The following is a 55,787-nucleotide window of genomic DNA, read 5'->3' as shown; positions in this document are numbered from 1 at the left end:
GAGCGATCGACAGGGCGTCATCCCGCGCGAGCGGCTCGATGCGCTGAACATGCCGGTGATGGTGGCGTGGGGATCGGATGACGCCGTTCTACCCTTTACCCAAGTGGATGACCCACCGGAGCGCTTCCATGTGCACCATGTGCTGGAGGCCGGCCATATGCTGGCCGAGGAAGCGCCCGACCTGATCGCCGAGATCATTCGCCGCAACAGCAATCGCCGCGTCGGGCCGCAACGGGTGAAACTGTCCGCCGCGGCCAGCTGACTTCTTCCGTCTGCGCCGCCAACGGCGACCCTTGATGCATTGATCTCGCCAGTGCATTTTGCCGGCGGCTGTGTTAACTCCATGTTAACCAAACCCGCGAGGCCACGCCCATGAAGGATGCAGGCGAAAAGATCATCGACCCGTCGAGAAAATTGTCCGATGCCATTCGCGATGTAAAGAATGCCTTTGCCGATCGCGACGACGTCGTCGTCGACATGCGCGAGGCGCATCGCATGCGGCTCGACCTTCTTGCCACCGAACTCGCGCCCGTTTTTGCCGACGTTCCCGCCGACATGGACAGTTTCGACTTCGTCGTCTCGTCCGGTCTGCAGCCGCGCCTGTGGATCGACGCCGTCAGCCATGTCGCCATGGGGCGCGACCGCCGCACCTACCGTTTCCTGAAGGACACCCGCATCGGCCGTGTGGTGCTGGCCGAATCGAGCGAGATGAAGCCGGTTGCCGATTCCGTGACGCGCTATGTCGCCGAGCGGATCGTCGAACGTCAGAGAATGATGGAGGGTGGCGTCGAGGCTGCCGTTCCCGGGATGAAGCGGCACGTGGTGCCGGAAGCCGAGCCGCCTTTGCGATCGCCACCGCGCAGCAAGGGCTGGTCGGCCGTCCTGTCCGGCCTTGGCCTGATCGCCGCAGGCGCGCTGGTGGGACTGGCGGTTTCGATCGTGCTGTTCTGGGACCGTATCGTGGCGCTGGGGCTCAGCTTGCGGCCATAGCCGGTTGCGCCCCGAGCTCGAGCGTCTGCAGATCCGAAGGTGGTATCGCCGGCCCCGTCAAGCCGCGCCGCGTCAGGCGGATGCGCCAATCGCCTTTTTCACCGTCTATGTCGAACAGATTGTACTGCGCCGCCGGAGGCTTGCCGCCGGGAGCCTGGCCGGCCGCGGCGACGCCAACCACCGGGACCTTGGAGTCGCGCGGGCCGATCTGAAACAGCGACGGCAGATGTGAATGGCCATGCAGGACGAGCTCGGCACCGTGCCGGCGAATGATTTTGTGGAAGCGGGCGATGCCGAACAGCCGCTTGTGCTGCGGGACGGCGCCCCGCACCGGCGGATGATGGATCATGATCGCACGGAACAATCCTTGCTTCGCCGTCGCATCGAGTATTTTGCGCAGCCGCTCGGCCTGGCCTTCCATGAAGAAGCCGTTGGCCATGAAGGGTGCCGTGGCACGCGCCGTGGTGATGCCGATCAACGCGACATTGCCGCGCACGCGCAGATAGGGAAACGAATTGCGATCGACCGGACTGTTGACGCCGTCGCCCGTCATCCATGCCGCCCAGGACCGGCACACCTTGTCGAAGGCGCCAGGCACATAGGCGTCATGATTTCCCGGCACCACCGACACGTCATGCGGCGAGCCGAGCGTCTCCAGCCAGTGCTTGGCCATCTCGATCTCGCCATCGAGCGCCAGGTTGACGAGATCCCCGGTAACCGCGAGGTGATCGGGCGCGCTGGCCTTGATATCGGCCACGATGGTGTCGATCACCGCATCGTGCATGTGCCGGCGGCGGTTGCGCTGCCAGTTGACGTAGCCCAGCACCCGCTTGGAGGCGAGATCGCGATAGGTTACTTCAGGGAGTGGCCCCAAATGGATATCGGAAATATGTGCGAGCCTGAACATTTCTCTTTCATAGGCGACGCGCACGCGGCTTTCCACCCACGGTTTCGCGACTGATGACGACCGATCCCGAGAGCACTTTGCGCCAGACCGGCTGGCCGGGGCTGCGAGCCAGGCTGTTCCATCTCTACTTTGTGCTGCGGCGGCCAATGACGCTTGGCGTGCGCGGGCTCATCCACGAAACGGCATCCAACTCCCTCTTCCTCATCCGCCACACCTATGTGCCGGGCTGGCAGCTTCCCGGTGGCGGAGTCGAGATCGGCGAGACGATGGCCGAAGCGCTGGCGCGCGAACTGGCGGAAGAGGGCAATATCACGCTGACCGCTCCGCCGGTGCTGCGCTCGATGCATTTCAACCGCCGCGCCAGCCGCCGCGACCATGTCGGCCTGTACCTGATCGAAAAATTCAGCCAGACAGCCCCGAAACTGCCGGACCGCGAGATCGCCGAGGCCGGTTTCTTTCCGCTCGACCGTTTGCCCCAGGGCACGACGCCGGCAACGCTGCGGCGCATCGCCGAGGTTTTTGGCGGGAAGCCGCCATCACCCTATTGGTAGTTCAGGCAGCCGCCTTGGCGAACCGTGCCCTGTCATGCCCCGCGCCGTAGTTAATTTCCGGCCCCACAGGCACTATACGCATCGGGTTGATCGTTTCGTGGCTGCCGTAATAGTGCGACTTGATATGATGGAGGTTCACCGTGCCGGCTACGCCGGGCACCTGGTAAAGATCGCGCAGATAGTTCGACAGGTTGGGATAGTCGGCGATGCGGCGCCGATTGCATTTGAAATGGCCGACATAGACCGGGTCGAAGCGCACCAGCGTGGTGAACAGCCGCCAGTCGGCTTCGGTGATCCGCTCGCCGACGAGATAGCGCTGATTCGACAGCCGATGCTCCAGCGTGTCGAGCGCGGCGAACAACTCCCCGAACGCTTGCTCGTAGGCGGCCTGCGTGGTGGCGAAGCCAGCGCGATAGACGCCGTTGTTGATGGCGGGATAGACCAGCGCATTGACCGCGTCGATCTCGCCGCGTAGCGCCTGCGGATAGAAGTCGAGGTTGGCGTCACCCCAAGCGTCGAAAACTGAATTCAGCATCCGGATGATTTCGGAGGATTCGTTGGAGACGATGGTCTCATCCCTTTTATCCCACAGCACCGGCACCGTGACCCGGCCGGAATAGTTAGGGTCGGCCCTGGTGTAGATCTGGTGCAGGAAGTCCAGGCTATAGAGCGTGTCACCTGTGGCTCCGTCCTGCGCCAGGAACGTCCAGCCATCGGCGCCCATGAAATGATGGACGACCGACACGGAGATGATGCCTTCAAGCTTCTTCAGCGCCCGGAAGATCAGCGTTCGGTGCGCCCAGGGACAGGCAAGCGAGACATAGAGGTGATAGCGACCGGGCTCCGCCTTGAAGCCGCGGCCGCGGCCGCGGCCTTCGGCAGGCGCCCCGTCACGAGTGATCCAGTCGCGCCATTGCGACTGCGCCCGCACGAATTTGCCGCCGCTGCCTTTGGTGTCGTACCAGCGGTCCTGCCATTTGCCTTCGACCAGCAATCCCATCGCTTGTCCTTTCCTGTCTAGAACATCATGTAGGGCTCCAAGTCGTTGCATGGAATCGCCGGGCGCTGAACAGATCGTCAAGCACGTCGCGGCGCCCGTTGCTCTCTACCTGCAAAACCGCCGATTGCAGCGGCGGGAAATTGATGCTAGCGGACACTCCGCATGTTCGATTTTGCTTTGATCCGGTTCGACCGACGACGAAAGGGCGCCCACGCTTGATAAAGCGCTGATTGGCGAATGCTGCCGTTTGCAGCAAACCTTTCCTCCTGTACCGGAACGCAAAGACCATGAGCCTTGCCGACGTAGAATACCTGCCGGAAACTCCGGCGCACGACCCTCAGATCGAAGCCATCAATGACGAAGCCTTCGGGCCCGGCCGTTTTGTGCTGGCCGCCTACAAGATCCGCGAGGCCGGCGGGCATGAACGCGCGCTGTCCTTCGTCGCCATGGACGGCGATCTCGTGGTCGCATCAGTTCGCATGACCCGCATCGCCGCAGGCGCCGGACGCGCGCTGATGCTCGGGCCGCTCGCGGTGCGGCCAGCCTTCAAGAATCTCGGCATCGGCCGCCGGCTGGTGGCGATCGCGCTGGAAGCGGCCGCCAAGGCCCGAGCGCCCGCCGTCATGCTGGTCGGCGACGAGCCCTATTATGGACCGCTCGGCTTCAAGCGTATCCCGCGCGGCCAGATATCGATGCCACGCCCCGTCGATCTCGACAGGCTGCTGTCGCACGAGATCATGCCGGGCGCGGTTGCAAGGCTCACGGGCGAGGTCTGCCATGCCGACCAGGCCAGGGTCGCCGAGCACTTTGCCGCGATGGCTTGACCATTCGCGCCGATTGCGCGCCTGATCCACGCCTGACTCTCATGTGAAAGGATGACGCCATGAATCCAAACGGCGAGGTCGCGGTTGTTACCGGCGGCGGCTCCGGCCTTGGCGAGGCGACGGCGCGCGCGCTGGCCGCCAGGGGCGCCCGCGTCGCCATCTTGGATGTCGGCGTCGATCGGGCGGCCAAGGTGGCGGCCGAGATCGGCGGCATCGCCGTCCAATGCGATGTCGGCAGCGCCGACAGCGGTGTTGCCGCGCTTGCCGAGGTCGCGGCCAAGCTGGGCGAACCGCGCATCCTGGTCAATTGCGCCGGCATTGCCATCGGCGTGAAGACGATCGGCAAGGATGGTCCCCATCCGCTCGATCAGTACCGCAAGGTGATCGAAGTCAATCTGATCGGCACTTTCAACATGATCCGCCTCGTCGCCGACGGCGCCGCAAAGCTCGACCCGCTGCAGGGCGGCGAGCGCGGCGTCGTCGTCAACACCGCATCCGTCGCCGCCTATGACGGCCAGATCGGCCAGGCCGCGTATTCGGCATCAAAGGGCGGGGTCGTCGGCATGACGCTGCCGGTGGCGCGCGATCTTGCCCGTTCCGGCATCCGGGTCTGCACCATCGCACCCGGCATATTCAGGACGCCGATGATGGCCGGCATGCCGCAGGAGGTGCAGGATTCGCTGGGCGCCGCGGTGCCCTTCCCCTCGCGCCTCGGCGAGCCGTCGGAATATGCGGCCCTTGCCTTGCACATCATCGAGAACCAGATGCTCAACGGCGAGACCATTCGTCTCGATGGCGCCATTCGCATGGCTCCGAAGTAGCACTTGCCAGCCTGGCGCCATCGTCTGATAAGTGGAATAGCCAAATCAACTTAGCAGGGCGAGCATTTTGGCCGATCGAACGAAGGACGTGATCCGCGAGACCGACGCCGAGGCGATCCGGCAGGCCAAGACACTCATGCGCCGCGCCCGCTTCGGCGCCTTGGCGGTGTTGGAGCCGCAAACGGGTTCGCCGCTGGCGAGTCGGGTCGGCGTCGCCACCGACATCGACGGCACGCCGCTGATCCTGGTGTCGCAGCTTTCGGCCCATACGCCCGCCATACTTGCGGACCCGCGCTGTTCGCTGCTGCTCGGCGAGCCGGGCAAGGGCGACCCGCTCGCGCATCCCCGGTTGACGCTGATCTGCCGGGCAGCGCGGATCGAGCGCGGATCGGACGCGCATGCACGCGCCGAACGCCGCTATCTCAACCACAATCCGAAGGCCAGCCTCTATGCCGGCCTCGGCGACTTTTCGATCTTTCGTCTCGAACCGCAGCGCGCCAGCCTGAACGGCGGCTTCGGCAAGGCCTACCTGCTTGATCGCACCGATCTCATCACCGACGGGCCGATCGTCGAGGAACTGGCGGCCAGCGAGCAATCCGCGATCGACCACATGAATGCGGACCATCTCGACGCCGTCGCCCTCTACGCGCATCATTTTGCCCGGGCATCCGGCGACGGCTGGGTCATCGCCGGGTTCGATGCCGACGGCATGGATCTGGCCTCTGGCGACGATGCCGGCAGGGTCTTCTTTCCGCAGCCCTTGGCCACAGCGCATGAGTTGAGGCACGTCTTGGTCGACATGGCCAAGAGCGGCCGGGCGGCAACGTCGCCAAATAACCGCACTTAAATTACGTTTGATCAAAAGCAACGCTTGAGATTTGAATGAAATGTTCTACCCTTTGGCTGTGGCGCTGACTCGTTGGCGACCATTCACAACTGAGTTTATGGATCCAGGCACCATTGCCCCCATGGTGCCTCGATGAGCAAAGAGCATGGGGGATCGATGATCTCGACAAAGCTAATCGCCAACGCTGGATCGGCGGCCGAATTTCTGATGCTGATGGGCAATGAAAAACGGCTTTTGATCATGAGTTATCTGATCGTCGGTGAAATGTCGGTGGGAGCCATCGCCGAGAAGGTGATGCTCAGCCAGTCCGCCCTGTCGCAGCATTTGGCAAAGTTGCGGGCGCTGGACCTTGTGGACACCCGCCGCGACCGCCAGATGATCTACTACTCCTGCAAATCCGACGCCGTGCGCGAACTGCTTGCCACGCTCGACGGCATTTTCGGCAGCGGCAAGGATGATCTGTCCCAGATGGCACAAAGGCTGCGCCGCGCCGGAACTTGAACGGCTGGTCGCGTAAACGTTTACGCCACCAGCGGCCTTCGGCAATGTGCGTCCATCCTGGGCGCGCAAATACACTTTGACACTGCATCCGCGCATCATGTTCTTGGCAACCGATTCCGATTGTCAGCCGAGGCTCAGATGACCCTTGTCCACATCGACGATCCGCGGGATCCGCGCGTCGCCGCCTATCTCGACATCCGCGAGCGTGACCTCGCCGGTCGACAGGGCCGCTTCATTGCCGAGGGCAAGGTCGTGCTCGACATGCTACTGTCGGCCGCGCGCTTCCGCGCCGAATCGGTGCTGGTTCTGGAGAACCGCTTGGCCGGCCTCCAAGAAATCCTGCACAAGGCGTCTCCTGACCTGCCGGTCTATGTCGCCGCCGGAGCTGTGATGGATGCCATTGCCGGGTTTCACCTGCATCGCGGCATTCTTGCCATTGGTCGCAAGGAGACGCCCCAGCCGGCCGAGGCCCTGCTGGACGGCTTGCCTGCCCGAGCATTGATCGTGGTGCTCGTCGGCATCGCCAATCATGACAACATGGGCTCGATTTTCCGCAACGCCGCCGCGTTCGGCGCCAATGCGATCCTTTTGGATGCGACCTGCTGCGATCCGCTCTATCGCAAGGCGATCCGCGTTTCGGTCGGCGCGGCCTTGAAGGTCCCGTTCGCCTCGTTCAGCGACACCGCGCGGTTCGCCGCGACGCTCGACCGGCGTGGCTTTACCCAATTTGCGCTGTCGCCGCGCGGGACATCAGACATACGCGATGCAAAGCCGGCCAAACGCCTGGCACTCTACCTCGGGACCGAGGGCCACGGCCTGCCCGAAAGCCTGCTCGCCCGTCTCAATACTGTTCGGATCAACATGTCGGAAGGCTTCGACAGCCTGAACGTCGCGGCGGCATCCGCCATCGCCCTGCATCATTTCTGCGCCGGCGGTGCCTGAATTCAATCTGCCGCAACCGCCTTCTGTAACGCCCGCACGCGGTCGGCAAGGCTGCGGCCGCCGCTGTTCGGACGCGCATCCTGCTGCGCCTCCAGCGCCTTGGCGATCGGCGACCCCGGCCCTTCGAGCTTGGCTGTCAAGTTGACGACTTCCGCCGCCAGGTCATTCATCTGTTCGCGCAACATGGAACTTGCGTGGCGTGTATCGCCCTGCGGGCCGGCGGCCTCGGCGGCGGACAGATCCGCCTTCAGCCGCTTGTTCTCGCGTGCCAGTGCCGTCAGTCTGGCCTCCAGCCGCTCACGGTCGGCGTCGAGCCTGGCGATCGCCGTTTCGACGTCGTCGCGCCTGTCCGCCTGTACCTGCCCGCCGATCAACCGCAAGGCCGAGGCGCCGTCCCCAGCCTTCGCTTTTTCGCGCTGCCGCGCCAGATCTTTCTCGCGGCGTTCGAGCTTCTCCTCTCGGTCGGCAAGCGCGGCGAGCAACCGTTCGACTTTCTTGTCCAGTTCGGCGGTTTTTTTCCTCTCGGCCTTCAGCGCCTCACGCGCGGCCTTGCTTTCGGCCGCGATCTCCTGGTTGCGCCTGTCCGCCTCCTTGCGCTGGCCGCGCAGCAGCGCGATATCGCTGGCGAGCTTCTGCAACTCGGATTCGCGCGCCACAAGTTCGATCTGGCGGCTGCTGGAGGAGAAGCTGGCGTCGTCATACATGCGTTCCAGCTTCTCAAGCTCAAGCGCGCGCTTCTCCAGTTTGCGTTCGGTCTCCTTGAGCCGCTCGGATAGCCGGTGCAGTTCATCCTCGCGCTGGTGCAGCGCCGCGTTCTTGGCGGCCAGTTCATCGAGCACCTGGTTCTTGTCCATGCGCTCCAGCGCCAGCCCCTTCAGGGCCTCGCGGCCGCGATTGATCTCGATGAGCTGCTCGGTCGATTTCTCGCGCAGCGCCTTGACGTTCATCTCGAGGCGGCGCGTCGCCATGGCGAACTCCGCCCGGATCCGGTCCTTGTCGGCCCCGATTTCGGCTTGCGTCAGCGGGATCGAGGCTTCGATGCGTTTGCGCGTCAGGGCGACCGCCCGCCGCCAGATGGCCGGAGCCACCATCAGCGCCAGAAAGCCGGCGCAGAGAAAGCCGAGAGCAAAGAACAGGACCGACTGAACCAAGTGACTATCCGTTATCGCGCGCCGACATGCAACAATACGAGGATCAAAAGCCGTCGCGACTTTTGACCGTTAATCTGTTGGCATGACGGAAATCCGGCGCTGCGGCAAGGGCTCGCCGCGGCGCATATGGGTCATCGGATCTGGATTCTCATCGAAAGCGTATACACATTCCGGTCGTGACCTCGGGTCAGAACGGATTCCACGTCGCCCGTTCGGTAAGCTTCAGGTAGCCGAGATTGACGCCGAGCCGGGCGCCGACGCCGGTGCGGATCGGCACCAGCAGCACATTGTTGTTCTTCAGCACGTTGAATCCGACGCCCGCCACCACATAGGCCGAGCCGGCGACGCCGCCATAGCGGTTGTAGAGATTGCCGACGTCATCGAGATTATAGACGAGCATCATCACCCGCGATCCCTCGCCGCCGAAATCCCAGCCCAGCGACGGGCCTTGCCAGAACACTTTGTGGTCGCCGGCATTCTTGGTGTAGAGCGTACCTTCGCCATAGGTCAGGCCGCCGATCAGCGCGCCGGATCCCTCCTCGCCAAGCAGATAGCCATTGGGCAAGCCATAGGAAGCAAAAATCTTCTCCACGACTGTGGCAAGGCCGCCCGATGTCGCGCCGAAGAACTTGTGACCGGAATCGACAATCTCCTGAGCGGTGTACTCCTGGGCCCGCAGGGCCGATGTCGAGAAGACGAGAACGCCCAGGAGCGTGATCGCCATTGAGAGGACACGGAGAAAACTCCGGCCGTAGAATCGGGAAAACATGCTTCCAATCTCCGTCAGGGAGCACTTTCGCCGACGCCTCGCACCCCGTACGGCTCTTTAGGCGGCCGTTAAGGATGGCTGTTAGGGGCAAACTATGCCGTAATCCTTTTTCAACCATTAAACTCGCACATGAAGATGGCGGTTCGAAGGCTGTTGGGGTCGTTCATACAGGCAAGCAGCCTGCGTGAACGCGCCATAGGCCCCAACGGCGATTTTGGGTTTGTTGCTGCACGCACGGGCGCTGTGTATTCAGAAAGCTCGGGAAGAGAGCGTGATTCGCGTGGGCAGGCGTCGATCGATCGCGCGGCCATGATTTATGGGATTTTTGCAGGGATTTTCGCCGATGTCCGATCTTTTCACCCTTTCCGCACCCGATCTGGCGGCACTTTTGTGCAGCCGGGTCTGCCACGACATCATCTCGCCTGTTGGCGCGATCAACAACGGGCTTGAACTGCTCGATGAAGGCGGCGCCGACGAGGACGCCATGAAGCTGATCCGCCAGAGCGCCCGCAACGCCTCGGCGCGCCTGCAGTTCGCCCGCATCGCCTTCGGCGCGGCGGGTTCCGCCGGCATGCAGATCGACACCGGCGATGCGGAAGCCGTCGCTATCGCCTTCCTCAAGAACGAGAAGCCGGAACTCACCTGGAATGGAAGCCGTGCACTGTTGCCCAAGAACAAGGTCAAGCTGCTGCTCAACCTGATCCTGGTCGCCAACGCTGCCATTCCACGTGGCGGCAAGCTTTCGGTGACGCTGGAGAATCTCGAGACCGAGCCTCGCTTCGCGCTTTCGGCGAGCGGCCCCATGTTGCGGGTGCCGCCGAAATTCCTCGAACTGCATTCCGGCCACAAGCCGGAAGAACCGATCGACGCGCATTCGGTGCAGCCTTACTATACGCTGCTTCTGGCGCGGGAGGCCAACATGACGATATCGATCCATGCGACCGCGGAAGAGATCGTGCTTTCGGCGGCCTGAGATCCGCGCAGACCAGCAGCAAAGTATTTCAGCGCTGTAATATTGGTTGAATGGACCTGCGGACGAAAGATGAACTTCGTCTGACAGCGCGGGTCAAAGCATCTGCAAGAAAAACCTTGCAAACCGGCATCTTTGCAAAAATTTTACCTAATGGCTTTTCGGCTTCTTTACCAGATCGGCCTATGCTGTGCCGCAGATACCCCGACGCGACCGGATTGCCACAAGGCAAAGAGGACCCGGAAATGAAACGCTGCATGTTCGTCGACGATTCTAGCGTCATCAGGAAAGTTGCGAAGCGCATCCTGGGCGGTTCCGACATGATGGTCATCGAAGCCGCCAGCGGGCTTGACGCGCTGGAGATGTGCGCCGCCGATATGCCTGATATCATCGTCGTCGACGGTGCACTGCCGGATGTACAGGCGGTCGACCTGATCCGGCGCGTGCGCGCCATGGAAAGCCCGACCAAGCCGCAGATCCTGATCTCGCTGGTCGAACTGGACATCGCCTCGATCATGCGAGCCAAACGCGCCGGCGCCCAAGGCTATCTGTTGAAGCCGTTCAACCGCCCGCAGCTACTCGAGCGCTTTCGCACCCTGAAGATCGCTGCCTGATCCGTCGGATCGCGGTTACCACCGGTCTATGACGCAAAAACCCGGCTGCCGCCGGGTTTTTGTCTGGAATTTCGATCGGCCGTCGCTCAGGCGCTGACGCGGATGTCTTCAGGTTCGCGCAGCACATAGCCGCGGCCCCAGACCGTCTCGATATAATTCTGGCCGCCGGACGCAGCATCGAGCTTCTTGCGCAGCTTGCAGATGAAGACGTCGATGATCTTCAGTTCCGGCTCGTCCATGCCGCCATAGAGGTGGTTGAGGAACATTTCCTTGGTGAGCGTGGTGCCCTTGCGCAGCGAGAGCAGCTCCAGCATCTGGTATTCCTTGCCGGTAAGGTGCACGCGCTGACCGCCGACTTCGACGGTCTTGGCATCGAGATTGACCACCAGGTCGCCGGTGGTGATGACCGATTGGGCATGTCCCTTCGAACGGCGCACGATGGCATGGATGCGCGCCACCAGCTCGTCCTTGTGGAACGGCTTGGTCATGTAATCGTCTGCGCCGAAGCCGAGGCCGCGCACCTTGTCCTCGATGCCAGCCATGCCGGAAAGGATGAGGATCGGCGTCTTCACCTTGGAAAGACGAAGCGTTCTCAAGACCTCATAGCCGGACATATCGGGTAGGTTGAGGTCGAGAAGGATGATGTCGTAGTCGTAGAGCTTGCCTAGATCGACACCCTCTTCGCCGAGGTCGGTCGTATAGACGTTGAAGCTTTCCGATTTCAGCATCAGCTCGATGCTTTGTGCGGTTGCACTGTCATCTTCTATCAGCAGAACACGCATTTCATTCCCCTTTTCTGCTGCCGGACCATCTTGCGACCCATCCGGGACCGGAGCAGTGATTGCCTGGTGCAGAGGCTGCCATGGAATGGTTAACAAAACCTAATTCCGCGTCGATGACGGTACCAGATTTTTTAACCACTTTCTACACCCTCTTGAATTTAATAACGAATCACAGGGCCAAACCGCTAATGCAACACATTAAAAACCTGGACTAAGTGACTCCAGGGACTCATCGACATCGCTTCCATGTCGCCAGCCGGATTTTTACCCGGCCTTAAGTCCTGACCCGTATGATTAACAATGCCCGTAAACGAATGGTTACCGTCGGCAAAAAACTTTAGGGTTTTGTTTCCCATAGTGCGGGGAAAGCCGGTGGACACGGGCAGCGCTTGGGCCTTTCCAAGTGGTTTGGACGATATGTGCAGGTGTGCGTTTCCGGGAGTACCGAATCATGAAGTCACGTGAAAACCTCGTTCGGCTGAAACAGTTTCAGGTGAATGAGAAGCGGCGGCAGCTGCTGCAGCTCGACATGATGATCGCCGAATTCGAACGCATGGCCGCCGAGCTGGAGCTTCAGATCAGCGCCGAGGAAAAGAAGGCCGGTATCACCGACATCAATCATTTCGCCTATCCGACCTTCGCCAAGGCGGCCCGTTTGCGCCGCGACAACCTCAGAAATTCGCAAGGCGACCTCGCCCAGCAGCGAAGCGCCGCCGAATCATTACTCGGCGAAGCTGAAGCGGAGCTTTCCAAGGCGGAAATGCTCGAATCGCGCGACACCAAGATTCGCGAGGCCGAAACTGGCGGTCGTAGCGCGATGATCGGCTGAACCGCCCGATATCCGCGTCTTTGAGCACGTCCAAGCGGGCGCGCAACGCATTGGGCGAGCGCTAAACGGCCCACTCCCCTTCATTCACGGCCGCAGCTCGCGCCCGGGCCTCCTTGATGTCGGGAACGTGTTGTTCCGACCAGGATCTGATCTGGTTGAGCAATCCCGCCAGATTCTGGCCAAGTTCGGTCAATTCATATTCGACCCGAGGCGGGACGACCGCGAACACCTCGCGCCGCACCAGGCCGTCGCGCTCGAGCACGCGCAACGTCTGCGTCAGCATCTTCGGCGTAATGCCTTCGAGCTTGCGGGCAAGCTCGCCATTGCGCTGCCGGCCTTGGCGCAGCGCACAAACAACCAGGTAAACCCACTTGCTGGCCAGCGTCTCCAGCACAGTGTGCGAGGGACAGGTCCGCCGGAACGCATCAAAGCCGTAGGGGGAGTCGAGATCACTATCCATACGGTGCCTATATATCAAAAAGGTATATACTGGACAAGAGACTATTACTCTCCAAATGATAGTGGGACCGGTCAATCAGGAGAAATCTTATGCGTGCCATTATCCAGAATTCCGTCGGCGGACCCGATGTCCTTGTCATCGCCGAGCGCCCGGCGCCCTCGCCCAACGCCGGCGAAGTGCTGGTCCGCATCAAGGCGGCCGGGATCAATCCGGTCGATGGCGCCGTGCGCGCCGGCTATTACCCGCTGCTCGGCGAACCACCCTTCATCCTCGGCTGGGACCTTTCGGGAACCGTCGAGGCGCTGGGGCCTGGTGTCAGCGGCCTGAATCCAGGTGACGCGGTGTTCGGCATGCCGCGCTTCCCAAAGCAGGCGGCAGCCTATGCCGAACTGGCCGCGGTGCCCGCCGATGAAATCGCGCGCAAGCCCGCGCACGCCGATTACGTCCAGGCAGGCGCATTGCCGCTGGCCGGCCTCACCGCCTGGCAAGGCCTCGTGCGTCATGGCGCGATAAAAGCCGGCCAGCGCGTGCTGGTCCACGCCGGGGCCGGCGGCGTCGGCCATCTGGCGGTGCAGGTCGCCAAGGCGGGCGGCGCCTGGGTTGCCGCCACCGCCAGCACGGAAAAATTGGATTTCGTCCACAAGCTCGGCGCCGACGAGGTCATCGACTACACCAAGGATGATTTTACCGACAAGGCGAAGGACATCGACCTGGTGCTCGAGACGGTGGGCGGCGAGCACGCCCATCAATCGTTGAAGGTGCTCAGGGACGGCGGCGTGCTGGTGTCACTGCTCGACATCAGTGACAAGACCAGGGCGGATGCCAAGGCGCGAAGCATCCGCGTCGAACGCATGTCCGTTGTTCCCGACCGCGAAGGCCTGCTGGAACTTGGCAGGCTCGTCGATGCGGGAAAGCTTACCGTGCATGTGGCAAAGACCTTCCCGCTAGAACAGGCCGGCGCCGCGCACGCTTTCCTCGCCAGCAAGCCGGTCGGCAAGGTGGTGCTGACGGTCTGAAACGCGCAAATGCTGTCAAGAAACCAAAAGGGCGCGAACTTCGCGCCCTTTTGCAGATTCTTGAGCGTCAGTGCCGGTATTGCTGGATGCGCGTCGTGCGCAGCCCGGCGAGGCCGTATTCGTCGATCGAGGCCTGCCAGGACAGGAACTCCTCGGTGGTCAGCTTGTAGCGCTGGCATGCCTCCTCGAGGCTCAAAAGCCCGCCGCGCACCGCTGCAACCACTTCCGCCTTGCGCCGGATAACCCAGCGACGTGTATTCGTCGGCGGCAGATCGGCAATTGTGAGAGGGCTGCCGTCAGGCCCGATAACATATTTGACTCGCGGTCTAACCAGATCGGTCATCGTACTCTCTACAAAAAACTCAAAGACCCAATCCCCACCACGTTACCGCCACAGCTTTAAAAATTGCCTAAGCAGACCCTAACAGCTAGGTAATGATCATGAACGCCGCGTTAGTCTTTTCGCAAACATTTGAAATATCTGCCGGGAAGTTCCGGATTCGCTCGAAAAATCTGCGCGGTCACCGGGCCGGCAGTTGCCCGCCGATCGGTTCCCGCAAGCTGGCGCAGCCGCCAAGCTTGACCTATATTCGCGTCATTGGCATGCAAGCGCCGCGCAGAACGAAAGAACCATGAACAGCCTCGATCTTCCCGGACGTCCCGAAAACACCCGTATCGTCGTCGCCATGTCGGGCGGCGTCGATTCGTCCGTCGTCGCGGGTCTCTTGAAGCGCGAGGGTTATGATGTCGTCGGCGTCACCTTGCAGCTTTACGATCATGGCGCCGCGACGCACCGGGCCGGGTCCTGCTGTGCCGGGCAGGATATCGATGACGCCCGCCGCGTTTCCGAGACGCTCGGCATTCCGCATTACGTGCTCGACTACGAAGAGCGCTTCCGCAAGGCGGTCATCGATCCCTTCGCTGAGAGCTATGTCGCCGGCGAGACGCCGATCCCTTGCGTTTCCTGCAACCAGACGGTGAAGTTCGCTGATCTGCTGGCCACCGCCAAGGATCTCGGCGCCGACGCGCTGGCCACGGGCCACTACATTCGCTCCGGCGCCAATGGCGCCCATCGCGCGCTCTATAGGCCGGTCGACGCCGATCGCGACCAGAGCTATTTCCTCTTCGCCACCACGCAGGCGCAGATCGATTATCTGCGCTTTCCGCTCGGCGGCCTGCCGAAGCCGCAGGTTCGCGCCATTGCCGAGGAGATGGGCCTGACGGTAGCCGCCAAGCAGGACAGCCAGGACATCTGCTTCGTGCCCCAGGGCAAATATTCCGACATCATTGCCAAGCTGAAGCCGACGGCCGCCAATCCGGGTGACATCGTCCATATCGACGGCCGGATGCTCGGCCGCCATGAAGGCATTCTGCGCTACACCATCGGCCAGCGCCGCGGCATCGGCGTGGCCTCCGGCGAGCCGCTCTATGTCGTCCATCTCGACGCCGAGCGCGCCCGTGTCGTGGTCGGGCCGCGCGAGGCGCTGGAGACGCACAAGATCTACCTGCGCAACATGAACTGGCTTGGTGACGGCGCGCTGGCCGACATGCCCGCGGGCGGGCTGGAACTGTTCGCCAAGGTCCGCTCGACCAGGCCGCCACGCCCGGCGATGCTGCGTCACGAGGCGGGCGTCACATCGGTCGAATTGGCCGATGGCGAGTCCGGTATCGCGCCTGGACAGGCTTGTGTGCTCTATTCCGACGACGGCAACGAGGCCCGCGTGTTCGGCGGCGGCTTCATCGAACGCTCCGAGCGCGGCGCCGAGGCCGAGGCGATGTTGAGCCGACTTGCCGCGTCACCGGCGCAGGTTCCCGCCGAGTAGGCAACGATCTCTCCGCCGCGACGCGGCCCGATCTTCTTCAGGGATTGGATTTGGTGTGCGTGACCGTACCTGCGGTCAGGATGCGCAGCACCCGGATTGCCTCCTCGCCGCTGGTGCGCGGTTCGGCCCGCGTTTCGATGCAATGGATGAAGTGCTCGAGTTCGCGCGTCAGCGGCATGCCTTGGCCAACCGCGACATAGGAGGGCTCATTGGTGGTGAACGCCCATTGGCCGCTGTCCTGCCAGACCGCGTGGCGATAGACGGCGAGCTTGCGCTCCCATGGTTCGACATCGTCGAAGACAGCCATCGCCTTGGTGCCGACCACGGTCAGCCGCCGTTCGCGGTAAGGGTTCAGCCGCGAGGCGAAGAGATGGCTGCGCAAACCGTTGGGAAAGCGCATGTGCAGATGCGCGAAGTCGCTGAGATTGTCGAGCAGCGCCGCCCCTTCGCCGCGCACCTCGATCGGTTCGGTGCCGGTGATGGCCAGGATCATCGACAGGTCATGCGGCGCTAGGTCCCATAGCGCATCGTTCTCGGTGTGGAATTTGCCGAGGCCGAGCCGGTGCGAATGGATGTAGCGGACCTCGCCGAGCTCGCCCTTGTCGATGAGCGCCTTCAGCGTCTCGAACGCGGGATGGAAGCGCAAGACGTGGCCGACCATGAAGACGCGGCCCTTGTCCTTCGCCGCCTGCACCGAGCGCTCGGCATCGGCAACCGTCAACGCGATCGGCTTCTCCACCAGCACGTCCTTGCCGCTTTCGGTGGCGCGCACCGCCATCTCGGCATGAAATTGCGGCGGCAGCGCCATGACGATGGCGTCGATGTCATTGCGGACGAACAACTGGTCCGGTTCGATCGCGAGGCAGTCCTGTTCGCTGGCAAAGCCTTCGGCGCGGGCACGGTTGGCGTCGGAGACCGCGTGCAGCGCGCCGAGCGCCTTGAGGGTGCGGATGTGGTTGGAGCCCCAGTATCCGCAACCGAGGACTGCAATGCGCGGCTTCATCTGTTCTCAAACTCTAAAAACTCGTGGCCGAGACATAGCGACGTGCCTCTTCGAACTCAACCCCGGCGGCTGCAACCAATTATCGGCGCGGCAAAGCTTTTCGGCAGCGAGAATAAGCGCCCCTGCCGAGCGGTTCGAAGCTTGACAGGCTCACCCTCCCAACCTTATATCCGCGCGACCTTGGCGAACGCCTCGAAATGCCTTGCGATTTAAGGCGGATTTCGGGCCTTTCGCCGCCCTGGCGGGGTAGCTCAGTTGGTTAGAGCACGGGAATCATAATCCTGGGGTCGGGGGTTCAAGTCCCTCTCCCGCTACCACCTTTCACCTGTGTACGGCCCGGAGACATAGGTAACAGAATGTACCTAAGACATGGGTGACAACCTCGTGCTGAACGGGTTGGACAGGCTCGCGCCGATGCGGGTCGCGTTGGGAGGAACGTCTACACCTCTTCCGTTTCGAGCACGAATGTCCCGGTGGGGATGCGGTTGGTGATCATGGCGCGGATGCCGGCATCGATGGCGGGGTCAGTTTCGTCGAATAGGCCGCAGGCCTGCAGCGCCTTGCGCTGGTCGACGGAGCGGCCGAGATATTCCAGAAGCACGACCGAGGCCGCTGGTCTCCGCCCTCGTAAAAGGGGCATGCCCGTCTGGATGCCGACCAGATAGGCGACGCTCGTCTGGTAGCTCGGATAGAGGATCACCTGGGTGATGCTGGTCTTGAGCAGGGTTTCGGATTCGAGCGCGAATATGCGATCGCCGAGCAGCAGCAGGGCGGCCGAATATTTCGAGGTCTTCACGCCATATTTGCCGAAATGGACGAGCCTTTCCATGCATTTCCAGAAATAGCGGCCTTCCTTTTCATAGATCACGACCAGGCATTTGATGATCTTGCCGGCATAGCCGAACGAGTAGAAATAGCGGAAATAGTAGCCGACATAGCGCCCGAGATCGCCGGAACGCTGATAGAGCTGCTCCATATGCACCAGCATGTCCGACGGCGCGTGGACGCCGAGCGGGCGGCGGCGCAGGCCGACGATCTCGGCAAAGCGCTGCTGGTCCATCAAAAGCTCGCCTTCGCTCACGCCGAAGAAATCGCAGATCTTGCGCATGTTGCGGCGGGACGGCCAGGTCTGGCCGCTCAGATATTTGTTGAACTGCTGGCGGTTGATCTGCAGGCGCCGGCACACGGCGGCGATAGACGGATAATAGCTGCACAGGAAGGCGAGGTTCTGGGGAAGCGGTTCGGTCTGCATGACCTAATGCATACTGACGCCAGAACAGTGTCAAGTCGCGAAGGGTCGCGAAATTGTGCGGCACCGCCGATTTGCCCAAAGTGGCGCTCTCCAACAGAGGCCTCGTCATGCGCACAGTGTCCAACTTCCCCCATCCGATCCGCTCGGTCGACCATTTCGAGATTCCGATGCCGGACGGTTGCCGGCTTGCGGCGCGCATGTGGCTCCCCGAGGGTGCCGAACAAAAGCCGGTGCCGGCTATCCTGGAATACATCCCCTATCGCAAGAACGATCTGACCGCCGCGCGTGATGTCGTCATGCACCCCTACGTGGCCGGCCACGGCTACGCAGTGGTGCGCGTCGACCTGCGCGGAACCGGCGATTCCGAAGGGCTGATGCTCGACGAGTACCTTCAGCAGGAGCTGGACGACGGCTGCTCGGTCATCGAATGGCTGGCCTCCCAGCCCTGGTGCGACGGCAACGTCGGCATGATCGGCATCTCCTGGGGCGGCTTCAACGGATTGCAGATCGCGGCCATGCGGCCGCCTGCGCTGAAGGCGGTGATCAGTTGCGCCTCGACCGACGACCGCTACGCCGACGATGTCCACCACATGGGTGGCACGCTGCTCATCGACAATCTCTCCTGGGCGGCGATCATGTTCGGGCGCAACACGCTGCCGCCCGACCCACGCAACAAGCCGCACAATTGGCGCGCTTTGTGGCACAGTCGATTGAAGGAAAGCGGGCTATGGCTGAAGAACTGGCTGGAGCACCAGCACCGCGACAAGTTCTGGAAACACGGTTCGGTCTGCGAGGATTTCGGCGCGATCACCTGCCCGGTCTACGCCGTCAGCGGCTGGGCCGATGGTTATTGCCGCTCGGTCTTCCGCCTGATGGAAAAGCTGCAGGGCCCGCGCAAGGGGCTGGTCGGGCCATGGGCGCACACTTATCCCCATATCGGCAAGCCTGGTCCTGCCATCGGCTTTCTGCAGGAATGCGTCCGCTGGTGGGATCAATGGCTGAAGGGCCGTGACACCGGCATCATGGACGAGCCGATGCTGCGCCTGTTCATGCAGGATAGCGCCCCGCCGCAAACTTCCTACGAGACGCGCGCCGGACGCTGGGTCACGGAGCCGGCATGGCCATCGCCGAATATCGAGCGGCAGTCCTTCTTCCTTTCCGGCAATGGGCGCCTGTCCCTACGCCGGGCAGACGATGCGGCCGGAACGCAGACGGTCCGCTCGCCCTTGTCGGTTGGCCTGCGCGGCGGCAAATGGTGCTCCTATGCCGTGCCCGGCGACCAGCCGGCTGACCAGCGCGGCGACGATGCCGGCAGTCTGGTCTATGAGACGCAAGAGCTGGCGCACGATGTTGAGATCGCCGGCGATGCAATGCTCGATCTTGTCTTCGAAAGCGACAGGCCCGTCGCCATGGTGGCCGTCCGTCTTTCGGATGTCGCCCCCGATGGCGCGACGACGCGCGTCAGCTACGGCCTTTTGAACCTGACGCATCGCGATAGCCATGAGAGGCCCGAACCGCTCGAACCGGCAAGGCGCTACCGCACCTCTGTCCCCTTCAAGCACGTAGCACAGCGCTTCAGCGCGGGGCATCGCATACGCCTTGCCATCTCGACAAATTACTTCCCGATCGCTTGGCCTTCGCCCGAGCCGGTCACGCTCACCGTCCATCCGGCGGATTGCCGCCTTGAACTTCCGGTCCGCGTCGGGGGCGCCGGAGATCCGGCACCGGCGCCTTTTGCCGAACCCGAAGGGGCGCCGCCCTTACGGGTGGAGACGATCTCAAAGCCGCAAAAGGATTGGACGATCACGGAGAATCTGGCAGTCGCTTCGACCGTCGTTGAGATCGGCGAAGGCGCCGGCACCTATCGCATCGTCGACAACGACCTAACCATTACCTCGCTCGGCCGCGAACGCTATTCCTTCCGCGGCGACGATTTCGGGTCGGCCAGGGCCGAGGCGAAATGGGAGTTCGAATTTTCGCGCGCTGATTGGCGCATGCGTTCTGTGACCGAAACGACCATGACCGCGACGCCATCGCACTTCCACGTCGAGGCGCATCTCGAGGCATGGGAAGGCGACGAGCTTGTCCACGAACAGAAATGGACCGAGGCGATAGAGCGTCGCCTGCTGTGACATTCGCGAACTGACGCTAATCTCGCTCACATCTGCGTCGGCAGCGAAATTGACCGGCTTGCCGGCTGAATTGAAGAATGCGCCGTCCGAACTCGCGGCCCCATCAGGCGGCGCGGTACCAAAAAGAGGGATCCCGGCAATCGCCGGGAAACCCGCTCAGTTGAAAGGGGAACGAAACCGTGAATGGAATGAAATTGAATCGCAGGCATTTCCTGCAGGCAGGCGCCGGCCTCGGCGCGGGGATCATCGCCTCCGGTCTGCCCTTGTCGCAGGCCGTATGGGCGGCCGAAGGCAAGGTACTCAAGGCCCGCGCCTATTCCGATATCGACAAGCTCGATCCTGGCTTCTACCAGAACGCGTACAATGTCGACGTCATGAACTGCATCTACACCAAGCTTACGCGCTATAAACCGGGTTCGGAGTGGGGCTGGGAACTCGAGGCCGCCGAATCCGTCGAGCAGATCGATCCGACGCACATCCGCTTCCGCCTGAAGAAGGGCATCAACTTCACTGGCGGATTTGGCGAAATGACCGCCGAGGACGTGAAGTTCTCGTTCGAACGCGTCATCCAGCACAATTCTCCGGTCAAGGGCGACTGGGGTCCGCTCGACCGCATCGAGATCGAGGACGACCATACGGGCGTGATCGTGCTCAAGACGCCTTTCGTGCCGCTCTGGAACATCACTCTTCCCTATGGTTGCGGCCACATCGTCTCGAAAAAAGCGGTGACGAAGGCAGTTGCCGACGGCGGCGATTTCGGCATGAAGCCGCCCTGCTATTCAGGTCCCTACGTGTTGTCGGACTGGAAGCCGAACCAGCTCGTCCTGTTGACCCGAAATCCCGAATGGAAAGGCCCTAGGCCGGGCTTCGACGAAATTCATATCCTGCCCATGAGCGATATCAAGACCGCCGAGCGCGCCTATCAGGCAGGCGACATCGACTTCACCGATTTCAGCCTCGATTCGCTGGCCACTTTGAAGGACAGCCCGCCCGAAAACACCAAGATCGAAGAAAAGCCTTCGCTCTACTATGTCTATATCGGCATGAACTCGGACCATCCGAAGCTGAAGGACGTCAATGTCCGCAAGGCGATTCAATGGGCCATCAATGTGCCGCAGATCATGGACGCGGCCTATTCAGGCCAGGCCCAGGTCGCCACCGGCCTTATCGCTCCGGGCTTGGTGGGACACCGGGAAAAAGCGCTGATACCGCCGGAGGGCGATCTCGAAAAGGCGAAGCAGTATCTTGAGAAGGCCGGCATCACCGAACTCAGCCTCACCATCGACGCGCTCAACGTGACCACCTTCTCCACGATCGCGGAAATGGTCCAGGCGCAGCTGTCGCAGATCGGCATCACGGTCGAGGTCAATGTTCAGGATTCCGGTTCGTTCTGGACCATCGGCATGGAATCGGAAGGCGAACGTTGGAAGGACATGCAGCTGATCGTGCAGCGTTTCTCGATGGTGCCGGATCCCTATTACGCCACCACCTTTTTCGTGCGCGACCAGGTCGGTGTGTGGAACTGGGAGCGCTTCCGCAGCGAGCGCTTCGACGAGCTCAACGCCAAGGCGGTAACCGTCGAAGACCCGCAGGAACGGGCCAAGATGTATTATGAGATGCAGGACATCATGGAAGATTCCGGCTCCTACCGGTTCCTCACCCATGAAGGCTCGCCGATCATGTACCGAACGACGCAACTCGAGGCCGAGACGCGCCCAGACGGGCGGCCGCTCTATCTCGGCTTTGAGCCGAAATCGGCCTAGGGCATTCTAGGAAAAGTGCGTAGCGGTTTTCCGTCCGGAATTGCGAAAAAACAAAGGGTTAGAGCGGGTCGGCGATTCTATCAAACGCTGAACCGCTCTGACGCGGTCGCTGGGACAGGCTGAGTCAGAACATGTGGTTATATCTTGGCAAGCGTATCGTGCTGGCGGCGGCAATTGTCGTCGTTGCCGTCACGCTGCTGTTCCTGATGATCCAGGCCGTTCCCGGCGATCCCGCCGCGGTCCTGCTCGGACCGCGTGCGACGCCGGAACTGAAGGCGCAATTGCACGAGGAAATGGGCCTCGACAAGCCGCTGCCCGTGCAGATCGTCTCATTCTTCGGGGGGCTGCTGCACGGTAATCTCGGCACCGATGTCTTTACCCAGCGCCCTGTCGCGGCCATCGTTTTCGAGCAATTGCCTTACACCGTCGAACTCATCCTGGTTTCGATCGCCTGGGCCGTTATCGTCGGCGTGCCGCTCGGCTGCTATTCGGCGCTGCGCCGCAACTCCGTGATCGACAAGGTCGTGGGTGTATTCGCGGTCGGAACCATCGCCATCCCGTCCTTCGTCATGGCGATCTATGCGCTGTTGATCTTCTCGGTCGGCCTGCGCTGGCTGCCTGCCATCGGCGCCGGCTCAGGCTTCCGCGACGGGTTCGTCCATCTCATCCTTCCAGCCTTCGTCGTCGGTATCGGCTGGGTGGGCTACATCTCACGCATCGTGCGCGCCTCCATGCTGGAGATTCTTGGCGAGAACCACATTCGCATGGCGCGCTCCTTCGGTCTTTCAGAGCGGCGCGTCGTGGCGCGCTACGCGCTGCCGCTCGCGATCCTGCCGACAGTGACGATCATCGGCGTCGGCATGGCGCACCTGCTCTCGGCGGCGGTTTTCGTCGAGGTGGTCTTCGCCCGGCCCGGCATCGGCGCGCTGATCGTCAAGGCGGTGGACTCGCGCAACTATCCGATCGTCATGGGCACGGTCCTCGTCACCACCGTTCTGTTCGTCATCTCCACGACGCTCGCCGACCTCGTCAACGCGGCGCTCGATCCAAGAATCCGCGAGAATTTGTAGCGTGTCCGAAGTTCAACTCATTCGCGAGGCGGTCGATGAACGCCGCGGGCCGGGCGCGGCCGCCATGTTCCTGCGGCAATTGCGCAAGTCTCCGCTCGGCATGATGGGCGCCGTGCTGGTCGTGCTTATGGTGGTGACTGCGGTCTTCGCCACCTGGATCGTGCCTTACGATCCGATCAAGATCATGGTCGGGCCCCGGCTGGCGCCGCCCTCTTTGCATTTTCTTCTCGGCACCGATCAGTTGGGACGCGATGTCTTCTCGCGGGTCGTCATGGGCGGAAGGATCGCGCTGCTCGTCGCCTTCGTCTCGTTGGGCGCCTCGCTCAGCGCAGGGCTTGTGCTCGGCCTCATCGCCGCCTTCGGTCCGCGCTGGCTGGACAATCTGCTGCTGCTGGTCTTCGACACGATCCGCTCCTTTCCGGTCATCATCTTCGCCTTGGCAGTGGTGACGCTGCTCGGGCCGAGCCTTGCCAGCGTCATCTTCGTCGTCGCGATCACGTCTGTGCCGATCTATGCGCGCGTGGTGCGCACGCAGGCCCACGCACTGCGCGAGAGCGAGTTCATCACTGCGGAGCGCGCCATGGGCGCCGGCATCGTGCGCATTCTTGCCGTGCACGTGCTGCCCAATGTGATCGGGCCGCTGCTGATCCTGGTCAGCATGGATGTTCCGCTGGTCATCACGCTGGAGGCCGGCATGAGCTTCCTAGGCATGGGTGTCCGTCCGCCGACGCCGGACTGGGGAACCATCCTCAGTGACGGCTATGGCTATATCCACAAGACGGTGTGGCTGGTGATCGCCGGCGGCATCCCGATCGTCATAACCACGCTGGGCTTCACTTTCCTCGGCGAGGCGCTGCGCGACATTTTCGACCCCAAGCTTCGGAAAGACCTATGAATCCCGGCGCTCAGGCAGGACATTCTCCAAACCGCGACGCGCTTCTGGCGATCCGTGGTCTGTCTCTCGATTTCGGCACGCCGCGCGGTCGCGCCCATGCACTGCGCGATATCCATATCGACGTGCCGGCGGGCGAAGTGGTCGGCATCGTCGGCGAAAGCGGTTCGGGCAAATCGACGCTCGCCTATGCCGTGACGGGGCTGCTGGCGGAAAATGCCGAGATGGTGAACGGCGCCATCCTGTTCGAGGGGCGCGACCTGCTCGGCATGGCTCCGGCGGAGCGGCGCGGCTTACTCGGCAACCGCATGTCGATGATCTTCCAGGATCCGATGACGGCGTTGAACCCGGTGCGCAGCATCGAAAGCCAGATGATCGATATCCAGCATCACGAGGGCGGCTCGCACCGGACCAAGCGCCAGCGCGCCCTGGGTATGCTTCATCGGGTCGGCATTCCGGACCCGGAGAGCCGCATCGGCGGCTATCCGCACGAGTTTTCCGGCGGAATGCGCCAGCGTATCTGCATCGCGATGGCGCTGCTGGTGAAGCCGGCGCTGCTCATCGCGGACGAACCGACCACAGCGCTCGACGCGACGCTGGAGGTGCAGATCATCCATCTGTTGAAAGAGCTGCAAAAGGAGATCGGCTGCTCGATCCTGTTCGTCTCTCACCACCTCGGCGCTGTCGCCGAGCTCTGCGACCGGGTGGCGGTCATGTATGCGGGCGAGGTGGTCGAATACGGCACCGTGCGCGACATCTTCCGCCGACCGGGGCATCCCTATACGCGCGCGCTGCTCGAATGTGATCCCGGACGCATCAGGCAACGCACCCGCCAGTTGCCGACGATCCCAGGCGAGGTGCCGAGCCTCCTCGGTACCCAGGCGGGTTGCATCTTCCGTCGGCGCTGCCCGCAAGCCTTTACCCGGTGCGTGGATGACAGTCCTGTCCCGTGCGCTATCGGCGCAACGCACACCGCACGTTGCCATCGTCTCGACGACACGCTGGTGGCGCCGGTATGAGCCCCCTGCTTTCTGTCGAGGATCTTCGCGTACGCTTCCGCACCATGGGCGCGCTGAAGGCGCTCGCCAGCGGCGTTAAGAACCCGTTCGTGGACGCCGTCTGCGGCGTTTCCTTCGAGATCCGCAAGGGCGAAACGCTCGGCCTCGTCGGTGAAAGCGGTTCGGGAAAATCCACCATCGCCCGCGCCATCATGGGCCTGCGGCCGCCAACGGGCGGCACGATACGCTTCGATGGTCAGGTGCTGAACGGCCTCGCCCCGACGGAGCGCAAGCCGCATCTTCGGCGCATGGCGATGATGTTCCAGGATCCGGTCGGATCGCTGTCGCCGCGACTCACTGTACGCTCACTGCTGATGGAGCCTTTCCGCATTCACGGCGTTACCGGCCGCGACCCCGCCGCCGAAGCGGAACGCCTGCTCAACATGGTCGGCCTGCCCGCCGATTTCGGGCGGCGATATCCACACCAGCTTTCCGGAGGCCAAGCGCGCCGCGTCGGCGTGGCGCGGGCCCTTGCATTGCAACCCGATCTTATCATCGCCGACGAGCCGACCGCGGGACTGGACGTGTCCGTTCAGGGTGAAGTCCTCAATCTGCTTGGACGTTTGCAGGGCGAACTCGGCATCGCCATTCTCATCATCACGCATAATCTCAATGTCGTGCGCCACATGACCGATCGCATGGCGATCATGTATCTCGGCCGCTTCATCGAGGTCGGCTCGACCGAGCGGATATTCGCGCAGCCGCGCCACCCCTATACGGAGGCGCTGCTGTCGGCCAATCCGGAACCCGACCCGGACGCCGTGCTCGACAGGGTCGAGCTCAGCGGCGAGGTGCCGAGCCTGATGACGCGCCCAACGGGCTGCGAGTTTCACACCCGCTGCCGCTATGCGCAGGGCATCTGCAAAAGCGCCTTCCCGTCCCGGGCAGCCGACCGGGAAGATCCCCGCCATGTCTTCAATTGCCACTTCCCGCTATCGGAACGTGCGCTCGCCGGAGCCACCAATGTCTCGTGAAATCCTCGATGTTCCTCTTGCCAACGGCACGCCGGGCAGCCAACACAGCGTGCGCATCATCCGGTATGGTGCCGCCGACGCGCGCCCGAAAGCCTACATACATGCCGCGCTGCATGCCGACGAAGCGCCCGGCCTGCTGGTGTTACACCATCTGGTCGAGCAGCTTGACGCCGCCGACGCGCGCGGCGAAATCCGGGGCCAGATCGTCGTCGTTCCCTACGCCAACCCGCTCGGCCTGGCGCAGTTCGTCAATGGCGATCATCTGGGGCGTTACGATCTGGCCAGCGGCCGGAATTTCAACCGCAAATGGCCTGATGTCGCCGGCGAATTGACCATCCGACTTGCCGATCGGCTCGGAAGCAGCGCCGACGACAACACGGTGCTCATCCGCAGCACGATTCGCGAAATTCTCGACGAACGCGGCGCAGGGCAGCCTGTCGATTCCCTTTACACCGCCTTGGCACGCGAGGCTTTCGATTCCGATCTTGTGCTGGATCTGCACTGCGACGACGAAGGGCTGATGCATCTGTTCGTGCGGCCCGAGATCTCGGCCGAATTGTCCGACCTTGCGCGGGAACTCGGTTGCCGGGCGGTGTTCTCACAGGGTTCGTCGGGCGGCTCAACCTTCGCCGAAGCAAGCGTCGAGCCCTGGATCAGGCTTGCGGCTGCCCTTCCCGATAAGGTGATCCCGATCGGCTGCCTCGCCGCGACGGTGGAACTGCGCGGCTTCATCGACATCAGTGATGAGATGGCGTCGGCTGACGCTTCCGCCTTGCTCAACGTGCTTCGCCGCCGCGGCTACGTCGCGGGGCAAGCGGGCCTGCCGCCCGCCGCGCTTTGCGAGATCACCGGCTTCGATGCGTGCGATGTGGTTCGCACGCCCGCTTTCGGTGTCATCGTCTACCGCGCCGAACTGGGTGAACGCGTCACTTGTGGACAGCCGATCGCGGACATCATCGTGCCTTCTTCGCTGGGCCGCGAGGCGCGCGTGACGGTACGGGCGCGCACCGACGGGCTCGTGGTGACGCGAAGGCTGAAGAAACTTGTCGCCGCCAATCAGGTCATTGCCAAGGTGGTGGGCCAAAAGCCCCTCGCCCACCGGACAGGCTATCTGCTGGAGGATTAGATCGATCAGCGGGCGCGGGCACTTCTTGACCGCAGATCGATGATTGGCGGCCACGCGTAGAAACGAGGTCCGTTCGACCTGATCCTGTCCCGGGCTCTAGGCCAGGGGCCGACCGCCGTCGACCGGAATGATAACGCCGGTCACGAAACGGAGATGGGTCGCAGCCGCCAAAACCGCCTCGGCGACATCGTCGGGCGTGCCCAGCCGCCCCAGCGGCGTCCGGCTTGCCTGTTCGTCCCGCCAGGATTCGTCACGGCCCTTGATGAAGTCGGTCTCGACGACGCCGGGCGAGACCGACACGACCCTGATTCTCGGGGCCAGGGCACGCGCCAGCGACTTGGTCAGATTGTCGACAGCGGCTTTCGACGCACAATAGGCGACGTTGCTTCCCATGGCGGTGACCCCTGCGATCGACGAGATGTTGACAACAACCCCGCTGCCGGTGCGATCGAGCAGCGGCCGCATGGCCCGCGTCGCAGCAATCACACCGCGCACGTTGACGCTGAAGATGCGGTCGATCAATTCATCGTCCAGGCTGTCGAGATCCGGATGTGGCACGAAGCGGGTTGTCCCGGCGCAATTGACCAGGACATCCAGCCGGCCAAAGCTTTTCTCGATCTGACCAGCGAGGCGCGCGAGGCAATCGCTGTCCGTCACGGTCGCCTCGGCGACGAAGTGATCGCCGTACGCCAATGACGAAACCAGATCGTCGGCCGTCTGCCGCGAACGGTTGTAGCCGATGACAACCGAAGCCCCTTCCGCAGCAAGCCTGGATACGATCCGCGCGCCGATGCCGCCGGTTGCTCCAGTGACCAGGGCAACCTTGCCTGTGAGTGTGGCTGTCATGGCCGTCTCCTGAGTGTCAAACCCCGGTGCTTCGCTTATGGGCGGCCAGCGCCATTAGATTGCGGTCGCGCCAGGCGCTGCGTTCGGCGAGTTGGGATGCTGACAACTTTTCGCGGCGCGCTTCCTCGGCCTTGGCAACCAGCCCTTCCGACCAGGGGGCCGGATCGCGCCTGGCGAGGGCGATCGAATGGTAGAGCGGTCCCAGACGTCTCGCGTAGTCCGCGATCCCGCCGGGCGCATTCAGATCGATCGTCTCGAAAGGCCCCATGAAGGACCACCGGTAGCCGAGCCCATGCGACACCGTAAGGTCGATATCGGCGGCACTTGCCACGCCCTCCTCGAGCAGGGCCCAGGCTTCGTTCAGCAATGCCCCCTGAAGCCGGTTGAGGACGAACCCTTCGACTTCCTTGCGCACGATCACGGCAGCCTGCCCTACGGCCTCCATCTGCACCCGCAGCCACGCAACGGCCTCCGCGTCGGTCCAGGGCGCCGGGACCAGTTCCACCAACGGGATCAAATGCGGTGGATTGACGGGATGAGCGACGAGAAAACGCCGGCGGTTGGCACAGGACCCGGTGAAGGCCGAGGCCGGAATGCCGGAGCTGGAGCTGCCTACGACCGCGTCGGGCCGCATCGCCCGGTCAATCTCCAGACAGACCGCCTCCTTGATGTCGCGCACTTCCAGCACCGACTCCTGGATGTAGTCGGCATCCGCTACCGCACCCTCCAGCGTATCGACAACGTTCAGCCGCCGCATGACTGCATCGACGGCATCTACCAGCCCGGCCTCTTGCATATCGGCAAGGCTGGCCCGGATCTTGTCGAGCACCGCGGCGCGGATGTCGGCGCTGCCGTCATAGATGGTCACATCATGGCCGGCCCGGGCGAAGACGATCGCCCAGCCACGGCCGACCAGTCCGGCACCGACAATGGCGACTTTGCGGATTGCATCCATCATTGCACCCGTGACGTCTCGCCGTCCGCGAGGCAAATTTCGGTGATCCGCAGGCCATCCTGAGTGATGCGGGATGGGAACCGGTCCTTCAACCGCTCTTCGTGGATGGGAATGACCCGCCGTGCCTCGTGGCCCACCTGCTTCATCATCTCCTCGGTGGCGAGAACGAGATTGGTCTGGCTGCCGACCGCAAGCCCCACCGGAACGTAGAGCGTCTCGATATCGACGGCAGCTCCCGAGCCCTCGATGTTATCGAAGACGTAGACCAGATCGCCAGCCAGCACCCAGGTGTCGTCCTTGCCGTTGCGCACGGTGACCCACATCGATCCGTAGGTATGGCTGTCAAAGGCGGCATGGAGATCGATGTCGGGCAGGACGTCCTGTTTCGCTCCGTCGATCGTCACCAACCGCTTCTGACGGGCCAGGTCGACGCCGCGCACGATGTCGCCCGGGTCGACGGCTACGTTCATCCAGCGCATGCGATCCGGCAGCGACATCGCCCAGACCCACTTCGCGATCTCCCTCTCCTGGATGTAGAAGGTCGCATTCGGGAAGTCCTCGACATTGCCGAAATGGTCGAAATGCGCGTGCGTGACGAAAACCGTGTCGACGCTCTTTGGCGAGAGGCCGATTTCGCCAAGAACGGCCTCGGGCGAGTGCCAGTTCTCGACGCCAAATTTGTCGGCGAGATGCTTGCCGTAGTCCTTGTTGTTGTAGCCGACATCGACCATCGCAACGCGACCGTTGCCCTTGATCAGCGCGTAGCAGTAGGGAAGCTTGACGTAACCCTGGTTGTGGGCGCCGTAGAGCACGCCGCTCTTGTGGTAGTTGCTGACGTAGCTGTACTCAAGCACCCAGATCGAATATTGGCTCATTGCTTCCTCCCTGTTGTCGCCAACGCTGCGCACAGCTGCAGCAGGCGTGATTGAAATCGACCGGCGTCATACCGGCCCGCGGTTCCGACGCCGCCTGCAGCCCGGCGTAGGCGCGTTTGATCCTCTCCCCGGCCCGGTCGAGCTCCTGCTGCCAGTCGCGCCGCAGTCGGGCCGAACCGAAATCGTCCAGGACCTCGCCCAGCATTGCATGGGCGGCCCCCAGACGCGCGCAATGGCTTTCGAGCCCATGCGGCGCGTGCAAGGCGCCCAGCCGCTGCTCCACCTCCGTCCACCGTTCGCGGGCCACCGGAATGTCAGGCAGATCGAGCACGTCGCGGCGTCCGCCGGCCTGAGCCAGGACCAGCAGGCCAGCGAGTTGGCCGATCAGCCGGCGCAGGCCTTCGTAGACGGGGCGGGTTGCCACGACGTAGCGGACGATGGCTTCGTCGGCCAACGCGGCATCGTTGACGGTGGCGACGGGTTCCTCGCTTCCGGTGACGGAGACATGGGGCGCCGCGACGACCTCGCAGTCATAGCGGTGGACGCTTACCGCCCGCTCGAAGAAGCGCTTTCCCGGGATATCAGCCATGGTGCCTTTTTCGCGTCGTCGCGCGCTCGATCACCGCGCCGGGCGGGATTAGTTGAACGATCGGCTCCCGGCCGGAATTCGTGCTCAATTCCTTCGCCAGGCTGACCGTGGCCTCGAGCATCTGGTCAATGGGCTGCCGGACGGTCGTCAGCCCGTGCGAAGGCCAGTGGGCCATCTCGATATCGTCGAAGCCGACGATCGAAATGTCGTCCGGCACGCCGAGCGCCAGCTCTCGCCGCACGCCGTCGAGAAAGCCAATGGCGAGAATGTCGTTGGCGCAGAAGACACCGTCGGGAACCTCTTTCAGGTCACGCAGCTTGCGCGCCGCTTCGTAGCCGGCGTGATAGCTGAACTGGCCTGCCTCGATAACTATCGGCGCGGCGAGGCCACGCTCGACGGCGCGTTCGCTGAAGCCCCTGTGGCGTGCGACATTGGTGGAGGCATCGGGCAAGGCGGCGATGTAGGCCAGGCGCCGGTGGCCGGTATCGACGAGATAGTCGGCGATGCTGCGGCCGCCGAGTATATTGTCGCAGGAAATGCCGAACGCGTGGTCGTCGGCCGAGAGTCGGTTGAAAAAGATCACCGGAGTGCCGGCCCTACGGCATTCCTGCGCGGCCGCCGAAGACAGGGTGGCCGCCAGGATGATGGCAAGATCTGGCTGGTAGTTGAGCAGCAGGCGTAGCGCCTGGTCGACGTCTCCCGACTGGTCGGCGGCGACGAGCATCACGTTCATGTCGATGGCACGAAGGGCGGTGGTCAGCCGCGTCAGCACTTCCGGATAGAACGGGTTCTTGATGTCCGCGACGACAATACCCACGATACGCGTCTTCTTGGTGATGAGGCTGCGCGCGAAAGGGTTCGGCGAATAGCCGATCTCCCTCGCACGGTTCAGCACCAGGTCCCGCGTATTCTTGGCGATCACGGCATCGGCGTGAAAGGCCCTGGATACGGTCGAAACAGACATGCCGAGATCGCGCGCCAGATCCTTCACGGTCAGGCGGGGCTTGCTGTTCTTGTTGCGGGCGATGATCGACATGAAAACTCCGTTGGCGCGCTGGCTTAGGCCTGGTTGCGACCTCCATAGCGGCGGACCCGGATGTTGGCCTGCTCGGCATGCCCATAGAATCCCTCGAGGACACACAGGCGCGAACAGTACTCGCCTATCATGGCGCTCGCTTCGTCGGTCAGAACGCGCTGATAGGTGCAGGTCTTGATGAACTTGCCAACCCACAAACCGCCTGTGTAACGGGCCGCCTTCTTGGTCGGCAGCGTATGGTTGGTGCCGATGACCTTGTCGCCATAGGCAACATTCGTACGCGCTCCCAAAAACAGAGCGCCGTAATTGCGCATGTTGTCGAGGAAGTAGTCCGGATCGCGCGTCATGACCTGGACGTGCTCGGATGCGATCCGGTCGGCCTCCGCGACCATTTCCTCGTAGGAAGCGCAGACGATCACTTCGCCATAGTCCGCCCATGCCTTGGCGGCGATCTCGGCGGTCGGCAGGACCTTCAGCTGCCGCTCGATCTCGGTCAGGGTGTCGCGCGCGAGCTTCTCCGAATTTGTCAGAAGCACGGCGGGACTGGTCGGACCGTGCTCGGCCTGGCCGAGCAGATCGGTCGCGCAGATCTCGCCGTCGACACTGTCGTCGGCGATGACCAGCGTCTCGGTCGGGCCGGCGAACAGGTCGATGCCGATACGGCCGTACAATTGCCGCTTGGCCTCAGCGACGAAGGCATTGCCAGGACCGACGAGCATGTCGACGCGCCCGATGGTTTCGGTTCCGAGCGCCATGGCGCCAACGGCCTGCACACCGCCCAGAACGTAGATCTCGTCCGCGCCGGCCATGTGCATCGCGGCCACGATAGCCGGATGCGGACCGCCCTGGAACGGCGGCGCGCAGGCGATGATCTTCTTCACCCCGGCGACCTTGGCCGTCACCACGCTCATATGCGCGGAGGCGACCATCGGGTATTTCCCGCCCGGCACGTAGCAGCCGACTGTTTCCACGGGAATGTTCTTGTGGCCGAGGACAACGCCGGGAAGCGTTTCCACTTCGAGGTCCTGGAGGCAGGCGCGCTGCTTCTCGGCGAAATTGCGAACCTGGGCCTGGGCGAAGCGAATATCCTCGATGTCGCTTGCCGACACCTTGGACATCGCCTGCTCGATCTCGCTGTCGCTGAGCCGGAAGCTTGGCGGCGACCATTTGTCGAAACGCTCCGACAACTCCCGGACAGCGGTATCGCCTCGCTTTTCTATGTCGGCAAGGATCGTCTCGACGGTCGTCCGGACGGCCGCATCGCTCTGGGCGACAGCTTCGGGATCCCTGCCCCGTTTCAGAAAAGTCGGCATATTCTCATCCTTATGTTGAGTCAGGTGGGCGGCAGGATGCCGTCCACCTGTTGCATTGCTGATCGTCAGGGTTTTACCGTCGGCTCGATCTTGGTGAGCTTGTATTCGTCGGCCGGAGCCTTGCACGATGAGCAGTTGATGCCAGGGGCATCGGGCGCCTGCTTCACGTCCGCGGGCAATGCCTGAATGGTCGCTCCTGGTGTTGGCTTGCCCTCGAGCGCCGACTGCAGCGACAGTTCCGGCAGCAAATCGGGATTGAAGACCTCGGTGACGAAGGAACTCGGGACCTTGTCGGACGGGAAAACATTGCACCCGTCGGCGAAGGTATCGCCTTTGCAGGGTTTTACTTGATCCGCTGGCACCCAAGGCAGCGGGTACTCGATGTTCATCGGCTTCAGGTCGCGCTTCTTGGTCAGGATCTCCATCATCAGCTTGAAGGCATAGCCTGACGTAGCAGGCGGCGAACCGGCGGACACACCCTTGAGACCCATGCCTTGCATCTTCGGGTCTGCCAGTCCGAGACGAAAACCGTCCGAGTTCTCGCCGGTCATCGGAACCAGTTTGTTGCCCTTGTCGAGCAGCGCTTGAACGGCGCCATATTCGCCTGCCTGAGCCCAGATGCCGTCAACATCGGGATGCGCAGCGAGAGCCTTGGCCGTCTCCTGCTGCGTGGTGCGGTCATCCCAGTAGGAGTAGTATTCCGCGACGACCTTGATGCCGGGATACTGGTTGAAAATGTGCATCGCGCCGTCGGTGTGGCGCTTATCCACCGAGTTGCCCGGGACGCCACGGCTCAGGAAGATCTTGCCCTTGCCTCCCAGGATGTTGACCAAGGCCTGGGCGGTATTCTCGCCGAAGCCTGCGGTGATATAGCTGACATTGTAGGCGCAAGGCTCGGTCACCGTGGCGTCGTACATGAAGAAGAGCACGCCCTTCTGGCAGCCGCGATGGACGGTGCGGTTCAGCGCCGTCGACGAGATCGGGAAGCTGATGATGCCGTCGGCGCCAGCCTGTATCATGCTTTCATAGGCCGAGATCTGAGCCTGGGGGTCGGTTCCCGAGATGACTTCCTTCAGCTCCACCGTCTTGTCGTAGGGCGGCGTCTGCGCCAACGCCTTGACGATGTTCGCGGCCTCCGACTGCCACGAATTGCCGCTGTAGCTCAGCGACAGATATATCTTGAACTTCTTGTGCTGCGCTTGGGCATGGTCGACAACCATCCCAACGCCCATGGCGGTGGCAAGCGTCAGCGACGCGGCCAGTCCCAGTCTTTTTAACAGCCTCATTTCGATCAACCTCCCGTTGGAATTTGGCCCTTGCAGGTGCCGGACCAGAGCTTGTGAGAACGTTCTCACAATTGGACAAAACGCATTTCACGCACAGGCATGGTCACTTCCTCCGCGTCAGCATTCGATTTCCGAGATCGGCCAGGAATTCACCGCGCAGCACCAGCAGGGCGGCGACAATGATTGCGCCCTCTATGACGGTGCGCCATCCTTCGTTGAGGCCGATAGCGGAGATAACGGTGCCAAGCGTCGTCAGAAGAATTGCGCCGCCGACCGTCCCGATGAAAGTTCCGCTGCCGCCGAGGATCGAGGAGCCGCCGACCACGACGGCAGCGATGGAAGGCAGCATGTAGCTGTCGCCCATCCTCAGCGTCGCCCCGTTCGAATAGCCCACCAGCATCATGCCGACGAAGCCTGCGCAAGCGGCACTGATCGCATAGGGGACGAGCTCGAGCCGATTGACAGCGACGCCGGCGATGAGAGCGGCGTTCCTGTTGGTGCCAAGGGCGTAGAGCCGGCGGCCGAGCGCAGTGAAATTCTGCAAGAACCAGCCGAACAGGATGAAAGCGACGGTGAAGTAGATGACCAGCGGCACGCCGAGGAACCATTCCTTCATCAGCCACAGCAAGGCGGACGGAGAACCGCCGCGCGGCGTCCCGCTGGTGTAGCCCAGCGCCACCGATGCCACGACGATCGAGGTCGCCATGGTCATGATGAAGGGAGGAACCTTCAGCCAGACAATTCCCAGTCCGCTGATCGTGCCGACCAGCGCGCAAATGACCAGAATGGCCGGCAGCATGTACCAGATGCCGGCATCGCCGCTACCAATCCACGTCGTCGTCAACACGCCGCCGAGCGTGATGAGGGCGGGGACCGATAGGTCGAGCCCACCGATCAGGATGACGAGCCCTTGCCCAAACGACAACACGATCAGGAAGGACGCGAGGATGAGAACCGTCAGCACCTGATCCCAGGAACCCAGCGCCGGACTGATGAAGCGCGAGCACACCACAAGCACGATACTCAGCCCAAATACGACAAGCGTATTGACCACCTCCCGGTCGAGCCTTTGCCTGCCGCGCCGGTCGGAGTTGGCCTCGAAACGCGTCGCAACGTCCTTATGCGCGTTCACCGGATCTCTTCCTTCTTGAGCAGGCGCGCCACGGCGCTGCCGAACACGATCGCAAGCACCAGCACGAAACCTTGGAATATGCCGGTGTAGAAGGACGAGACCCCACCCGAGAAAAGCACCTTCTGCAAAAGCATCAGCGTACCGGCGCCCAGGATCGAGCCAACGAGGCTGCCCCGGCCGCCACTCAACGGCGTGCCGCCGAGCGCCACTGCGGCAAAGGTGAGCATCAGGAATGGCGTGCCGGCTGTCGGATTTCCTGTCGCCGTCTGGGCGCTCAGCATGAAGCCGGCGACGCCGTAAAGGATGCCGGCGCCGACAAAGGCCGTGATGCGTACCCCTGCCACGGGCACGCCGGAGAAGCGAGCCGACTGCTCGTCGGCGCCGATCGCATAGAGGCCGATCCCGGTATTGGTCCGCCGGAAGGCAAGCCAAAGCGCGATGGCGGCAACCAGAAACAGCCCGGCGATCGGGATGATACCGAACAGGGTGTCGGTCAGCGTATAGGTGACGAAGTCGGCAACCATACCGCCAGGCGCGTCCAGGATAACCAGCGCAAGTCCCTGGCAGACGATCATCGTGCCGAGCGTCGCCGCGATGGTCTGCAGTCCAAGCCTGGCCACGAGAATGCCGTTGATTGCGCCGACGGCACCGCCGATCGCACAGCACATCAGGAGGCTGGCCAGCGCACCGCCCGGACCACCGAACGGATAGACCGCCATCAGCACATTGGTCAGCGAGACGACGCCTGCGACGGACAAGTCGAAGCCGCGGCTGATGACGACCAGCGTCTCGCCCGCTGCCGCGAGCGCCAATGGCGTCGAGTTGTTGACGAGATCGGTGAAGGTGTAGACCGAAAGCGCATCCGGTTGCCAGAACGCGTAGAGCGCATAAAGCAGGACATAGATCATCGCCACGATGCCGGTGCCGCTGATGACAGCCCTCCATAACGCGGAGCGGCGGGGCGCGGGATTTGCCTGGACCGCGGTCATGCGGCCACTCCATTCACCGCGCCCGCAGCGTGGCCGATCAGCGCGCCGACGATAGTCGGCTCATCGATGGCATCGCCCTGATATTCGGCGAAGACGCGGCCGCCATAGAGCACCACGCAGCGATGCGCGAGATGGACGAGTTCCGGCAGTTCGGACGAGTAAAAGAGCACCGAGCCGCCATCGGCAGCGAACTTCCGGATCGCCTCGTAGATCGACTGCTTGGTTCCGACATCGACTCCACGCGTCGGATCGAAAAGCAGTAGAGTGCGCGCACCCGTCATCATGACGCGCGCCAGAAGCGCCTTCTGCTGGTTGCCACCGGAAAGCTCATCGATCTTGAACTGCAGATAGCGCTCCTGCAGTTCGACCGCCTCAGCGGTTTTTTTCGCAATGCGACGCTCGCTGGCCGGCCAGACGACGCCACCCTGCGCGATACGCGAAATGATAGGCAACACCATGTTGCTGGCGGTGCTGAGGCCGGCGAAAATCCCTTCCGACTTGCGGTCCTCCGGCAGGTAGGCAAGGCCGTTGCCGAAATGGAGCGCGGCGCCCGGGCTGGCGATCTGGGCGGGCACGCCGTCGATCTCGATGCCGCCGCTTTTCGCCTTGGAGAGGCCGATCATCGTCCTGAACAGGTCGCGTTGGCCCTGCCCCTCGAGCGCGGCGATGCCGACGATCTCACCTCGCCTGACATCAAACGACACGTCGCGCACAATGCCGCCGGAGAGGCCCCGAACGCTGAGCGCGACGGGCGCGGTGTCGGCGACCAAAGGCTGCGAGGCGGTCGTCTCACGCGCGCTTCGGCCGACCATCATCTCGAAAATGTTCTCGTCCGAAGCGCCGGACAACTCGACGGTGCCGATGCTGCGGCCATTGCGCAGGATGGTGGCGCGCGAACACAGGGTGCGCACCTCGCCGAGGCGGTGGGAAATGTAGAGGATGGCGGTCTGCAGGTTCTTCTGCCGGCGCACGAGCTCAAACAGCCATTCGACGTCCGCCAGCGCGGCCGTCGGCTCATCGAGGATCAAGAGCTTCGAGGCATGGGTGAATGCGCGCACGATCTCAAGCCGCTGACGATCCGAAAGCGAAAGCACGCCGACGGGCGTGTCAGGATCAAAGTGGGAGAGAGCGTAGTCGTTAAGAACCTTGCCAGCTGATGCCTTGGCGGTGCGGCGCGAGACGAGACCTAGCTTGCCCTTCGGCATTTTCGGCAGCACGAGATTCTCGGCGATGCTGAGATTCGGCAGCAGGCTGAGTTCCTGAAAGGCCGTCGCCACGCCCTGCGCCCGCGCATCGATGATGCCATGCGGCGCATAAGGCTTGCCGAAGATCGACATGGATCCGCCGTCAGGCGTCACGACGCCGCTGAGGATTTTCACGAGCGTCGATTTGCCGGCGCCGTTCTCGCCCAACAGCGCATGGACTTCCCCTGGCCGCAGATCAATGGAGACGGAATCGAGTGCGACTGTGGGTCCGTAGGATTTTGCAATATTCGCGATGCGAACAGCCAGCCGGATCTCGTCGGTACCCATACCTCCTCCCAAAAGGTAAGTCCGCCGCAGCGGTGAGAACGTTCTCTGAGAACGTTCTCACTAATCCACAAGCACCGCCGGCTTGTCAATTGTGAATCGTTCATTCCTTGTCGAACGCACCAGGCTCCCGGCCTCCGGGCGGCACTTGGCCGTCTTTTGAGTGCTCAGAAGTGGCTGAGCCGGCGCCTTTTCTGGGCGGCTGGTCGGGGGGCGCCCGCCGGGATGGATTCTGCCCCTCGGACTGATGCGTTTTCTCATTCACCTCGCCTGAAGGGCGCGTCAGGCCTTGCCCGGACGCCGGCGGCTTGTTGCCTGCGGCGGCCTGGGAGAATGAATCGGCGGGATCGCCGTCGCTCCTGGCCGGATATTTGGTGGCACCAGTCTCGCGGCGATTTTCGCTTCCAGTCATGGCCGGTCCTCCTTTGGCACAGTCATAACCTGGTTTCGACCGGCAGGTTCCAGCGGCTAGGCCGGAAGCGCAGATTTGAATCCGCCGCCGCTCCTATGGCCGGAAACCAATTTGGCGGCGCTGCGTTGACCCCGCAGGATCAGATCCCCCAACAGCTTCGGAGAAAATTCATGCTCGACCGCAGCGGAAGCGCCGTCCTGACGACCGACAGTCTCTGACAACGGACAGCAACATGGCTCGCATCGAGCGCGGACATTGTTTCTGCGGTGCCGTCACGGCGGTGATGGAAGGAGAGCCCTTCTGGATCTGCTTCGACCATGACGACGATTGCCGGCGGGCGATCGGCGGACCGATGACCATCTGGATCGGCTATCGTCCGCACCAGGTCAAGCTGACCGACGGGAAGCCTAAGACCTTTTCGAAGACGAAGGGAGTCGTCCGCTCCTTCTGCGCCGATTGCGGTACCTCGATCTTCTATGCCGACGAAGGCCTGCGTGACGAACTCTATGTCTCGATCGGCTTCATGGACGCGCCGGAGCGGTTTCCGCCACAGGCACAGGCCTATTGGGATATGCGCCTGCCATTCATCGACATGGCCGACGGCTTGCCCCGCGTCGACGGCTACACGAGGCGCCGCGATCCAGCCTTGGGCAATCCGCGTGACCGTTGATGACGCGCGCCACACTAGCCCCGCAGGCTATTGCCCGATCAGGGTCAGGCCAAAGAGAATGGCCAGCCACAGGCCCACCGCCGCGACCGCGAGCCTGGGGAGGATGCCCTCGCCCGCCAGATGCATGAACAGCAGCGCGATCACCACTGTCTTGGCAGCCGCCGCGGCAAGGTTGATCGCGGAATTGAACCCACCGAGGTCGACAAACGAAGAGCCGACGGTAAGCGCCAGCAAGGCGAGCAGCGCGAGATAGGCGAATGTGAGTTTGGCGAGGTCGCTCATCGTCGTCAGGCCCGGTTGATCAGATAGAGGACCGGGAACAGGAACACCCAGACGATGTCGACGAAATGCCAGTAGAGTCCGATCGCCTGCACGCGGCGCGCCCGGCTCGCCTGCGCGGTCCTCGGCCAGAGCAACAGCATGCCGGCAATCACCGCGATGCCGCCTATCAGATGCAGCGCGTGCAGCGATGTCATGGCGAAATAGAGCGCGAAGAAGAATTCGGCATGGGCCGGATCTGGGCCTGCGAAGCGGAACGGCGCGCCGAGCACCGGCGCCAGGCCCTCGCTGAATTCCTTGCTGTATTCGACGGCCTTGATCACCAGAAAGATGCAGCCAAGCAGGCTCGTGGACATCAAGGCCCAGAAGGCGGGCCGCCAACGCCGGGCAGCCGTGAACATATGGGCAAGCGCCATCGCGAAGCTGCTGGTGATCAGAACCGCCGTATTCAGCGTGCCGAGCGGCAATGACAGATGTTGCGACGCCGCGGCGAATGCCGCGCTATAGCTCAATCGGGCGTAGAGGAACACCAGCACGATCGCGCCGAACAGCATCGCCTCGGAGCCGATGAAAATCCACATGCCGAATGCATCGGCCGCCTTCTCGCGGGCCCGTGTATCGAAGGCAATGCTTTCGGTCGGCCCGCTCATGAGGCTTCGTCCCTGTGCGGGCTGAACGTCTCGTGCCTCAGGCCTTTCATGGCATAGTCATAGGCCGGCCGCCTGACCACGGGCATGGTGTCGAAATTATGCGGGGGCGGCGGCGAAGCCGTCTGCCATTCAAGGCCGGTCGCGCCCCACGGGTTGGCCGGCGCCCGCGTCCCGCGAAACAGCGACCAGCCGAGATAGAGCAGCGGCATAAGATAGCCGACGGCCAGAACGACCGCGCCGGCCGAGGACAATACGTGCCAGAACTGAAACTCCGGCGGATAGGTGTGATAGCGCCGCGGCATGCCGAGAAAACCGAGCACGAATTGCGGGAAGAAAGTCAGGTTGAAGCCGAGGAAGGTCACGGTCGCGGCGATACGGCCCCAGGTTTCGGAATAGACGCGGCCGGTGATCTTCGGCCACCAGAAATGCAACCCCGCCATGTAGGCCGTCACCATGCCGCCGACCATGATGTAATGGAAATGCGCCACGACGAAATAGGTGTCATGAACGTGGACGTCGACGGCGAGAGCGGCCAGGAACAGGCCGGCCAGCCCCCCGAAAGTGAACAGCGCCAGGAAAAACAGCGCATAAAGCATGGGCGTCTCGAAAGTGATTTCGCCCTTGCGCAGCGTCAGCGTCCAGTTGAACACCTTTATCGCCGAGGGGATCGCGACGCAGAACGACAGGAACGAGAACACGATGCCGGCATAGGCCGACTGGCCTGATACGAACATATGGTGACCCCAGACCAGGAAGCCGAACACGGCAATCGCCATCGAAGACATCGCCACCGCCTTGTAGCCGAACAGCGGGCGCTTGCTGAAGCAGGGCAGCACTTCGGAAACCACGCCCATGCCGGGCAGGATCATGATGTAGACCGCGGGATGTGAGTAGAACCAGAACAGATGCTGGAACAGCAGCGGGTCGCCGCCCAGAGCGGGATTGAAGATGCCGATACCGAAGGCACGCTCCAGCACGATCAGGATCAGCGAGGCGGCCAGCACCGGTGTCGCCAGCACCATGACCAGCGCGGTCGCATACATCGTCCAGACGAAGATCGGCAGTCTGAACCAGGTCAGCCCCGGCGCGCGCAACGTGTGGACGGTGACGATGAAGTTGATGCCGGTCATGATCGTCGAGAAGCCGACGATGAAGACACCCAGCGCGGCCATCGAAACGAAGCCGTTGGCATAGAGCGTCGAGAGCGGCGTGTAGAAGGTCCAACCCGTGTCGACACCGCCGGCGAGCACCGCGGCCAGGGCAAAGGCGCTGCCGAAGATGAACACGTACCAGCTGGCAAGATTGAGCCGCGGAAAAGCGAGATCGCGCGCGCCGATCATCAGCGGCAGCAGGAAATTGCCGAGCGTCGCGGGGATCGACGGCACCAGGAAGAACCACACCATGATGATGCCATGCAGGGAAAACAGCCTGTTATAGACATCGTCCGACACCAGATCGCCCGCAGGCGACGCGAGTTCGATCCGGATCATCACGGCAAAGGCACCGCCAAGAAAAAAGAACGCCGTCAGCGACATCAGGTAGAGCCAGGCGACGCGCTTGTGGTCGGTGGTCAAGAGCCAGGCGGCAGGTCCGGCCTCCCCATGCAGATAGCTCGAAGGCGCCAAGGCTTGCCTGCTCATTGGGTCGCCCCGCTTTCCCTGGTTGCTCGCGGCGACAGGGATTTGAGATATGCCAGCAGCATCTGTAGCTCCTGCTCGTCGACAAGGCCGTCAAAGCTCGGCATCACGGGTTCATACCCGGCGGCGATCTCCTTCTTCGGATTGAGGATGGAATCGCGCAAATAGCGGTCGTCGGCAATGACGGTCTGTTGATTGTCCAAGGCCACCGGCCGTCCGAAGACCCCAGCCAGATCCGGCGCCCTCACCTTGCTGGAATTGCCATGGCAGCCGGAGCAGCCGAGCGCGCGGAAGAGTTTTTCGCCGTCGGCCGCAAGCGTTTCACCCTGGCCCTGGTTGCCCACCCACGCCGCATATTCTTGCGGCGGCATCACGGTCACCCAGCCGCCCATCTCCGAATGCTGGGTGCCGCAATATTGCGCGCAGAACAAATGATACCGCCCGGGCTCGCTGGCGATGAACCAGACATGCGTGGTGCGCCCCGGCACCGCGTCCTGCTTGACCCGGAAGGCAGGTACGAAGAATGAGTGGATCACGTCCTGCGATGCCAGCGACACGATCACCGCCTTGCCGACCGGCACATGCAGTTCGTTGATTTCACGCTGGCCGCCAGGATGACGGAACTCCCACATCCATTGCTTGCCAAGGCCGGCGATCTCGAGTGCGTCAAGGGGCGGGTGTTCGCGGCGCAGGAACAGCACGGCTCCCCATCCGAAGATGGTGAAAGCGATCAGCAGGCTGGCGACTGTCCAGGTCACCTCGAGCGGCGTGCTGCGCGCACGCTCCCCCGTTCGCTCCACCTTGGAGCCGGCGCGATATTTGATGGCGTAGAAAACGACCAGGCTGGTCAGGAAGACGCCCAGCGCGACGGTGAAGGCAAGCAGCACGTAGAACAGGGCATCGACACTGCCGGCAATCGAGGAGGCCTGCGGCGGCGTAAAAGGGATGCCGAACGTCAAATCGGCCTCCTTCGCGACAGAACGAGGATGGTGGCGCCAAGGCCAAGCAGCGTCGCCATGCCAGTCACCTTCACGACTGCCCAGACCGCTGGCGTGTACTGGCCCTTTGATGCATCGAAGCCGGCACACAGCAGAAAGACGTGATCGGCGATGGAGCCAAGCCGCCCGGCCGACGCCTCGACCAGGGCAAGCCTGAGATCGCGCGGCTCGAAACTCAGCGCCGGAAGTACTTGCGCGATGCGGCCTTGCGGCGTCAGCGCGATGACCGCGATCGGGTGGACATATTGCGAGATCCGGTCGCGCCGGTCGAATGTGATGCCGGCCTCCACGGCAAGGGCGGCGCCAGCGCCATCCTCGCTGGTCAAGAAGCGCCACGCGGACAACCCTGCCTGACCGGCGGACCGCCCGACTTCGGCTTGGATGGACGCCGCATCCGCGACGGTCTCGGAAGCATCTATCGAGACGAAGAGAGCGTGGTAGGTCGCGGGATCGAGGCCGGTCTTGTTCAGATCCGAGGCAACCGCCTGCTGGGTCACGCCGCAGAGGTTGGGGCATTTGTCGTAACCGAAGATGAGCAGCGCCGGCCGCCCGCCGAGAATGCCGGAAAGCGTCTGCCGTCCGCCCGAAGCCTCGCGGAAGACTGTGTCGAGGCTGACCTGCGCGCCGATCTGCGGTTCGAAAACCGGCCGCGCGCGCACGCTGGCGGTCATTGCAGCCAGGAGCACGAGCGGCAGGACCAAACGCCTCATGGCCTCGCCCCCATGGCCGGTGCGGCCTGGCCCTGCTGCGGCGCCCCGGCGTTTGGCTGCGCCGCGTCCGCTCGGGCGCGGCAAATGCCGGCCTGCGGCGCGCGCGGAACCTGGCCTTCGAGCAAGGCGCAGTCCTCACCGGCCGCAGCGGGCGTTACCGCCTCCGGCAGTCCCTGCGCGGCGATCAGCTTCATGGCGTCGTCGATCGGAATGCGCGCGATGCCACCATTGCGGTCGACCCATGCAAGCATGCCGAGTTCACGATCTTCCTGCTGACGGAACGCGGCAAGATCGGCCCCGGGGAAATCCTGCAAGGCGGGACCTGCGGCGCTGCCGTTCATCTGCGTGCCCGCAAGTGGCCAGAACGGGGCCGTATCGAAAATCAGTCTCAGCCCAAGCGCGGCGAGCGCCAGGAAGACAAGCAGGCCGAGGCCAATGAGCACGAGCGCCCTCGGCCAGACATCGCGTGTTTCGGGATGACGCACGACCTTAGCCACGGGCCAGCCTCCCGCGCCAGACGACGATGCGATCAGGCCTGGTCCAGATATAGACGAAGCACCCGAACCAGATGCCGCCCGCGCCGACCATTGCCGCGAGGTCCGGCCACGACACTCCTGCACCGAGGGCGGACAAAGCCGGCCGGACGCGCCAGGCGACATCGGCGAAATGTCCGGCCAGCAGGAACGCGCCGAGCCCTATCAGGCCAACGCGGCTGCGCTTGACGGAGCGGTTCAGGAAACCGGCGAAGGGCAAGGCAAATTGCAGCGCGATCAGCAGCCAAAGCAGATACTGCCAGCCATTTCGACCACGGATGACATACCAATGGATTTCGTCGGGCAGGTCGCCGCCCCAGACGACCAGCCACTGCATGAATGCCAGATAGGCCCAGATGAGCATGAAGCCGAACATCATGTTGGCGAGGTCTTCGCCGAGCGCCACGTCCTCCTCGCCACCCGGCGCCGACTCGATCGCACGGCCGGCCGAGAGCACCGCCAGCGCCAGCCCGCACACGCCGACGACCTCGGCCGCCGCTTCGAGCATCGCATAGATGGTGGAGGAAAAATCCGGCTCTATCGACATCATCCAATCGATGGCAAACACCGTCACGGCAAAGCCGTGCGCGACGAGCCCGATGGCGTAGCCGCCGCCGGTCCTGCTTGCGGCCGAACCGGGCGCCGTCCAGCCAAGTACAAGCCAGGCCAGCGCCAGCCAGACGACAGCATAGACGATGAAACGAACGACGAAGAATGGCACGTTGAGATAGGTCATTTTCTGGCGCACCGCTTCCGTCAGCGCCGGGTCGGCTCCTGCCCAGGGAAAGACCAGATCGAGCCGCGCAAGCACCGGCAGCATCAACAGCAGCGCGACAGGCAAGGTCGCGACGGCGGCCCGCAGCGGCGGCCGCAACGCGTCGCCCCAGCGCCCCCCGGTCAGGCCGTGCACCATGAGCAGGGTCATTGCGCCAAGCGGCAATCCGAGCAGGAACACCGCCGTCATCAGCCAGCCGGCCAGTGTCGCGCGCGGGGCGACGAACAGCCCGGCCGCGCACAGAGAGAGCCCTGCGGCGGCGGCTGCGAGCAGCAGGACGAGGTGGTCGTCGGGCCGGGCGGCGCGCTTCATCGTGCCGCCTCGGCATCGAGTTTCGCGCGAAGGGATTCGGGCAGCGTGCCGGCCGCAGCATGTCGCGAATATTGCAGCGCCCGGATATAGGCCACGATCGCCCAGCGGTCCCGCGGCTCGACACGCGCGGCATAGGGATACATCGCACCGTAACCGTCGGTGATGACGTCGTAGAAATGCCGGTCCGGCGCCTTGCGCAGCGCATCTTGATGGTAGGTCGGAGGCGGCGGGAAACCACGCCTGACCACCATCCCGTGCCCGTCGCCGGTGCGGCCATGGCAGGGAGAGCAGAATATATCGAAGCGTTGCTGCCCACGCTGAAGCAGCGCCATGGTGATCGGGTACGGGAATTTGTCCGGCGTCGCCGCCAGGTCGGCGTCGCGCGTCACCGTGCCTTCGACCGGTGTCCTTGCCGACATGCCGTCGGCGAACTCTCTGCTGGTTTCGAGCGGATCGTAGCGAGGCTGGTCGGCCATGTCCTGCTTGCAGGCGCCGAGGAGCAGGCAAACCGGCAAAAGCAGCCGCGGGTTCATATCGCCACCTCTTCGACCGTCTCGGCGCCAAGCCGTGTCAGCTGCCCCTTGGTGACGCCCTTGCGGTATTTCGGGTCGGTGGCCTCGATCAGCAGGTAGAACTTGCCGCCGCTCGCGTAGGTGAAGCTCTCGGCGTTGAAGACGGGGTGATAATATTGCGGCAGCCGGTTCTCGGCCAGCATGCCGAAGAAGCCGGCAAACACGCTGGCCAGGATCGCGGCTTCGAAGGCGATGACCGTGAACGGCGGCCAGGAATGCAGCGGCCGGCCGCCGACATTGACCGGATAGTCGATCTCGACGGAATAAAGGATCAATGCATAGACCAGCACGCCGCCGGCGACGCCACCCGCCAGCATGACCCATGGCAGCCGTGTCTTTCGCATGCCCAATATGTCTGTCAGGCCGTGCACCTCGAACGGCGAGAACGCATCCATATGCCGGTACCCCTTGTCGCGCATCGCTTGCGCCGCCCTGGTCAGCGCATCCGGATCGGCGAAAGCCGCGATGACGCCATGGACGCTCATGCCGCGCCGCCTTTCTGCTCGGCCAGTCCCTCGACCTCGAAGATGGTTATCGCCGGCAGGATGCGGATAAACAGGAAGACCAGCGCGAAGAAGGTGCCGATCGATCCGAGCAGGATGCCGAAATCGAGCCAGGTCAGCGACTGCTCGCCCCAGGACGACGGCAGGTAGTCGCGGCTCGGGCCGGTCACCACGATGATGTAGCGCTCCAGCCACATGCCGATGTTGATGACCAGAGCGATCGAAAACAGCAGCGGCATATTGGATCGCACACGGCGAAACCAAAGCAGTTGCAGCACCGCGCAATTGCAGAAGAGCATGGTCCAGAACAGCGGCGCATAAGGGCCGACGGCGCGCTGGACCATCATCGCGCGCTCGTAAGGCTCCCCCGAATACCAGGAGAAGAACGCTTCCGATGCATAGCCGTAAATGACGACCATGCCGGCCGCGATCATCAGTTTGGCGGCGTTGTCCATGTGGCGCGGCGTGATCAGGTCTTCCACAGCGAATGCCCAGCGCAAGGGAATGGCTATGGTCAGCACCATGGCGAAGCCGGAAAGGAGCGCGCCGGCGACGAAATAGGGCGGAAAGATCGTCGAATGGAAGCCCGGCGTGATGGCGAAGGTGAAATCGAGAGCGACGATCGAATGAACCGAAACGACCAGCGGTGTTGCGAGTGCCGCCATCAGGAAATAGACCGTTCGGTATCGCGCCCAATGATAGGCCGAGCCGCGCCAGCCAAGCGCGAGGACGCCGTAGAAAAGTTGCCCGCCACGCGACTTCGCCCGGTCGCGCAGCACGCCGAGATCAGGCAGCAATCCCGTGTACCAGAACAGCAGCGAGACGGTGGCGTAGGTGGAAATCGCGGCGAAGTCCCAGACCAGCGGGCTGCGCCATTGTGGCCAATGCATGTGGGTGTTGGGCAGGGGCAGGAGCCAATAGAAGAACCACGGCCGGCCAAGATGCAGGATAGGGTAGAGGCCGGCCATCGCCACGGCAAACAGCGTCATCGCCTCGGCGAAGCGGTTGATCGAGGCGCGCCAGGGCTGGCGCAGCAGCAGCAGCACCGCCGAGATCAGCGTACCGGCATGGCCAATGCCGATCCACCACACGAAACTTGAGATCATCGTGCCCCAGACCACGGGAATGTTGACCCCATAGGCGCCAACGCCGACCGAGACCAGGTAGGTGATGGAATAGAGGAACAGCAATACGAAGGCGAAGCAGACGAAGAACGCCGACCAGAAGAACCGCGGCAACTTCCCTTGCAGGACCACCGCGCTGATACGGCCGCTGATCTCTGGAAAATCGTGACGCCCGCGCAGCACAGGTGTCATGCCTTTGCTCGTCCTGCGGGCGGCCACGTCAGCCATCGCCGCCCTCCGAGCCGGATGTCGCGGCGAGCCTGTCGTTAGGGTTGCTGACCTTGCCCAGATAGGTGGTGCGCGGTCTTGTGTTCAGTTCTTCGAGCAGCGCGTAATTGTGTGGCGAGGCCTTTTCCTGGACGACCTGCGAATCCTTCCTATTGAGATCGCCGAAGGTGATGGCCTGTGTCGGGCACGCCTGCTGGCAGGCGGTGACGATCTCACCGTCCTCGATCTCCCGGTTCTCGATCTGGGCGCGGATCCGTTTTTGCGAAATGCGCTGTACGCAGTAGCTGCATTTTTCCATGACGCCGCGCGAACGCACGGTGACATCGGGATTGTGGACGGCCTGCTCCGGTCCCGCGCTGTCCTTGTCGAACTCCTGGTACTCCAGGAAATTGAACCGCCGCACCTTGTAGGGACAGTTCTGCGAACAGTAGCGCGTGCCGATGCAGCGGTTGTAGACCTGCGCGTTCAGACCGTCATGCGTATGGATGGTCGCATTGACCGGACAGACGACCTCGCACGGGGCCTTCTCGCAATGCATGCACGGCACCGGCTGGAAGAACATGTCCGGATCGTCGATCCCGCCCGCATAGTAGCGGTCGACGCGCAGCCAGTGCATTTCGTGGCCGAGTGCCGCCTCGTCCGGCCCCACCGTTGCGATGTTGTTCTCGGCCTGACAGGCCGACACGCAGGCCATGCAGCCGATGCAGGCCGACAGGTCTATCGACATGCCCCAGGCTTCCTGGTCATAGCTCCAGTCGGGGTAGAGCGATTCCACGGGCGCTGGGGGCGCGTGGGCGCGCACGAAATGGGGATTTGCCCTGAACGCATCGAGCGAAGCATGGCGGATGATCGCCCTGCCCTCCATCGCTTGATGATGCTGGGTCGTGACTACACGCGCCGAACCGCCGCGCGGGCTCAGGACGACATCGTCGGCAAACCATGGCGCATCGCTGGTCCGGATCGCGAAGGCGTCGTAGCCGCCTGCGAGTGCCGCCACCGAGCCGGCCTTGCGTCCAAAACCGAGCGACAGCGTCACTGTGTCGTCAGGCTGTCCCGGCGTGATCCAGACGGGTGCGTCCAGCGTCCTGCCGTCCCGCGCCAAGTTGACCACCTGCCCGTTTTCGAGCCTCAGGCGCTGCGCGGTGGCTGGCGAGACCAGCGCCGCATTGCCCCAGACGAGCTTGCTTAACGGCCGGGGCAATTCCTGAAGCCAGGATGAATTGGCGTGGCGGCCGTCGCGAAGCCAGGGATCGGCGACGAAGCGAACCTCCAACCCTTTGGTGGCGGCATTGGGTTCCGAGCCATCGCTATCCGGCGGTGCCGAAACGGCAGCGGGACCAGCAGCAGTGTTCGGCACGATGCCGTCGCGCAGCGCCTTGCGCCAGGCCACCTCGTCCATGGCGGCCCACGTCCGGCGCACCGGTGCCTGCGCATTGGCGCCGAATTCACCGCCCAGCGCGGCAAGCAACTGATGCAGGCCCTTGCCACCGAACAGAGGCTCTATGAGCGGCTGCACGATCGAGACCGTACCGTCATAGGCCCGGATATCGCTCCAGCTCTCCAACTCGTGCGCGGCTGGGATATGCCAGCGAGCCAGAAACGCCGTCTCATCGCGGTAGAGCCCCCAGTGGACAAGAAGCTTCAGGCTCGAAAAGGCCTTCCGCGCATCGATCTCCGATGGTGCCGTGTGCAGGGGATTGGCGCCGAGCACGACGACCTTGTCGACCGAACCACCCGTTATGGCCCGGCAGAGCGCGGCAAGATCGCCATCCGCCGGCATGGCATCAGGCGGCTCGATCAATTGCAGCGTGTTGCCAAGGGCACCAAGCCTGGCGTTCAGCGCGAAGGCCAAGGCATGCACGAACGGTGCCTGGTGCGCTCCGGGCACCACAAGCGCATTGCGGCCGGCGCTGCGCAGATCGTCGACAAGCGCGTTTATCCATTCCGGATCGAGCGGCGACAAGCCGACCGCGGCATTGTCGCCATCAAGGGCGGCCTTGATCGCCGCCGCAACGCTTGCGACGGCGCTTGGCCTGACGGCATGGCGATGGTCGGCGGCAGCACCCGTGATGGTAGGAGTCGTCTCGACGACATAGAGGCGGCTCATCGTGTCCGTCGATTTGCGCACCCGCCGCCGCTGCGCGAAATCACGAGCATAGGCCAGGCGCCCCGGCCCATCGCCCAGGAAATCGGCATCCAGGCTGACGATCACATCGGCGCGGTCGAAACGGTAGATCGCCGTCAACGGCCTGCCGAACAATGTACCCGTTGCCTGTTCACCGGAACTGGCCGCAAGCGGATCGTGGCGGAAGACGCGAAGTCTGGGATAGCGCGCCCTCAGCGCCGCGATCTGCGCCTTCGTCGTCGGCGATGTCGTCGCCTCGAGCAGCAGTGCCAGCCCTTGCCCGCCTGAAGCGAAGAATTCACCAGCCAGTCCGGCGATATCTTTCAGGAACTCATCGTAACTTGCAGGCTCGCCCAGCTTGAGCGGCGTGCGAGATCGCTCGGGATCGAACAGCGACAACACCGCCGCCTGCATGACGGCATCGGTGGCGCCGCGCGATGCCGGATGATCCGGGTTGCCCTCGACCTTTGTCGGCCGGCCCTCATGGCTCTCGATCACGGCTCCGATGCCGTAGCCGTCGCTGGAGAGGGCTGTCGCGTAGTAGAGCGGCCGGCCGGGAATGATGTTCTCCGGCTGGCGGACATAAGGCACGATGCTCTCGGCCTCGCTGCAGGCGGCCAGTCCGGCCAGCGACAGCGATGCACCCATCAGTTTCAGGACGGTGCGCCGGTCGAAGCCAGGCTGAAGGCGATCGGCCATCGCGGGGAATTCCGCCTCCACAAAGCGCTGGAACTCCGCCGTGTCAGCCAGTTCGCCCATGCTTCGCCATGGCTCGCGCCCCGCCGCGGCGAGCCGCAATGCCGCAAGATCGAAAGCCGGATTTCGGTCAACGGTGGCAGACATAGCAATCCGTCATGGTCTCGGGATGAATGTCGAGCACGCCGATCAGGGAACGCCGGATCTGCTCGATGTCGTCAGGCGGCTTCCAGTGCATCAGGAAAACGTCCCGCGGCGGGCGAAGGTTGGGACCTGGGTCGCGGTGGCAGCCAAGGCACCATTCCATCGACAATGAATGCGCCCGTCGCGTCAGCGGCATGTCGTCGACCGCGCCATGGCAGGTCTCGCAGGCGACGCCCTTCGCGATATGGATGGAGTGGTTGAAGTAAACGAAATCCGGCACCGAATTGACCCGCTGCCATTGCAGCGGCTGTCCCGAAGCGAGACTTGCGCGCACCGGCGCCAACATCTCGGCATTGGTGAAGAGCTGCGAATGACAGGTCATGCACACTTCTGTCGCCGGCAGCCCCGCCGAGGCTGATGTCTCGACCCCGTTGTGGCAATAACGACAGTCCAGTCCGATATCGCCGACATGATGCTTGTGGCTGAACGGAACGGCCTGGGCCACCGGTTGCCCCACGCCGGTAACGAACCCTGAACGCAAAAACGCCGTGCCGCCGACGGCCGCCAGAAGCGCGAAACAGCAAACACCCCACAGAAAGAAGCGGGCAATCCCATTGGCGTTGCTGGAAAAGACCTGCGGCATCCTCGCCGATTTTTCGCTTGGAACAAGCTTTTGGATCGAGCGCCTAACGGCGGCAAAGCGACAAAGGTTCCGTCGGCGCGGAATGCTCACAAAATGGTGAGTTGGGAGCACCCTCGAAAACCGCGGCCGATCGCAACCATGCGGGACGGCCAGCGTTCGAAACAATCATGAGCCTGTCGTAATGGAAATGCTGTCATGACTTCTGCCAATCCGAATCTCGCCGACAGGCGTCGCTCCGGCGTCGCCTTCTGGTGGACTATCTTCGTGGGTGTGCTGCTGGCAATACTTGGTTTGCTGATCGGCGCAGGCGGCGCCTGGCTCGTCGCGCTGGGCGGCTCCTGGTACTATTTGCCCACCGGAGTGACTCTCCTGGCGGCGGGTGTTTTGCTTTTGAGCGGCAATGCCGCCGGAGTCTGGCTCTACGTCCTGACCTGGATCGCGACGCTCGCCTGGGCTTATTGGGAAGTTGGCATGGACGGCTGGGGGTTGATGCCCCGGGTGCTCGCGCCGACGGTCATCCTGATCTTCGTTCTTTTGACCTTGCCTGCCTTTCGCGCCGGGCACGCGAAACGGGTTCGCGACCGCGGCTGGGCGACCGCATCCGCTGCCCTTTTCATTGTCGGCTGCGCGATCGGGCTTCAGCATTTCACGCCCTCGGCACAATCCCAGGAGGCATCCCCGGTTGCCCCGGTCACGCCACCCGCCGCAGGAAGCGCATCTGGTCAGTCTCCGGTCAGCCCTCAGCCCAATGTCGCCATACACGAGGCTGGACCGAATTGGCCCGTCTATGGCGGCTCGGAACTTGCCACCCGCTATTCGCCTCTCAAACAGATCACCGCCGACAACGTCGCGAAGCTGACCAAAGTTTGGGATTTCCACACGGGCGATATGCCAAGCAAGGCGGCGACCGACAAATACTCCCCGGAAAACACCCCCCTCGAAGTGGACGGGCACCTGTTTGCATGTTCGGCCAAGGGCATCGTCAGCTCGGCCAACGCGGCAACCGGCAAGGAGGAGTGGCGCTATGATCCGAAGGTATCCGACGCCGCCATCCCATACGGTGCCAGTTGCCGGGGCGTCGCCTACTACGCCGTTCCGGGTACAAGCGCCGATCGACCATGCGCAACACGCATCCTGTGGGGCACGCTCGATGCAAGGCTGATTGCCATCGACGCCAGGACCGGGAAGGCATGTGGCGATTTCGGCCAGCAGGGCGTCGTCGATCTCACCCAGGGGCTCGGCAAGACCGTGCCCGGCTGGTATTCGGTGACGGCGCCTCCGACCATCGTGCGCGGCATTGCCGTGCTTGGCGCCCAGGTGCAGGACGGCCAGGCCGAGGATGCGCCGTCAGGCGTCGTGCGCGGCTATGACGTGGTGTCGGGGAGACTGGTCTGGGCTTGGGACATGGGCCATCCGGACCGCACGGGCGCACCGCCCCAGGGCGATACCTACACGCGCGGCACGCCGAACATGTGGACCGTGGCCGCCGCCGATCCGCAGCTCGGCTATGTTTTCCTGCCGCTCGGCAACGCCGCCGTCGACTATTATGGTGTCGATCGCAAGGACTTCGAAAACCAATACAATTCCTCAATCGTCGCCATCGATGTCACGACGGGCAAGCCGGTCTGGCATTTTCAGACCGTCCATCACGACCTTTGGGACTATGACCTCGGTTCGCAGCCGACACTCGTCGATTTTCCGTCAGTCAATGGAAAGGTTCCCGCAATCATCGTGCCCAGCAAGCAGGGCCAGATCTATGTGCTCGACCGCAAGACCGGAAAATCGCTGTTCCCGGTCGAAGAACGGCCGGTGCCGTCGGGCGGCGTCGAACCAGAGAAATTGTCCAGGACGCAGCCTTATTCCGGCTATGCCCATCTCGACCAGCCTGTGCTGACCGAGAAGGATATGTGGGGCATGAGTCCGCTCGACCAGCTCTACTGCCGCATCCAGTTCCGGCAGGCTTCCTACCAGGGCGAATACACGCCTCCGACGGTGGACAAGCCTTTCATCGAATATCCCGGCTACAATGGCGGCTCCGACTGGGGAAGCGTTGCCGTCGACACCGACGCCGGCATCCTGGTCGCCAATTACAACGACATGCCCAACTATGATCAGTTGATACCGCGCCAAAAGGCGGACCAGATAGGCTTCAGGTCGATCGAACAGGGCGGCGCTTCGAAAAGGGCCAAGGACATGGGTGACCCGCAGATGGGTTCGCCGTACGCCATTGCCGTCAACGCGGGCTGGCGCCTCTCGACGGGGCTGCTTTGTTCCGAGCCGCCTTACGGCCATATCCGTGCCATCGAGCTGAAGACAGGCAAGACGCTCTGGGACAAGCCGCTCGGCGAGGCGGTCGAGAATGGCCCTTGGCGCATCCCGTCCATGCTGCCGCTGGATATCGGCACGCCAAACAATGGCGGGCCGCTCGTGACCGCCGGCGGCCTGATCTTCATCGCGGCGGCGACGGACGACAAGCTGCGCGCCATCGACATCAAGACCGGCAAGGTGGTCTGGCAGACGGATCTGCCCGCTGGCGGCCAGACCACCCCGATGACCTATGAGGTCGGCGGCCGGCAATATGTCGTCATCGCGCCCGGCGGTCATCATTTCATGGAGACGAAGGTCGGCGACGACGTGATCGCCTATGCGTTGCCGGCCGACTGATGGCGCTCCCGGCGTGGCCCGGACTGGCTTGCGCTTGTCGGCTGGCAAAGCGTGACCCCGGCCGTCAGCCCCCGTGATTTCTGGGGAACCTTGCCGGGATGAGCAGGTTTAGCTGCCTGAGACACTCCAAATTCGTCGGAAGGAGCAGCTCATGAGCAACGATCCCGACAAGGAGGGGCCTGTTTTTTCCGCAGAGGATGCGCGGCAAGGCGAGATTATCCTGCGAACGCGAACGCGCCGTATCATCTTCATTGCGGGACTTGTCGGCATCGTGCTGGTGATGATGCTGCTGCACTTCGCCTAGCGCGGCCGGCCACAAACCCTCAATCTGAAACAGGAACTTTTTCGGACGCGGGTCCGTTGATTTACGTCCTTCCAGTACGCGGCCTTTGCCGCACCAACCCTACCGCGGACCGCTAACGTGGACACGAACTCTCCAGACGTCGCACCGGTCGACGAAAGACCTCAAACAAAACGTCGCCCCGATGCACGACCGAAGCGCGCCTCGTCGCGCCCACAACCGAAACAGGACCTCGATGCTTCCGCCGGGAACAAAGAGGGCCTGTTCGGCTCGCTCAGGCGGCACCCCTACGTCACCGCGGCGGTCATCCTTGTTCTGCTGCTGGCATCGGCCGCAGCGATAATCTGGTGGCTCCAGGCGCGACAGTATGAATGGACCGACGATGCCTTCATCGACGCCCGTACCGTAACCATAGGTGCCGAAATCGCCGGCCGCATCACCGATGTGGCGGTGACCGACAATCAGAGCGTAAAGGCCGGCGATGTCCTGCTGCGCATCGATGACAGGGATTATCAGGCATCCCTCAAGCAGGTTCAGGCGCAGGTGGCGCAGGCCGACGCCGAAACCGCTGACATCGCAGCCCAGATCGAAGCGCAGCAGGCCAAGGTGGACCAAGCCCAGAAGCAGGTGTCGCAAGGCCGGGCAGCGCTTGATTTCGCGAAAGCCGAAAATCAGCGCAACAGCGAATTGCTTGCCAAGGGAACCGGAACGCTGCAGCAGGCGCAACAGGCTGCCTCGACGCTTCGCCAGGCCCAGGCGATGCTCGACAGCTCGCAGGCGAACGTCGTGGCGGCCCAGAGACAAGTCGCCGTCCTCGAGGCCCAGCGCAAAAGCGTGGCGGCAAAACTCGACCAGGCCCATGCCAGCGAAGAGCAGGCCCGCACCGCGCTTTCCCGCACCTCGATCACCGCTCCGGTGGCCGGACGGGCGACGAACATATCCGCCGCCGTGGGCGCATATGCCCAACCGGGGGAAGTGCTGATGATGTTCGTGCCCGAGGACGTGTGGGTGAAGGCCAACTTCAAGGAAACACAACTCGACCTTATGCGGCCTGGCCAGCCCGTCGAGATCGATATCGACGCCTACCCGGAGCAGACCTTCAGGGGCCACGTCGACAGCATCCAGGCCGGCAGCGGAACCGCTTTCAGCCTGCTGCCCGCAGAGAACGCGACCGGCAATTTCGTCAAGGTGGTGCAGCGCGTGCCCGTGAAGATCGTCTTCGACAAGAAGACCGGCCTGCTGCTCGGGCCCGGCATGTCCGTCGTGCCGACGGTCAAGGTGCGATGACCGGCCAGGCGACCGCGCAAGCCGGCGAAAGCCGGTCCGCCGCGGGCGGGCGCAATCCCTGGCTTATCGCCATCGTCGTCTCCATCGCCACCTTCATGCTGGTGCTCGATACGTCCATTGCCAATGTGGCGCTGCGCAACATAGCCGGCAGCCTCGCGGCCGGAATGGACGAAAGCACCTGGATCATCACCACCTATCTGGTCGCCAATTCCGTCATCATCCCGATCAGCGGCTGGCTCGCCGGCGTGATCGGCCGCAAACGCTACTACATGATCTGCGTCGCTACCTTCACGCTCGCGTCGCTGCTCTGCGGCCTCGCGCCGAACCTGGAAATGCTGATCCTGTTTCGCATCCTTCAGGGACTGGGCGGCGGTGGGATGGCACCCAGCGAGCAGTCGATCCTCGCCGATACTTTCCCGCCCGAAAAACGCTCGCAGGCCTTCGCGCTCTACGGCATCGCCGTCATCGTTGCACCGACGGTCGGGCCGACCATCGGCGGCTGGCTGACCGACCATTTCTCCTGGCACTGGATCTTCTTCATCAACGTGCCCTTCGGCATCATGTCGTTGGCCCTTGTGCAATGGCTGCTGGTCGAACCAGACGTGCTGGAGCGCGAGCGCCAGGAGAGGCTGAAGGATGGCCTCAAGATCGACTGGATCGGCTTCATCTTCGTCGTGCTGGCGCTCGGATCCCTTGAGATCTTCCTTGACGAGGGCCAGCGCAACGACTGGTTTGCGTCGGGCTTCATCACGACATTCGCCGTGATCTCGGCCGTCTCGTTCTTTTTCCTGATCCCCTGGGAGTTTCGCCATCGCGATCCGATCGTCGACATGCGGCTGGTTTTCACCCGCCAGTTCGGCACATCCTTCCTGGTGATGATGGCGGTCGGCGCGGTGCTGTTCAGCAC

The 55,787-nt window shown here is 63.1% G+C and carries 57 protein-coding genes and 1 tRNA gene (1 of these 58 running past the window's edge); 27 read left to right on the top strand and 31 right to left on the bottom strand.

Translation table 11 applies throughout. The annotated features are described in order from the left end of the window. On the top strand, window positions 1-262 hold the 3' end of the coding sequence (locus tag FJ426_RS11365; RefSeq protein ID WP_140518309.1) for an alpha/beta fold hydrolase. Its footprint begins 542 nt before the window's first position; the window shows 262 of its 804 coding nt (coding positions 543-804); its start codon lies off the left edge, out of view; its stop codon occupies window positions 260-262. A 110-nt stretch (window positions 263-372) separates the two neighbouring features. Then, on the top strand, window positions 373-990 hold the full coding sequence (locus FJ426_RS11360) for a hypothetical protein (protein WP_140496090.1): 618 nt from the start codon (window positions 373-375) through the stop codon (window positions 988-990). Here FJ426_RS11360 and FJ426_RS11355 read toward each other — a convergent pair. Beyond that, on the bottom strand, window positions 974-1,897 hold the full coding sequence (locus FJ426_RS11355) for a metallophosphoesterase (protein WP_140524942.1): 924 nt from the start codon (window positions 1,895-1,897) through the stop codon (window positions 974-976). The genes FJ426_RS11360 and FJ426_RS11355 overlap by 17 nt on opposite strands. A gap of 53 nt (window positions 1,898-1,950) precedes the next feature. On the opposite strand from FJ426_RS11355, the gene FJ426_RS11350 reads away from it, so the two are divergent. Further along, the gene (locus tag FJ426_RS11350) at window positions 1,951-2,448 is read left to right on the top strand and encodes an NUDIX domain-containing protein (RefSeq protein WP_140496092.1); all 498 of its coding nucleotides are present in this window, start codon (window positions 1,951-1,953) and stop codon (window positions 2,446-2,448) included. A 1-nt stretch (window position 2,449) separates the two neighbouring features. On the opposite strand, the gene FJ426_RS11345 is transcribed toward FJ426_RS11350, so the two are convergent. Beyond that, complete coding sequence (locus tag FJ426_RS11345; protein WP_140561437.1) at window positions 2,450-3,448, bottom strand: glutathione S-transferase family protein; 999 nt, start codon at window positions 3,446-3,448, stop codon at window positions 2,450-2,452. Between the two features lie 287 nt (window positions 3,449-3,735). Here FJ426_RS11345 and FJ426_RS11340 point away from each other — a divergent pair, with 287 nt between their 5' ends. From FJ426_RS11340 to FJ426_RS11320, 5 genes are all read left to right on the top strand, one after another. Beyond that, entirely contained in the window at window positions 3,736-4,272 is a 537-nt protein-coding gene (locus FJ426_RS11340) for an N-acetyltransferase (RefSeq protein WP_140496094.1), read from the top strand. 59 nt (window positions 4,273-4,331) lie between these two features. Continuing rightward, on the top strand, window positions 4,332-5,093 hold the full coding sequence (locus FJ426_RS11335; RefSeq protein WP_140556150.1) for a 3-hydroxyacyl-CoA dehydrogenase: 762 nt from the start codon (window positions 4,332-4,334) through the stop codon (window positions 5,091-5,093). Window positions 5,094-5,160: 67 nt separating this feature from the next. Then, on the top strand, window positions 5,161-5,940 hold the full coding sequence (locus FJ426_RS11330; RefSeq protein WP_140561438.1) for a HugZ family protein: 780 nt from the start codon (window positions 5,161-5,163) through the stop codon (window positions 5,938-5,940). Window positions 5,941-6,096: 156 nt separating this feature from the next. Then, entirely contained in the window at window positions 6,097-6,441 is a 345-nt protein-coding gene (locus tag FJ426_RS11325; RefSeq protein ID WP_140561469.1) for a metalloregulator ArsR/SmtB family transcription factor, read from the top strand. A 138-nt stretch (window positions 6,442-6,579) separates the two neighbouring features. Further along, window positions 6,580-7,383, top strand: coding sequence for an RNA methyltransferase (locus FJ426_RS11320; RefSeq protein ID WP_140825213.1), 804 nt, complete (start codon window positions 6,580-6,582; stop codon window positions 7,381-7,383). Between the two features lie 2 nt (window positions 7,384-7,385). On the opposite strand, the gene FJ426_RS11315 is transcribed toward FJ426_RS11320, so the two are convergent. Continuing rightward, window positions 7,386-8,534, bottom strand: a complete 1,149-nt coding sequence (locus FJ426_RS11315; RefSeq protein WP_140561442.1) for a hypothetical protein — start codon at window positions 8,532-8,534, stop codon at window positions 7,386-7,388. Between the two features lie 187 nt (window positions 8,535-8,721). Beyond that, the gene (locus FJ426_RS11310) at window positions 8,722-9,258 is read right to left on the bottom strand and encodes an EipA family protein (protein ID WP_224704666.1); all 537 of its coding nucleotides are present in this window, start codon (window positions 9,256-9,258) and stop codon (window positions 8,722-8,724) included. Window positions 9,259-9,646: 388 nt separating this feature from the next. Between FJ426_RS11310 and FJ426_RS11305 the strand changes: the two genes are divergently transcribed. Together FJ426_RS11305 and FJ426_RS11300 are read left to right on the top strand one after the other, a co-directional pair. Then, window positions 9,647-10,276, top strand: a complete 630-nt coding sequence (locus tag FJ426_RS11305; protein ID WP_140496099.1) for a histidine phosphotransferase family protein — start codon at window positions 9,647-9,649, stop codon at window positions 10,274-10,276. Between the two features lie 242 nt (window positions 10,277-10,518). Continuing rightward, window positions 10,519-10,887: a response regulator gene (locus FJ426_RS11300; RefSeq protein ID WP_140496100.1), complete on the top strand. Its 369-nt coding sequence runs from the start codon at window positions 10,519-10,521 to the stop codon at window positions 10,885-10,887. An 86-nt stretch (window positions 10,888-10,973) separates the two neighbouring features. On the opposite strand, the gene ctrA is transcribed toward FJ426_RS11300, so the two are convergent. Beyond that, entirely contained in the window at window positions 10,974-11,669 is a 696-nt protein-coding gene (ctrA, locus tag FJ426_RS11295; protein ID WP_006203583.1) for a cell cycle two-component system response regulator CtrA, read from the bottom strand. A 451-nt stretch (window positions 11,670-12,120) separates the two neighbouring features. On the opposite strand from ctrA, the gene FJ426_RS11290 reads away from it, so the two are divergent. Further along, complete coding sequence (locus FJ426_RS11290; RefSeq protein WP_140496101.1) at window positions 12,121-12,498, top strand: flagellar export protein FliJ; 378 nt, start codon at window positions 12,121-12,123, stop codon at window positions 12,496-12,498. A 61-nt stretch (window positions 12,499-12,559) separates the two neighbouring features. Here the strand turns inward: FJ426_RS11290 and FJ426_RS11285 are convergent, their stop codons facing one another. Further along, window positions 12,560-12,958, bottom strand: coding sequence for a helix-turn-helix domain-containing protein (locus FJ426_RS11285; RefSeq protein WP_140518299.1), 399 nt, complete (start codon window positions 12,956-12,958; stop codon window positions 12,560-12,562). Window positions 12,959-13,047: 89 nt separating this feature from the next. Between FJ426_RS11285 and FJ426_RS11280 the strand changes: the two genes are divergently transcribed. After that, window positions 13,048-13,974 carry an NADP-dependent oxidoreductase gene (locus tag FJ426_RS11280; RefSeq protein ID WP_140518054.1) on the top strand — a complete coding sequence of 309 codons (927 nt, stop codon included), beginning with the start codon at window positions 13,048-13,050 and terminating at the stop codon, window positions 13,972-13,974. 67 nt (window positions 13,975-14,041) lie between these two features. Here FJ426_RS11280 and FJ426_RS11275 read toward each other — a convergent pair whose 3' ends face one another. Continuing rightward, window positions 14,042-14,317, bottom strand: coding sequence for a DUF1153 domain-containing protein (locus tag FJ426_RS11275; RefSeq protein WP_006203587.1), 276 nt, complete (start codon window positions 14,315-14,317; stop codon window positions 14,042-14,044). Window positions 14,318-14,415: 98 nt separating this feature from the next. Here FJ426_RS11275 and FJ426_RS11270 point away from each other — a divergent pair, with 98 nt between their 5' ends. Together FJ426_RS11270 and mnmA are read left to right on the top strand one after the other, a co-directional pair. After that, window positions 14,416-14,610, top strand: a complete 195-nt coding sequence (locus FJ426_RS11270; RefSeq protein ID WP_140518053.1) for a hypothetical protein — start codon at window positions 14,416-14,418, stop codon at window positions 14,608-14,610. Continuing rightward, entirely contained in the window at window positions 14,607-15,797 is a 1,191-nt protein-coding gene (mnmA, locus tag FJ426_RS11265) for a tRNA 2-thiouridine(34) synthase MnmA (protein ID WP_140825212.1), read from the top strand. The genes FJ426_RS11270 and mnmA overlap by 4 nt, the downstream gene beginning before the upstream one ends. Window positions 15,798-15,834: 37 nt before the next feature. Here the strand turns inward: mnmA and FJ426_RS11260 are convergent, their stop codons facing one another. Continuing rightward, on the bottom strand, window positions 15,835-16,800 hold the full coding sequence (locus FJ426_RS11260) for a Gfo/Idh/MocA family oxidoreductase (RefSeq protein ID WP_140496105.1): 966 nt from the start codon (window positions 16,798-16,800) through the stop codon (window positions 15,835-15,837). 240 nt (window positions 16,801-17,040) lie between these two features. Between FJ426_RS11260 and FJ426_RS11255 the strand changes: the two genes are divergently transcribed. Continuing rightward, window positions 17,041-17,117 (top strand) — tRNA-Met (locus FJ426_RS11255). Window positions 17,118-17,239: 122 nt separating this feature from the next. Here FJ426_RS11255 and FJ426_RS11250 read toward each other — a convergent pair. Further along, window positions 17,240-18,052 (bottom strand): helix-turn-helix transcriptional regulator, encoded by an 813-nt coding sequence (locus FJ426_RS11250; protein WP_140518024.1) that lies wholly within the window; start codon window positions 18,050-18,052, stop codon window positions 17,240-17,242. A gap of 107 nt (window positions 18,053-18,159) precedes the next feature. On the opposite strand from FJ426_RS11250, the gene FJ426_RS11245 reads away from it, so the two are divergent. The 7 genes from FJ426_RS11245 to FJ426_RS11215 all read left to right on the top strand — a co-directional run bounded on the left by FJ426_RS11245 (window position 18,160) and on the right by FJ426_RS11215 (window position 27,067). Next, on the top strand, window positions 18,160-20,184 hold the full coding sequence (locus FJ426_RS11245; RefSeq protein ID WP_140496107.1) for a CocE/NonD family hydrolase: 2,025 nt from the start codon (window positions 18,160-18,162) through the stop codon (window positions 20,182-20,184). 188 nt (window positions 20,185-20,372) lie between these two features. Then, window positions 20,373-21,947: an ABC transporter substrate-binding protein gene (locus FJ426_RS11240; protein WP_140496108.1), complete on the top strand. Its 1,575-nt coding sequence runs from the start codon at window positions 20,373-20,375 to the stop codon at window positions 21,945-21,947. Between the two features lie 131 nt (window positions 21,948-22,078). After that, window positions 22,079-23,017, top strand: a complete 939-nt coding sequence (locus FJ426_RS11235; protein WP_140825211.1) for an ABC transporter permease — start codon at window positions 22,079-22,081, stop codon at window positions 23,015-23,017. 1 nt (window position 23,018) lies between these two features. After that, window positions 23,019-23,912, top strand: coding sequence for an ABC transporter permease (locus FJ426_RS11230; RefSeq protein WP_224704661.1), 894 nt, complete (start codon window positions 23,019-23,021; stop codon window positions 23,910-23,912). Beyond that, window positions 23,909-24,928 carry an ABC transporter ATP-binding protein gene (locus FJ426_RS11225; RefSeq protein WP_140556165.1) on the top strand — a complete coding sequence of 340 codons (1,020 nt, stop codon included), beginning with the start codon at window positions 23,909-23,911 and terminating at the stop codon, window positions 24,926-24,928. The genes FJ426_RS11230 and FJ426_RS11225 overlap by 4 nt, the downstream gene beginning before the upstream one ends. Further along, entirely contained in the window at window positions 24,925-25,941 is a 1,017-nt protein-coding gene (locus tag FJ426_RS11220) for an ABC transporter ATP-binding protein (RefSeq protein WP_140561444.1), read from the top strand. Before FJ426_RS11225 ends, FJ426_RS11220 begins: the two co-directional genes overlap by 4 nt. Then, window positions 25,931-27,067 carry a succinylglutamate desuccinylase/aspartoacylase family protein gene (locus tag FJ426_RS11215; RefSeq protein ID WP_181168601.1) on the top strand — a complete coding sequence of 379 codons (1,137 nt, stop codon included), beginning with the start codon at window positions 25,931-25,933 and terminating at the stop codon, window positions 27,065-27,067. Before FJ426_RS11220 ends, FJ426_RS11215 begins: the two co-directional genes overlap by 11 nt. A gap of 96 nt (window positions 27,068-27,163) precedes the next feature. Here the strand turns inward: FJ426_RS11215 and FJ426_RS11210 are convergent, their stop codons facing one another. From FJ426_RS11210 to FJ426_RS11165, 10 genes are all read right to left on the bottom strand, one after another. Further along, window positions 27,164-27,913, bottom strand: a complete 750-nt coding sequence (locus FJ426_RS11210; RefSeq protein ID WP_140561445.1) for an SDR family oxidoreductase — start codon at window positions 27,911-27,913, stop codon at window positions 27,164-27,166. A 16-nt stretch (window positions 27,914-27,929) separates the two neighbouring features. Next, window positions 27,930-28,868 carry a 3-hydroxyacyl-CoA dehydrogenase gene (locus tag FJ426_RS11205; RefSeq protein WP_246674166.1) on the bottom strand — a complete coding sequence of 313 codons (939 nt, stop codon included), beginning with the start codon at window positions 28,866-28,868 and terminating at the stop codon, window positions 27,930-27,932. Then, on the bottom strand, window positions 28,868-29,743 hold the full coding sequence (locus FJ426_RS11200; RefSeq protein ID WP_140496115.1) for an N-acyl homoserine lactonase family protein: 876 nt from the start codon (window positions 29,741-29,743) through the stop codon (window positions 28,868-28,870). Before FJ426_RS11200 ends, FJ426_RS11205 begins: the two co-directional genes overlap by 1 nt. Further along, a complete protein-coding gene (locus FJ426_RS11195) occupies window positions 29,715-30,332 on the bottom strand; it encodes a hypothetical protein (protein WP_140556173.1) in 618 nt (205 codons plus the stop codon). The genes FJ426_RS11200 and FJ426_RS11195 overlap by 29 nt, the downstream gene beginning before the upstream one ends. Then, window positions 30,325-31,368 (bottom strand): LacI family DNA-binding transcriptional regulator, encoded by a 1,044-nt coding sequence (locus FJ426_RS11190; protein WP_140496117.1) that lies wholly within the window; start codon window positions 31,366-31,368, stop codon window positions 30,325-30,327. Before FJ426_RS11190 ends, FJ426_RS11195 begins: the two co-directional genes overlap by 8 nt. Window positions 31,369-31,391: 23 nt before the next feature. Next, window positions 31,392-32,681: a histidinol dehydrogenase gene (gene hisD / locus FJ426_RS11185; RefSeq protein ID WP_140496118.1), complete on the bottom strand. Its 1,290-nt coding sequence runs from the start codon at window positions 32,679-32,681 to the stop codon at window positions 31,392-31,394. Between the two features lie 65 nt (window positions 32,682-32,746). Further along, window positions 32,747-33,967, bottom strand: a complete 1,221-nt coding sequence (locus FJ426_RS11180) for a sugar ABC transporter substrate-binding protein (RefSeq protein WP_246675533.1) — start codon at window positions 33,965-33,967, stop codon at window positions 32,747-32,749. Window positions 33,968-34,070: 103 nt separating this feature from the next. Next, a complete protein-coding gene (locus tag FJ426_RS11175) occupies window positions 34,071-35,099 on the bottom strand; it encodes an ABC transporter permease (RefSeq protein ID WP_181169642.1) in 1,029 nt (342 codons plus the stop codon). Continuing rightward, complete coding sequence (locus FJ426_RS11170; RefSeq protein WP_140522215.1) at window positions 35,096-36,088, bottom strand: ABC transporter permease; 993 nt, start codon at window positions 36,086-36,088, stop codon at window positions 35,096-35,098. Before FJ426_RS11170 ends, FJ426_RS11175 begins: the two co-directional genes overlap by 4 nt. Beyond that, the gene (locus FJ426_RS11165) at window positions 36,085-37,620 is read right to left on the bottom strand and encodes a sugar ABC transporter ATP-binding protein (RefSeq protein ID WP_140561447.1); all 1,536 of its coding nucleotides are present in this window, start codon (window positions 37,618-37,620) and stop codon (window positions 36,085-36,087) included. The genes FJ426_RS11170 and FJ426_RS11165 overlap by 4 nt, the downstream gene beginning before the upstream one ends. A 641-nt stretch (window positions 37,621-38,261) precedes the next feature. Between FJ426_RS11165 and FJ426_RS11155 the strand changes: the two genes are divergently transcribed. Continuing rightward, window positions 38,262-38,699 carry a GFA family protein gene (locus FJ426_RS11155; RefSeq protein ID WP_140561450.1) on the top strand — a complete coding sequence of 146 codons (438 nt, stop codon included), beginning with the start codon at window positions 38,262-38,264 and terminating at the stop codon, window positions 38,697-38,699. 27 nt (window positions 38,700-38,726) lie between these two features. Here the strand turns inward: FJ426_RS11155 and FJ426_RS11150 are convergent, their stop codons facing one another. Genes FJ426_RS11150 through FJ426_RS11095 form a run of 12 tightly spaced genes read right to left on the bottom strand, consistent with a single transcriptional unit; the run spans window position 38,727 to window position 50,628 of the window. Beyond that, entirely contained in the window at window positions 38,727-38,981 is a 255-nt protein-coding gene (locus FJ426_RS11150; protein ID WP_140522223.1) for a cytochrome C oxidase subunit IV family protein, read from the bottom strand. A 5-nt stretch (window positions 38,982-38,986) separates the two neighbouring features. Then, window positions 38,987-39,628 carry a cytochrome c oxidase subunit 3 gene (locus FJ426_RS11145; RefSeq protein WP_140561452.1) on the bottom strand — a complete coding sequence of 214 codons (642 nt, stop codon included), beginning with the start codon at window positions 39,626-39,628 and terminating at the stop codon, window positions 38,987-38,989. Next, on the bottom strand, window positions 39,625-41,268 hold the full coding sequence (gene ctaD / locus FJ426_RS11140; protein ID WP_140518010.1) for a cytochrome c oxidase subunit I: 1,644 nt from the start codon (window positions 41,266-41,268) through the stop codon (window positions 39,625-39,627). The genes FJ426_RS11145 and ctaD overlap by 4 nt, the downstream gene beginning before the upstream one ends. Continuing rightward, entirely contained in the window at window positions 41,265-42,224 is a 960-nt protein-coding gene (gene coxB / locus FJ426_RS11135) for a cytochrome c oxidase subunit II (protein ID WP_140561454.1), read from the bottom strand. The genes ctaD and coxB overlap by 4 nt, the downstream gene beginning before the upstream one ends. Then, on the bottom strand, window positions 42,221-42,973 hold the full coding sequence (locus tag FJ426_RS11130) for an SCO family protein (RefSeq protein ID WP_140556184.1): 753 nt from the start codon (window positions 42,971-42,973) through the stop codon (window positions 42,221-42,223). Before FJ426_RS11130 ends, coxB begins: the two co-directional genes overlap by 4 nt. Next, window positions 42,970-43,470 carry a hypothetical protein gene (locus FJ426_RS11125; RefSeq protein WP_140522231.1) on the bottom strand — a complete coding sequence of 167 codons (501 nt, stop codon included), beginning with the start codon at window positions 43,468-43,470 and terminating at the stop codon, window positions 42,970-42,972. Before FJ426_RS11125 ends, FJ426_RS11130 begins: the two co-directional genes overlap by 4 nt. Then, window positions 43,463-44,593, bottom strand: a complete 1,131-nt coding sequence (locus FJ426_RS11120; RefSeq protein ID WP_140518007.1) for a hypothetical protein — start codon at window positions 44,591-44,593, stop codon at window positions 43,463-43,465. The genes FJ426_RS11125 and FJ426_RS11120 overlap by 8 nt, the downstream gene beginning before the upstream one ends. Further along, the gene (locus tag FJ426_RS11115; protein ID WP_140522234.1) at window positions 44,590-45,126 is read right to left on the bottom strand and encodes a cytochrome c; all 537 of its coding nucleotides are present in this window, start codon (window positions 45,124-45,126) and stop codon (window positions 44,590-44,592) included. Before FJ426_RS11115 ends, FJ426_RS11120 begins: the two co-directional genes overlap by 4 nt. Beyond that, window positions 45,123-45,650, bottom strand: a complete 528-nt coding sequence (locus FJ426_RS11110; RefSeq protein ID WP_140518005.1) for a DUF3341 domain-containing protein — start codon at window positions 45,648-45,650, stop codon at window positions 45,123-45,125. Before FJ426_RS11110 ends, FJ426_RS11115 begins: the two co-directional genes overlap by 4 nt. After that, window positions 45,647-47,020 (bottom strand): NrfD/PsrC family molybdoenzyme membrane anchor subunit, encoded by a 1,374-nt coding sequence (gene nrfD, locus FJ426_RS11105; RefSeq protein ID WP_140561455.1) that lies wholly within the window; start codon window positions 47,018-47,020, stop codon window positions 45,647-45,649. Before nrfD ends, FJ426_RS11110 begins: the two co-directional genes overlap by 4 nt. Beyond that, complete coding sequence (locus FJ426_RS11100) at window positions 47,013-49,988, bottom strand: TAT-variant-translocated molybdopterin oxidoreductase (protein WP_140825210.1); 2,976 nt, start codon at window positions 49,986-49,988, stop codon at window positions 47,013-47,015. The genes nrfD and FJ426_RS11100 overlap by 8 nt, the downstream gene beginning before the upstream one ends. Next, window positions 49,972-50,628: a cytochrome c3 family protein gene (locus FJ426_RS11095; RefSeq protein ID WP_140496135.1), complete on the bottom strand. Its 657-nt coding sequence runs from the start codon at window positions 50,626-50,628 to the stop codon at window positions 49,972-49,974. Before FJ426_RS11095 ends, FJ426_RS11100 begins: the two co-directional genes overlap by 17 nt. A 195-nt stretch (window positions 50,629-50,823) precedes the next feature. On the opposite strand from FJ426_RS11095, the gene FJ426_RS11090 reads away from it, so the two are divergent. From FJ426_RS11090 to FJ426_RS11075, 4 genes are all read left to right on the top strand, one after another. Then, window positions 50,824-53,292 carry a membrane-bound PQQ-dependent dehydrogenase, glucose/quinate/shikimate family gene (locus tag FJ426_RS11090; RefSeq protein ID WP_140561459.1) on the top strand — a complete coding sequence of 823 codons (2,469 nt, stop codon included), beginning with the start codon at window positions 50,824-50,826 and terminating at the stop codon, window positions 53,290-53,292. A 151-nt stretch (window positions 53,293-53,443) separates the two neighbouring features. After that, a complete protein-coding gene (locus FJ426_RS11085) occupies window positions 53,444-53,596 on the top strand; it encodes a peptide ABC transporter permease (RefSeq protein WP_140496137.1) in 153 nt (50 codons plus the stop codon). Between the two features lie 258 nt (window positions 53,597-53,854). Then, window positions 53,855-54,880: an HlyD family secretion protein gene (locus FJ426_RS11080; RefSeq protein ID WP_263496446.1), complete on the top strand. Its 1,026-nt coding sequence runs from the start codon at window positions 53,855-53,857 to the stop codon at window positions 54,878-54,880. Continuing rightward, window positions 54,877-55,787 (top strand): DHA2 family efflux MFS transporter permease subunit (locus FJ426_RS11075; protein WP_140825209.1); only part of this gene is annotated, 911 nt, incomplete at its 3' end. The genes FJ426_RS11080 and FJ426_RS11075, both read left to right, overlap by 4 nt.

This window comes from Mesorhizobium sp. B2-6-4, from assembly GCF_006441495.1.
In the GTDB taxonomy this organism is placed as follows: domain Bacteria; phylum Pseudomonadota; class Alphaproteobacteria; order Rhizobiales; family Rhizobiaceae; genus Mesorhizobium.
The sequence above is the reverse complement of the archived record's forward strand: the minus strand, read 5'-3'. Positions and strand labels throughout refer to the sequence as shown.

Bases quoted from the DNA above. Each gene is read 5' to 3' on its own strand.
- FJ426_RS11155 (WP_140561450.1), top strand. From the start codon at position 38,262: ATGGCTCGCATCGAGCGCGGACATTGTTTCTGCGGTGCCGTCACGGCG.
- FJ426_RS11275 (WP_006203587.1), bottom strand. From the start codon at position 14,317: ATGACCGATCTGGTTAGACCGCGAGTCAAATATGTTATCGGGCCTGAC.
- FJ426_RS11110 (WP_140518005.1), bottom strand. From the start codon at position 45,650: ATGAGCGTCCATGGCGTCATCGCGGCTTTCGCCGATCCGGATGCGCTG.
- FJ426_RS11285 (WP_140518299.1), bottom strand. From the start codon at position 12,958: ATGGATAGTGATCTCGACTCCCCCTACGGCTTTGATGCGTTCCGGCGG.
- FJ426_RS11335 (WP_140556150.1), top strand. From the start codon at position 4,332: ATGAATCCAAACGGCGAGGTCGCGGTTGTTACCGGCGGCGGCTCCGGC.
- FJ426_RS11310 (WP_224704666.1), bottom strand. From the start codon at position 9,258: ATGGCGATCACGCTCCTGGGCGTTCTCGTCTTCTCGACATCGGCCCTG.
- FJ426_RS11090 (WP_140561459.1), top strand. From the start codon at position 50,824: ATGACTTCTGCCAATCCGAATCTCGCCGACAGGCGTCGCTCCGGCGTC.
- FJ426_RS11350 (WP_140496092.1), top strand. From the start codon at position 1,951: ATGACGACCGATCCCGAGAGCACTTTGCGCCAGACCGGCTGGCCGGGG.
- FJ426_RS11100 (WP_140825210.1), bottom strand. From the start codon at position 49,988: ATGTCTGCCACCGTTGACCGAAATCCGGCTTTCGATCTTGCGGCATTG.
- FJ426_RS11345 (WP_140561437.1), bottom strand. From the start codon at position 3,448: ATGGGATTGCTGGTCGAAGGCAAATGGCAGGACCGCTGGTACGACACC.
- FJ426_RS11355 (WP_140524942.1), bottom strand. From the start codon at position 1,897: ATGTTCAGGCTCGCACATATTTCCGATATCCATTTGGGGCCACTCCCT.
- FJ426_RS11245 (WP_140496107.1), top strand. From the start codon at position 18,160: ATGCGCACAGTGTCCAACTTCCCCCATCCGATCCGCTCGGTCGACCAT.
- FJ426_RS11270 (WP_140518053.1), top strand. From the start codon at position 14,416: ATGAACGCCGCGTTAGTCTTTTCGCAAACATTTGAAATATCTGCCGGG.
- FJ426_RS11300 (WP_140496100.1), top strand. From the start codon at position 10,519: ATGAAACGCTGCATGTTCGTCGACGATTCTAGCGTCATCAGGAAAGTT.
- FJ426_RS11180 (WP_246675533.1), bottom strand. From the start codon at position 33,967: ATGAGGCTGTTAAAAAGACTGGGACTGGCCGCGTCGCTGACGCTTGCC.
- FJ426_RS11150 (WP_140522223.1), bottom strand. From the start codon at position 38,981: ATGAGCGACCTCGCCAAACTCACATTCGCCTATCTCGCGCTGCTCGCC.
- FJ426_RS11235 (WP_140825211.1), top strand. From the start codon at position 22,079: ATGTGGTTATATCTTGGCAAGCGTATCGTGCTGGCGGCGGCAATTGTC.
- FJ426_RS11190 (WP_140496117.1), bottom strand. From the start codon at position 31,368: ATGTCGATCATCGCCCGCAACAAGAACAGCAAGCCCCGCCTGACCGTG.
- FJ426_RS11120 (WP_140518007.1), bottom strand. From the start codon at position 44,593: ATGAAGCGCGCCGCCCGGCCCGACGACCACCTCGTCCTGCTGCTCGCA.
- nrfD (WP_140561455.1), bottom strand. From the start codon at position 47,020: ATGGCTGACGTGGCCGCCCGCAGGACGAGCAAAGGCATGACACCTGTG.
- ctrA (WP_006203583.1), bottom strand. From the start codon at position 11,669: ATGCGTGTTCTGCTGATAGAAGATGACAGTGCAACCGCACAAAGCATC.
- FJ426_RS11130 (WP_140556184.1), bottom strand. From the start codon at position 42,973: ATGAGGCGTTTGGTCCTGCCGCTCGTGCTCCTGGCTGCAATGACCGCC.
- FJ426_RS11085 (WP_140496137.1), top strand. From the start codon at position 53,444: ATGAGCAACGATCCCGACAAGGAGGGGCCTGTTTTTTCCGCAGAGGAT.
- FJ426_RS11195 (WP_140556173.1), bottom strand. From the start codon at position 30,332: ATGGCTGATATCCCGGGAAAGCGCTTCTTCGAGCGGGCGGTAAGCGTC.
- FJ426_RS11260 (WP_140496105.1), bottom strand. From the start codon at position 16,800: ATGAAGCCGCGCATTGCAGTCCTCGGTTGCGGATACTGGGGCTCCAAC.
- FJ426_RS11240 (WP_140496108.1), top strand. From the start codon at position 20,373: ATGAAATTGAATCGCAGGCATTTCCTGCAGGCAGGCGCCGGCCTCGGC.
- FJ426_RS11145 (WP_140561452.1), bottom strand. From the start codon at position 39,628: ATGAGCGGGCCGACCGAAAGCATTGCCTTCGATACACGGGCCCGCGAG.
- FJ426_RS11250 (WP_140518024.1), bottom strand. From the start codon at position 18,052: ATGCAGACCGAACCGCTTCCCCAGAACCTCGCCTTCCTGTGCAGCTAT.
- hisD (WP_140496118.1), bottom strand. From the start codon at position 32,681: ATGCCGACTTTTCTGAAACGGGGCAGGGATCCCGAAGCTGTCGCCCAG.
- FJ426_RS11280 (WP_140518054.1), top strand. From the start codon at position 13,048: ATGCGTGCCATTATCCAGAATTCCGTCGGCGGACCCGATGTCCTTGTC.
- FJ426_RS11215 (WP_181168601.1), top strand. From the start codon at position 25,931: ATGTCTCGTGAAATCCTCGATGTTCCTCTTGCCAACGGCACGCCGGGC.
- FJ426_RS11320 (WP_140825213.1), top strand. From the start codon at position 6,580: ATGACCCTTGTCCACATCGACGATCCGCGGGATCCGCGCGTCGCCGCC.
- FJ426_RS11165 (WP_140561447.1), bottom strand. From the start codon at position 37,620: ATGGGTACCGACGAGATCCGGCTGGCTGTTCGCATCGCGAATATTGCA.
- FJ426_RS11095 (WP_140496135.1), bottom strand. From the start codon at position 50,628: ATGCCGCAGGTCTTTTCCAGCAACGCCAATGGGATTGCCCGCTTCTTT.
- FJ426_RS11170 (WP_140522215.1), bottom strand. From the start codon at position 36,088: ATGACCGCGGTCCAGGCAAATCCCGCGCCCCGCCGCTCCGCGTTATGG.
- FJ426_RS11305 (WP_140496099.1), top strand. From the start codon at position 9,647: ATGTCCGATCTTTTCACCCTTTCCGCACCCGATCTGGCGGCACTTTTG.
- FJ426_RS11220 (WP_140561444.1), top strand. From the start codon at position 24,925: ATGAGCCCCCTGCTTTCTGTCGAGGATCTTCGCGTACGCTTCCGCACC.
- FJ426_RS11225 (WP_140556165.1), top strand. From the start codon at position 23,909: ATGAATCCCGGCGCTCAGGCAGGACATTCTCCAAACCGCGACGCGCTT.
- FJ426_RS11115 (WP_140522234.1), bottom strand. From the start codon at position 45,126: ATGAACCCGCGGCTGCTTTTGCCGGTTTGCCTGCTCCTCGGCGCCTGC.
- FJ426_RS11360 (WP_140496090.1), top strand. From the start codon at position 373: ATGAAGGATGCAGGCGAAAAGATCATCGACCCGTCGAGAAAATTGTCC.
- FJ426_RS11200 (WP_140496115.1), bottom strand. From the start codon at position 29,743: ATGAGCCAATATTCGATCTGGGTGCTTGAGTACAGCTACGTCAGCAAC.
- FJ426_RS11210 (WP_140561445.1), bottom strand. From the start codon at position 27,913: ATGACAGCCACACTCACAGGCAAGGTTGCCCTGGTCACTGGAGCAACC.
- mnmA (WP_140825212.1), top strand. From the start codon at position 14,607: ATGAACAGCCTCGATCTTCCCGGACGTCCCGAAAACACCCGTATCGTC.
- FJ426_RS11290 (WP_140496101.1), top strand. From the start codon at position 12,121: ATGAAGTCACGTGAAAACCTCGTTCGGCTGAAACAGTTTCAGGTGAAT.
- FJ426_RS11325 (WP_140561469.1), top strand. From the start codon at position 6,097: ATGATCTCGACAAAGCTAATCGCCAACGCTGGATCGGCGGCCGAATTT.
- ctaD (WP_140518010.1), bottom strand. From the start codon at position 41,268: ATGAGCAGGCAAGCCTTGGCGCCTTCGAGCTATCTGCATGGGGAGGCC.
- FJ426_RS11340 (WP_140496094.1), top strand. From the start codon at position 3,736: ATGAGCCTTGCCGACGTAGAATACCTGCCGGAAACTCCGGCGCACGAC.
- FJ426_RS11205 (WP_246674166.1), bottom strand. From the start codon at position 28,868: ATGGATGCAATCCGCAAAGTCGCCATTGTCGGTGCCGGACTGGTCGGC.